A 56,300-nucleotide genomic window follows, 5' to 3' on the forward strand; every position below is an offset into this window, starting at 1 on the left:
GCACACGGGACGGCGCCCTCTAGCGGCGCCTCCGCGTTCCGCGCCTGAACCCGCACCACCGGTGACGGCGCACACGGGGTGCGGGTCCGGGCTCGTAAGCCTCTGGCGCCGGTAGGGCGCAGGCCCGTTGTGCCCACCCGTTCCGCCCCAGCGGAACGATTGCCCACAACGGGGGGTGGTGGCCGTTGGGGGTGGGTGCCGCCCCGGCGGAGCGATGGCCCACAACGGGGGTGGTGGCCGTTGGGGGTGGGTGCCGCTCCGGCGGAGCGATGGCCCACAACGGGGGTGGGCGCGGCCCGCGACGGCGGCGTGGTGGCGTTACGTCTGGGCGTCCTCCGGGGCCGGGGTGGGGGTTTCGGAGGGGACGGGGAGGCGCCGGCGGCGGCGGTGTTTGAGGAGGGCCCAAGGGGCGCGGGCGCCCGTGACCTCGGTGCCCGCCTCCCGTGCCGCCTCCGCCGCCGCCTTCGCCACCGGCAGCATGTTCTCCCGGCGGGCGGGCTCCAGGCGGTCCGTCTCGGGCCAGACGCCCAGGGAGGCGCAGAGGGTCGGCAGGACGGCCATCGCGGCCGTGGCGTACCCCTCCGCCGAGGGGTGGAAGTTGTCGATCCCGAACATCTCGCGCGGGTTGGCCGCGAACTCGGGGCCGAGCAGGTCGCCCAGCGACACCGTCCGGCCCCCCTGCTCGACCACCACGATCGTCTGCGCCGCCGCCAGCTGCCGCGAGGCCCGCCGCGCGAGCCAGCGCAGCGGCTGGTAGACCGGCTCGATCGTGCCGAGATCGGGGCAGGTGCCGACGACCACCTCCGCGCCCGCCGTCCGCAGCCTCCGCACGGCCGAGGCGAGGAACCGTACGGACTCCGTCGGCGGCAGCCGGTGCGTCACGTCGTTCGCGCCGATCATGATCACGCACACGTCCGGGGGCCCGAGCGGCTGCGCGAGCAGCAGCGAGACCTGCCGCTCCAGGTCGTCCGAGCGCGCCCCCGAGAGCGCCACGTTCCGCAGGACCACCGGCCGCTCCGCCACCGCCGCGAGCCCGGAGGCGAGCAGCGCGCCCGGGGTCTGACCCGAGCGGCGCACCCCCTGCCCCGCCGCCGTGGAATCACCCAGAAGGGCCAGCCGCAGCGGATCGTCCGTGCCGAACGCCCGGCCGTAGAGGCCGTCCGCCACCGGCGGCAGCGGTGCCGGCACGCCGTAGACCGAGCGCTTCGCGAGCTGCGCCTCGGCCAGCAGGAGGCCCACCGCCGCCACCCCGATCAGCCCGATGCTCCCGCCGCCGTACGCCGCACCCGCCGCGATCCGCCGCGCCACCCTCGCCCTCGACATGGGGCCGTCACCTCCTTCAAGCCGTTCAGGGTGTAACTGCCCCGTAACCCGCTCCGACTACGCATACGCTGGGCCCACCATTACGGAGACCCCGGAGATTACGGTGCAATTCCACGACTCGATGATCAGCCTCGTCGGCAACACCCCGCTGGTGAAGCTCAACAACGTCACAGCGGGCCTTCAGGCGACCGTCCTGGCCAAGGTCGAGTACTTCAACCCCGGAGGCTCGGTCAAGGACCGGATCGCCCTGCGGATGATCGAGGCGGCCGAGCAGAGCGGCGAACTCAAGCCCGGCGGCACCATCGTCGAGCCCACGTCCGGCAACACCGGCGTCGGCCTGGCGATCGTGGCCCAGCAGAAGGGCTACAAGTGCATCTTCGTCTGCCCCGACAAGGTGTCGCTCGACAAGATCAACGTGCTGCGGGCCTACGGCGCCGAGGTCGTCGTCTGCCCCACGGCCGTCGACCCCGAGCACCCCGACTCGTACTACAACGTCTCGGACCGCCTCGTCCGCGAGACGCCGGGCGCCTGGAAGCCCGACCAGTACTCGAACCCGAACAACCCGCGCTCGCACTACGAGACGACCGGCCCCGAGCTCTGGGAGCAGACGGACGGGAAGATCACCCACTTCGTCGCGGGCGTCGGCACCGGCGGCACCATCTCCGGCACCGGCAACTACCTCAAGGAGGTCAGCGGCGGGAAGGTGAAGGTCATCGGCGCGGACCCGGAGGGCTCGGTCTACTCGGGCGGTTCCGGCCGTCCGTACCTGGTCGAGGGCGTCGGTGAGGACTTCTGGCCCACCGCGTACGACCGCAACGTCACGGACCGGATCGTCGCGGTGTCCGACAAGGACTCCTTCCAGATGACCCGCCGCCTCGCCAAGGAGGAGGGCCTCCTCGTCGGCGGTTCCTGCGGCATGGCCGTCGTCGCGGCCCTGGAGGTCGCCAAGGAGCTCGGCCCCGACGACGTCGTCGTCGTGCTGCTCCCGGACTCCGGCCGCGGCTACATGTCGAAGATCTTCAGTGACGAGTGGATGGCCGGCCACGGCTTCCTGGAGGACACCTCCACCGCCACCGTCGCCGACGTCCTGCGCCACAAGGAGGGCGTCATGCCCTCCCTCGTCCACATGCACCCGGACGAGACCGTCGGCCAGGCCATCGAGGTGCTGCGCGAGTACGGCGTCTCCCAGATGCCCATCGTGAAGCCCGGCGCCGGCCACCCCGACGTCATGGCCGCCGAGGTCGTCGGCTCGGTCGTCGAGCGCGAGCTCCTCGACCACCTCTTCACCCAGAAGGCCTCCCTGGAGGACCCGCTGGAGCAGCACATGAGCGCGCCGCTGCCGCAGGTCGGCTCCGGCGAGCCGATCGCCGACCTGATGGCCGTCCTCGGCGAGTCCGCCGACGCGGCGATCGTGCTGGTCGAGGGCAAGCCGACCGGTGTCGTGAGCCGTCAGGACCTGCTGGCCTTCCTGGCCGGCGGCGGCGCGAAGTAAGGCCCGGCGCGAGCCGTACGAAGCAGTTCGTGCGAATGGTACGAGGGCGACACGTACCCGCAGCACCGGCTTAACACGCGTCCGGCACATTGGTGTCCGTCGGCGTCACGGACTTCCGGAGCGGCTCCCGGGCCTCCACAGACGCCGCGGACGCGGTGACCGGCCCTGACCCGGGCCCGTGTCCCTCGCGGGGACCGCCGTCGTCCCGCCCCCCGGCAACGGGGGTGCGGCGGTCCCCGCGCCAACCGCTTCGCACGACGCCGACGGGCCTCCCGCTCACGCGAGGGGCCCGTCGGCATGCGGAGGGTGTCGGGCTACCGGTAGATGTCCACGACCACACGGTTCGGCTGCGTGAGGGTGAAGACGTTGTAGCGCGACGAGGGGCCGAGGGAGATGCCGAAGTCGACGTACCCCTCGTAGTCGCCGAGGGCCTGTATGCCCTTGAGCACGGGCAGGTTGGGCTGCTGGAGCGTCGGGCTGGTGTAGGTCGGCTGGCCCGCGTCGTTGAAGGTGTGGGCCCCGAAGAACTCGAAGAACAGGTACGACGTCCCGGGGGTCGTCAGGTGCTCCGTCTGCCCGCTCCCTCCGACGGAGTACCTCCCGTCGGTGTTCTTCCACGTCTTGACCTGGGGGAGACCGTCCGCGGTGAAGTCGAACACGAGGCGGTCGTGGTCCGGGTAGGTCGCGTACCTGGTGGCGGTGACGCAGGTGGGGGTGCACGTCGTGGTCACCGAGGTGGCCGCGGCGGGAGCCGCCGAGGCGGTGGGCGCGGCGAGCAGGCCGGTGAGCAGGGCCGTGGCCAGGGCGGCGGACGTCCGGGCGAGGCGGGGCAGGGTGAGAGCCATGTCTTCTCCTTCTCGTTCTTGCGGTGTGTTCCTGGTGGGCGTTCTTGTCCCTACTGGGCGATGAGGACGGCGGCGACGAAGAGGGCCACCGGCGGGAGGGCGAGCCCGGCCGCCATCGCCCAGCCCATCCGGCGGGAGGTCCTCGCGCCGACCAGGGCGCTGAACGCGCCCATGAGGACGACGTAGAGGGCCAGTGGGAACACGATGTAGCCGGCTGCCATGTCGGCCGCCTTTCCTCGGAGGCCGGGTGGCCGTCGTGCGACGGCCACCCGGTGTGTCGGGACGCGCTACGGCGTCAGGTTGTCGGTGAAGCCCTTGGCGGGTTCGTCGCAGTGCACGACTCCCGCGGGGCGCTTGTCCGGGCCGTCACCGATGAACGGCACGGGCGCGTCGACGGTCCAGGGATTGCCGCCGCTGCCGCGTTCGGTCACGTCGCACTTGCCGTAGGCGTTGCCGTTCCCGGAGATGACCGGCATGTTGGAGAAGTTCTTCCAGTCGCCCCGCTTGATCGGGCCGTTGGACGGGCGGCCGAGGTTGTCGGTCATCCGGCCGTCGATGTACAGGTACAGGTCGGGCATGTAGCTCTGGTAGACGATGCCGTTGGCCGGGATCGCGTCGCGGTTGTCGGCCAGGTGCGTCGGCTTGACGCTGCCGTCGGCGCAGAACGCCGCGGCGATGTCCTGCCAGATCGGCGGGGCGTTGCCGATCTGGCTGCCGAAGGTGTTCACTCCGCCCGAGTTCTTGAAGAACATCGAGTAGACGTCGCCGGCGAAGTCCTTGATGCCCTGGTTCATCTCCGGGTGCGCGTTGACCTTGTCCACCCACGCCTTGACGTTGTCGTTGATGTACCGGTTGGAGATCATCGGCCGGTAGCCGTGCACGCCGCCGCCTACCGCGCGGAAGTCCACACAGGTGTTGTCGGCGTTCAGCCTGCCTCCGCGCAGATGCGGGAAGAACGCCTGGCCCGGCGTGTCGCCGTCCGCGTACGGCTGCGAGGTCAGGGTCCGGCCGTATTCCAGGGCGTCGTACGTCGTGTAGTCGATGTACGGCTTCGGGATCCCGTAGTCCGCCTCGATCGCCTTCATGAGGTTGGTGACGAAGTGGGGCAGGTGGGCGTTGCCGACACGGACGCGGTAGCCCGTCGACTCGCTGCCGGGGACGATCTTCCCCGTGGCGGCGTCGACGATGAAGGTGACGTCCACCTCGCTCTTGATCTTGTAGCTGTTGTCGCCCTGGAGGGCGACGTCGGCGGAGAGCGCCGGGTCGGGCCGCTGGTTGGACATGGCCATCCACACCGGGATGGACATGGCGGGAGCCGAGCCGTCCGTGGTGGGGGTGTGCCCGCCCGCCTTCACGTCCTCGTACCACCGCTGGGCGGCGTCGTAGGTCTGCTGGCCGCTGCACTCGCCCACCGGAGTGGCCGAGGGGCAGCGTGCGCGCCAGGTGATGCCGTACTTGTCGGCCTCGGGGTTGTCCCAGCGCGGTCCCCGGTAGGAGAGCCCGATGGCCCAGTCGTACAGGGTGTTCATCGTGCGCAGCGGGGTGTCGATCTCCGCCGGGATGCTGGAGTCGAGGTTCTGGTTCGGGTCGAAGATCGCCGCGGCGGTCAGGGAGCGCTCGACGAACCTGCCGTTGATCGGCTCGACGGCGACGGCGTCGAACGCGATGTCCTGGTCGCCCGTCCCGTCCGGGGTGATCGTGGACAGTGACACCTTCGGCTGGCCGTTGAACATGTACCCGCCGATGGAGACCCAGCGGTTGGCCGAGCCCTTCTGGTCGACGACCCGGGTCTTGGCCCCCTTGGCGGTGTGCACCGTGTACGTGGCGTACTTGGTCTGCGCCCCGTGGTCGGGCAGGTGCACCCAGACCCTGGCCGGTCCGTTGACGGTCTCGTTCAGCGTCCAGGTCCCGGTCATCTTCAGGCGCTGGCCCTTGATGTCGTCCTTCCGGGTGTGGCCGAAGTAGAAGTGGCCGCCGAAGCCCGCGCCGAGCTGGTGCAGGTCGATCTTGGCCGGCCACTTTACGTAGCAGAGCGAGCAGTCGGTCTCGCCGTCACCGAAGTCGAGCGAGAAGGTGCCCTTGTTGGTCCAGCCGCTGTTGTCGCAGCCGGACCTCACGACGGGCGTGCCGCCCGGCAGGTCGTCGATGACGCGGGCCGCGGCGGGGAGTCCCGAGGTGGTACAGAGGGGCGGATAGGCGGTGCCGTCCGCCTCTTCGGCCCAGGTGACGGGGAAGCGGGTGAAGTCGTTGCCGCAGGAGAAGTCGCAGTCGGACTTCCACTGGACGGGCTGGTTCCACCAGCACTTGAAGTCGGTACGGGTACAGGGCCCGGTGAACGCCGAGTTGCTGGCGCCGTCGCTGATCTTCGCCGGGTCGCAGCTGTTGGCCGCGGTGCAGAACAGACCCTCCGGGGGCTTGACCTTCGCGCGGTTCTGCATCGCCGAGCCCGCGACGGTGGCATCGCCGGCGGTGCCGTTCCACCAGGCCGCGCGGAAGGCGGGGACCATCGTGCCGGGCGACTCCAGGAAGGCGGGCGGGTGCGCGGCGAAGCCGAGGACCTTCTCCTGGTAGGGCCAGTCCTGCGGGTGGGCGGCGTCGGCGGCGTCCTCGTTGCCGAGCGGGTCCTCCATGAAGGGGGAGCGGCCGGCGTCCCATTCGGGGTTGGCGGGGTTGTTGGCCCAGCCGACGCCCCAGGGCTGTCCGGTGCCCGGGTTCTCGTAGAAGCCGGAGTTGTAGGACCAGAGGGCGAAGGCCCAGTTCTCGAGCTTGGCGGGGTTGCCGTTGTTGACCTTCAGGCCGGCACGGCGGGTGGTGTTCCACTTGTCGGCGAGGATCTGCAGGCCGGCGGCGACGTTGGCCGTGTAGTCGAGGGCGACGGCGCGCTGCTTCTGGTAGTCCCAGGCGGTGCCGCCCTTGCCGTCCTCGCGGCCCGCGAGGCGCATGTGGTCGGTCACCTGGGTGATGCCGTAGCCGCAGTCTGCTTCGGCCCAGTCGATGTTCCAGTCGTTCTGGGAGTTCCCGTCGTACAGGTCGATGCCGTAGTAGTTGCCGATCAGCGGGTTCCCGGTGACGCCGGGGACGGCGACGCGGGACGCCTGCCACATGTTGGATTCCTGTGCGGTGACGCCGAGCATCACCTGCGCGGGTATCGTGCCGCCGCCTTCGAGGACGGGCGCGGGGAAGAGGGTCTGCGGCTGGTACGCCGGCATCCCGAGGTTCTTCCAGTTGGCGGGGCGGCTGATGTGGTTGTTGAGGACGCCGCGGATCGCCTGGTCGACGGCCCACTCGACCTGGCGCGGCTTGGGCTGCATGGCCTGGTTACGGGGGTCGTTGCGCGGGACGGAGCAGACGCGCTCCGACTCCACGATCTCGTTGCGGCTGCCGACGGCGCTGGTGGTGGCGAGCGCGCCGCTCTCCCCGCCGGCGGCCCGCGATCCGGTCTGCCCGCCCGCGGAACGCGGTCCGGCCTTCGAGGAGCGGGCCGCGGCGGAGCCCTTGCCGCTGCCGGCCGGTGCCGCCAGGGCCGGTGAACGCTCGGCGCCCTCGGCGATGTGGACGCCGGCCCGCTTGCCGGGCGCCACGGTGAATCCGGCGGTTCGCCGGCTGTCCAGGGCGGTCAGCTTCACCGACACCGGACGGACCGCGGTGGGGTCGTCGTAACGGATCAGCTGCCCTTGGCCGTCGGCCCAGCCGGTCTCCGTGAGCGCGGCCTCGCCGAGCGTGGACACCCGGGTGGTGCGCGGCGTACGGCCGAGGGACTTGACCGTACGGGGGAGCCGGACGCCCGCGAGGGGCTCGGCTGTGCCGGTGAGGAAGACCGTGCCGGCGGCGCTGCGGGTCAGACCGGTGTCGGTGAGCGGTCCCTCGGCAAGCAGCGCGGCCTTGGCGCGCCGGGCGTCCGGGGCGGAGATCCCGGCCGCGGAGATCCGCTTGGCCCGCGTCTTCGCGCCGGTGGCGGGGGTCTTCCCGGACCTCTTGTCGAGGGCCTTGTCGAGGAAGACGACGCCGCCGTCGGCGTCGGGGGTCAGCCGGTACGGAGTGCCGTCGGTCCGTACCAGGGACGTCTGGCCGCCCCGGGAGTCGATCCGGACGAGCCGCGCCCCGGTCGCTCCGACGATCGAGCCGTCCTTGACCGGCACGGAGGAGGTGACCTGGCCCGGGGTCTCGATCGCCTTCGACAGGCGCCCGGTGGCGGCGTCCAGGGCGACCAGGCGGGTGGCGGCCTTGTCCTCGCCGCCGGACTGGGTGAGCACGGCCTTCTCGTCGACGCCGCAGCCCGGGTTGTAGTGCGACAGCGACGCCTGGAGGTTCAGCTTCGTGACGGCGCCCGTGGCCAGGTCGACCACGGCGGTGAAGCCGCCGCGGGCCATCAGCTGCGGCTCGTTCGTGAACGTCCGGGGGGCGTAGACGACCACGGCGCGCTTGCCGGACCCGGTCACGCAGGCGTTGCCGATCCACGCGTCGGTGTCGAAGCCTGGCTCCGACAGCGTGGCGGTCGTCTGCCAGGTGTAGCCGTCCTTCTCACGTGCGGTGAGCAGGTGGAAGCCCTGCGCGTCACCGCTCGTCGTCCACGCGAGGTCCCCGGACCGGCGGTAGTCCGAGCCCAGTACGGCCGCTCGCCGGTCGGCGGGCACGGAGTCCGGGCGGTTCGGCTCCGCCTTCGGCGCGGGCTCCGGCGTGAGGGTTCTGGGGGGCGCTTCCGCGGCGGTCGGGCCACCCTCGGCCCAGGCGTACGCCGGTAACAGCCCTCCCAGCACGGCCCCCGCGGCCAGCGCGGCCAGCGGGGCGCGCGCTCTTCTGCCTGTTCGCAACACAGCTCCTACGTCAGGTTCTTCGCCTCGCGCCGACCGGCGCGAGCAGGTTCCCGGGGCTGGAGGCGCGGCACTGCGCTCGAACGAGGTGTCGGTGCTGACGGTGTCCGCCGTCAGGGAACGGGCCGTGAGCGATCCGACGGCGAACTCGGTGATACAGGGCGCCCCCCGGGCCCCGCTTCCGGCAGCGGTCACGCGCCGGACGCGACAGAACGTAGGGGGCCGTCAGGCAGCGGACCAGGTCGGGCGAGTGGAATCTGTCAGGTCCGCGCAGGGGCAGTGGGTCTTGTCACACTTGCTCAAGTGGCTTGAAATTAAAAACGCTTGACGAATCCCTTCCGGATTGCCCAGCCTCTTCTTTCGCAAGGGCCCGGCAATGACGAGGCGTACCGCTTGTCATGCGTCAACGACTTTTCCCTGGGGGGATTCTCATGCGATTCGGATCCGTAATTCGTTCCTACGGAGCGCGCGTGGCCATCGGCGCCGCGGCGGTCGGTCTGCTGACGGCGGGGGTCGCCGCCCCGGCATCCGGCGAGGAGTCGGCCACGCGTTCCGTCGCCGCCGTCAGCGCGGTGAAGGACGCGCGCCAGACCGGCACCGGCCCGCTCGCCAGGGTCGGGGGTGTGCCCATCTCCGCCATGGCCGACAGCGCCACGCGCAAGATCGCCGAGGCCTCTCCTCAGGCGGTCACGGCCACGGCGAACCTGTGCGGCACCGGCTACAACCTGCAGTACGCGGAGCAGCTGCCGACCTCGACGCAGCGCCTGGGGACGCTCTTCACGTACCAGACGAACGTCGAGCCCTTCAACGCCTGCGCGATCTTCGACAACAACACGGGCACCACCAAGTGGATGAAGCTCAAGCTGTGCCCGAGCAGCCTCAGCGGCGCCTGTGTCACGGACGAGGGCAATTTCAGCCAGTACGCGGGCCCCGTCCGCCTTGCCGACGGCTGGTGCTCCCGGGTTACCGCGCTCATGAAGAACTCCAGCGCGTCCACCACCTACCTGATTAACCGACAGCTCACGATCAGGTGCGACTGACGGGAATCCGCGGCGCCCGTTCCGGGGATTCCCGGCGTGACGCCCCGTTTCGCACGGCGGCACCGGGCCCCCGCTTCGGCGGGGGTCCGGTGCCGTGCGTCCGTCCGTGATCGGGACTTCCCGGGGGATACCGCACCCGGCCCGATATGCATATCCTTATGCAGAGGCTTTGCGGATGAATAGGTGAAAGGGGGCGGCATGAGCGACAGCCCGGCCGGTCGGCTGCAGGCGCTCTTCGAGGGGCACCGGCTGACGCCGACGCAGCGGCGGATCGCCCACTCCATGGTCCGGCGCGCCGGCGACGTGCCCTTCCTGTCCAGCGTCGAGCTCGCCGAGCTCGCCGGGGTCAGCCAGCCCTCCGTCACCCGCTTCGCCGTCGCCCTCGGCTTCGACGGCTATCCGGCGCTGCGCAAGCACCTGAGGGAGAGCGTGCCCGCGGCCGCCGAGGAGGCCTCGGGCCTCAACGAGTACCAGCAGGCCGTGCTCGCCGAGATCGAGAACCTCCGGCACCTCGCCGGACTCCTCGCCGACCCCGCGCCCGTCGAGCGGGCCGGGCGGATCCTCGCCGCGTCCCGGACGCTGCCCGTGCTCGGCCTGCGGGCCGCCTCCTCGCAGGCGCGGGGCTTCGCCTACTTCGCCGCCAAGGTGCACCCCGACGTCCGGCTCCTCGACGAGGGCGGCTCGATGCTCACGGACCGGATCGACGCGGCCGTACGGGCCGGGGCCACGGCCCTGCTCTGCTTCGCGCTGCCCCGGCACCCCAAGGAGGTCGTCGAGGCCCTGGAGTACGCGCGGGCGGCCGGGCTCACGGTCGTGACCGTCGCCGAGTCGGCCTTCGCGCCCGTCGCCGCCCACAGCGACCTGCTGATCCCGGCCGCCGTCGGCACCGGGCTCGCCTTCGACACCGCCTGCGCGCCGATGCTGCTCGGCCGGGTCCTCCTGGAGGCCATGGCGGACGAACTCCCCGACGCGCAGGCGCGTCTGGAGGAGTTCGACACGAAGGCGGCGGCCCGGGGCCTGTTCGTCGAGTAGCCGCCGGGCCGGGTGGCCGCCGGGCCGGGTGGCCGTCAGACTTCGAGCTCGGCCTCGATCTTCTTCAGCTGGTGGCGGGCCATCGCCAGGTTCGCGCGGTTCTTGTCGAGCGCCAGGTAGAGGAAGAGGCCGTTGGTGCCGCGCCCCTTGAGCAGCCGGATCAGGTGGTACTGGGAGCCGAGGGTGATCAGGATGTCCTCGATCTCCTCGTTGAGCCCCAGCATCTCCATCGCCCGCACCTTGGCGCGGACGACGTCGGTGTTGGCCGCCGCGGCCATGTTGAGGTCGAGCTCCTTGCCGCCGCCGATCGTGCCGAGCGCCATGCCGCTGGTGTAGTCGACGAGGGCCGCGCCGATCGCGCCGTCGATCGTGGTCGCTTCCTTGAGGGAGGTCTCGGTGTTCGCCATGGTGTCGTACTTCCTTCTCGGTGTTCGGGACTCTGTGTCAGTTCAGGTCTTTGCGTTCCAGCGCGCTGTCGACTAGTTCCCCTATCCGGGCGCCGGACCTGCGGGCCTCCAGGTGGAGCCGCCCCACGTTGATCCGGGGTTCGGCGAGCAGCGTCAGGACGGCCGCGCTGCCCGCCGCGTACGTCGCCACATAGCCGTTGTCGCCGCGTACGAGCAGCTCGCGGAAGCGGCCCTGCCCGGTGGTGTCGGTCAGCCGCTGTCCGACGCCGAGCGCCGCCGCGGTCAGCGCGGCCACGGTCTCCGCCTCGCCGTCCGCCGTGTCGTGGGCGAGGACCAGCCCGTCGGCGCTGGCCGCCAGGGCTCCGGTGAGCTGGGGCAGCCGGGCCCGCAGCCGTCTGAGCTCGCCGAGGACCTCGGCTTCTGCCGTCATGAGCTGTCTCCTCTCGGCGCGCATGCGCAGGGCACGCCTCATCACAGGTGTGCCTCCAGGGCGTCACGGAGCCGGCGCAGCAGGGCGATGTCGGGATCGGCCACCGGCGGGACCGGTAAGAGCGCCGGCGGTGGCGGTACGGGGTCGGGTTCGGGTTCGGGCGGAGTCCGGACGAGCCCGGCGGCGGCGAGGCGCCGCACGTCGAGGAGCGTGTGGAAGGCGGGCCGGCCGAGCAGCCGGGCCAGCTCCGCCGGGGTCCGCTCCCCGTCGGCGGCGGCGAGCAGCGCGCGCTGCCGGGCGCCCACGGTCTGGCCGGGGGCGGCGGGGCGCGGCACGACGGGGGCGGTGTCGACGGAGGCGTACGGCCAGACGGCGTCGAGGAGTTCGCGGCGGCGGACGGTCTCGCGCTCGACGGCCTCGGCGGAGACCGGGCGCACCGTCCCGAACCAGTGCCCCACCCCGTACCGGAAGCGGGTCGGCCCGCTGGTGGGGGAGAGGGCGAAGAAGGCGGCGTCGAAGACGGCGCCGAGGTGGCAGATCTCCAGTTCGCCGCCGTGGACCCGGCCGCTGTCGACGAGGAAGCGGCCGACCGCGCGGTGGGCCCCGGCCCGGTCGACGGCCTCGTCCCAGCCCTCGCGGGGCAGCCGGCCGCCGGTGGTGAGGAGGACGTCGACGCCGGGCGCGGCGGGGGACTCGGCGTGCACGACGCGGCCGTCGACGAGGTAGAGCGTGCCGTGGTCGCGGAGCAGGGCGCCGGTGGCCTTCTCGGCGGCGAGCCGGACCAGCATCGGGGAGACGCTCATCCCAGGACCAGCCTGTCGGCGAGGTCGCGGAGCCGGAGCCGGGCGAGGGCGAGGTTGCCGGAGTCGCGGTCGAGCCAGAGGTGCAGGAAGACGCTGGAGTCGAAGGAGGTCTCGACGAAGCGGAGGACGTGGTAGCCGGCGCGGGTGGTGACGATGAGGTCCTCGACGGGCGGGCCTTCGGTCCCTCCGGAGGTGAAGGAGTCGAACTCGGCCGCCGCGCGGGCGAGTTCGGCGGTCTCGGCGGCCGTCGTCTCGTGGTCTCCGACCGGTGAGTCGCCCGCCGTGCCGAGTGCGAGACCGCTGGTCCAGTCGACCAGGGAGGCGCCCCGGGCCCCGGGCAGGGCCATGGCCTCGATCAGGCACTCGTCGATTCCGGGCACGCGGATTCCCCTCCCGATGCGGCGTGCGGACGTGCGGCAGTGACGGTGACGCTACTGAACGTTCCGGCCCCAGGGAGGCGTTCTGGCATTTTCCATCGGAACATGCCGCTGTCTGACGCGAATTGATCCGGAGGGGTTCGGATCAGCCGTGCGACTCCACGGCGCGGGCGATGTCGGACAGGTCCTTCGCGAGGGCCTTCGCGACCGCCTTCGCCCCGAAGCGGGCGAGCAGCCGGGCGAGGAGCCCCGGGGCGCGGCCGGCGGCGGGCCGGGCGGAGAAGGCCATGCGCAGGGTGGTGGACCCGGCGCCGTCGGGCGTCAGGGTGAGCTCGGAGACGTAGCGCATGCCGTGCGAGTCGGCGACCGTGACGTACCGGTCGGGCGGCTCGCACTCGGTCACGGTCATCTCCTCCGTGGCCTCCTTGCCCAGCATCCGCCGGGTCTCGCGCCAGCGCGTGCCCACCGCGAAGCCGCCCTCGGTGAGCACCTCCACCCGGTCGACGCCGGAGAGGAGGCGGGGCATGTCCCGCAGGTCGGTGATCGACTCCCAGACCCGCCCGGGGGAGGCGGCGACCCGGCGTTCGACGACGACGGAGGTGGTGGCGTCCGTGCGCGTTCCAGTCATGTCCTCATCGAAGCCGGGCCGCCTCCGGAGCGCTACCGGACCAGCGCGTCCGCGTGCGCCCCGCCCGCCTCGGCGACGATCTCGTCGAGCGTCTGGGCCTTCCGCACGGTCGTGAACGCCACCGCCCCGTCGTCGTCCACCGTGAAGCCGTGGACCGCGGGCCGGGGCAGGCTGTTGTACGCGTAGTGGTGGGCGAAGCAGTACGCGCCGGTGTCCGGGACCGCGACGACGTCCCCCGGGCGCAGCGGCGGCAGCGCGCGGCCCCGGGCCAGGAGGTCCCCGGCGAAGCAGGCGGGGCCCGCCACGTCCTGGACGCTGACGTCGCCGGTGCGGGGCCGGCCCTCGGAGTCGTACGCGAGGATCCGCAGGGGCCAGGCCTCGGGGGCGTAGACCGTACGGGTGGCCAGCTGCACGCCCGCGTGGGTGACGGCGATCGGGCGGCCGCCGGAGGTCTTCGTGTACTCCACGCGGGCGAGGACCGTGCCGTGCTTGGCGAGCAGGGAGCGGCCGAACTCGGTGACGAGGCGGTAGCGGCCGTCGAAGAGCCCGGGGACGGTGTCGGCGAGCAGCCGGGCGTACTCCGCGTACGTCGGGGTCTCCTCGTCGGAGGCGAAGTTCACGGGCAGGCCGCCGCCGATGTCGAGGGTGTCGATCTGCTGCCGTCCGGCGGCCCGGTTGATCTCCTCGGCCAGCGCGTACGCCTCCCCGACCCCCTCGGCCATGAGGGCGAGCGGGATGCCCTGGGAGCCGGTGTGGGTGTGCAGCCGGGTCAGCCAGGGCCGCTCCAGGTAGGCCTGGACGAGGGCCTTGCGGGCGCCCTCGTCGCGGAGCGCGACACCGAACTTGGAGGTGGCGGTCGCGGTCGAGAGGGCGCCGATGGAACCGGCTCCGACCTGCGGGTTCACCCGGATCCCGAGGGGTGAGGCGGTGGGGGCGGAGGCGACGAGCGCGTCGAGGCGGGCCAGTTCCTGGAGGTTGTCGGCGTTGACGGCGATGCCGAGCGCGAGGGCCTGGCGGAGCTCGGCCGGGGTCTTGGCGGGGGAGTCGAGGACGGTGCGGCCGGGCGGGATCCCGGCGGCGCGGGCGAGGGCCAGCTCGCCGGGGCTGGCGACCTCTACGCCGAGCCCCGCCTCGTGGAGCAGGCGCAGGACGGGGACGAGCGGGGCGGCCTTCACGGCGAAGGCATGCAGCACGTGGGCGTCGGTGACGGCGGCGAAGGCGCTGGTCAGGGCGGCGGCGGAGGCGCGGATGCCGGCGGTGTCGAGAAGGGCGACGACCGGTTCGGCGGGGGAGAGGAGTCCTTGATCGACGGTGGCTCGGACGGCGAGATCGCGACGGTAGGAGGCCATGGGGCCCATCCTCGTCCATCGCCCGTCCGGCACGCCCTGTTGACTACAACTATTCAGCAGTCCAGGATGTGAATATCTGAACGACATTCGAGGAGGCACCCCCATGTCAGGTCCCCGCCCCGTGCGAGCCGCCCGCGGTACGGAACTCAGCGCCCTGGGATGGCAGCAGGAAGCCGCCCTCCGGATGCTCCAGAACAACCTCGACCCCGAGGTCGCCGAGCACCCCGACAAGCTCGTCGTCTACGGCGGCACCGGCAAGGCCGCCCGCGACTGGCGCTCCTTCGACGCCATGGTCCGCACCCTGCGCACCCTCAAGCAGGACGAGACGATGCTCGTCCAGTCCGGCCGCCCCGTCGGCGTCATGCAGACCCACGAGTGGGCCCCGCGCGTCCTCATCGCCAACTCCAACCTCGTCGGCGACTGGGCCAACTGGGAGGAGTTCCGCCGCCTGGAGAAGCTCGGCCTCACCATGTACGGCCAGATGACGGCCGGCTCCTGGATCTACATCGGCACCCAGGGCATCCTCCAGGGCACCTACGAGACCTTCGCCGCCGTCGCCGCGAAGAAGTTCGGCGGCACCCTCGCCGGGACCATCACCCTCACCGCCGGCCTCGGCGGCATGGGCGGCGCCCAGCCGCTGGCCGTGACGATGAACGACGGCGTCGCGATCTGCGTCGACGTCGACCCGCGCGCCATCGAGCGCCGCATCGAGCACCGCTACCTGGACGTCAAGGCCGACAACCTCGCCCACGCCCTCCAGCTCGCCGTCGAGGCCCGCGACGCCCGCCGCCCGCTCTCCATCGGCCTCCTCGGCAACGCCGCCGAGCTCGTCCCGCAGATGCTCGCCGAGGGCGCCCCGATCGACATCGTGACCGACCAGACCTCGGCCCACGACCCGCTCTCGTACCTCCCGGTCGGCGTCGCCTTCGAGGACATGGCCGACGAGGCCGCCAAGGACCCGGCCGGCTTCACCCAGCGCTCCCGCGAGTCCATGGCCAGGCACGTCGAGGCCATGGTCGGCTTCATGGACGCCGGCGCCGAGGTCTTCGACTACGGCAACTCGATCCGCGGCGAGGCCCAGCTCGCCGGCTACGACCGCGCCTTCGCCTTCCCCGGCTTCGTCCCCGCCTACATCCGCCCGCTGTTCTGCGAGGGCAAGGGCCCCTTCCGCTGGGCCGCCCTCTCCGGCGAGGCCTCCGACATCGCCAAGACCGACAAGGCGATCCTCGACCTCTTCCCCGAGAACGAGTCCCTCCACCGCTGGATCAAGATGGCCGGCGAGCGCGTCCACTTCCAGGGCCTGCCCGCCCGCATCTGCTGGCTCGGCCAGGGCGAGCGCGACAAGGCCGGCGACATGTTCAACGACATGGTCGCCAACGGCACCCTCGCCGCCCCCCTCGCCATCGGCCGCGACCACCTCGACTGCGGCTCCGTCGCCTCCCCGTACCGCGAGACCGAGGCCATGCTCGACGGCTCCGACGCCATCGCCGACTGGCCGCTGCTCAACGCCATGGTCAACGTCGCCTCCGGCGCCTCCTGGGTCTCCATCCACCACGGCGGCGGCGTCGGCATGGGCCGCTCCATCCACGCCGGCCAGGTCTCCGTCGCCGACGGCACCAAGCTCGCCGGCGAGAAGATCCGCCGCGTCCTCACCAACGACCCCGGCATGGGCGTCATCCGCCACGTCGACGCCGGCTACGACATCGCCGAGCGCGTCGCCGACGAGAAGGGCGTCCGCGTCCCGATGCGCGAGGGCTCCGAGGACGAGGCCTCGGCGTGAGCGCCACCTTCCACGCCATGTGGCGGTCGTTGCGGCCCATCGGCCGCAACGCCGCCTCCGGTGGCTACCGCCGCTACGCCTGGACCGAGGCCGACGCCGACTGCCGGCTCTGGTTCCGGATGCAGGCCGAGGCCCGCCGCCTGGACGTCGAGACCGACCGCAACGGCAACCAGTGGGCCTGGCTCGGCGACCCCACGGCCGGCGACGCCGTCGTCACCGGCTCCCACCTGGACTCCGTCCCCGACGGCGGCGCCTTCGACGGCCCCCTCGGCGTCGTGTCCGCCTTCGCCGCCCTCGACGAACTCCGCGCCCGCGGCGTCTCGTTCAGGCGGCCCCTCGCCATCGTCAACTTCGGCGACGAGGAAGGAGCCCGCTTCGGCCTCGCCTGCGTCGGCTCCCGCCTCACCGCCGGTCGGCTGACGAAGGAGCAGGCGTACGAGCTCCGCGACGCCGACGGGATCAGCCTCCCGCAGGCCATGGAGGCGGCCGGGTACGACCCGTCCGCCATCGGCGCGGACCCCGAGCGGCTCGCCCGCGTCGGCGCCTTCGTCGAGCTCCACGTCGAGCAGGGCCGCGCCCTGGACCTCTCCGGGGACCCCGTCGGCATCGCCTCCTCCATCTGGCCGCACGGCCGCTGGCGGTACGACTTCGCCGGCGAGGCCAACCACGCGGGCACCACCCGCCTGGTCGACCGCCGCGACCCGATGCTCACCTACGCGGAGACGGTCCTCGCCGCCCGCCGCGAGGCCGAACTCGCGGGCGCCGTCGCCACCTTCGGCAAGATCGCCGTCGAGCCCAACGGCGTCAACGCCATCCCGTCGATGGTCCGCGGCTGGCTCGACGCCCGCGCCGCCGACCAGGGCTCCCTGGACCAGGTCATCGCCGGGGTCGAGGCGGCGGCCCGGCAGTACGCCGACCGCCACGGCATCGACCTCGCCGTCGTCCAGGAGTCCGCCACCCCGATCGTGGAGTTCTCGCACGCCCTGCGCGACGAGCTCTCCCGCATCCTCGGCACCACGGGCAAGGTGCCGGTCCTCGGCACGGGCGCGGGACACGACGCGGGCATCCTGTCCGAGGCGATCCCGACCGCCATGCTGTTCGTACGGAACCCCACCGGCGTCTCGCACTCCCCGGCCGAGTTCGCCGCCGAGGACGACTGCGTGGCCGGAGTCCTCGCACTCGCCGACGTACTGGAGGAACTGGCGTGCCGCTGACGACGTACTGGCTGGAACACGCCTGGCTCGACACGAACGTCGAGCCGGGCGTGGCCCTGGAGGTTTCTTCGGACGGCCGGATCGGCGCCGTGCGCACGGGGGTGGAGGTCCCGCCCCCGGGCGCCGTCGTCCTCCGCGGCCTCACGATCCCCGGCCTCGCCAACGCCCACTCGCACGCCTTCCACCGCGCCCTGCGCGGCACGGTCCAGGTCGGCTCCGGCACCTTCTGGACCTGGCGCGAGGTCATGTACACCGTCGCCCAGAAGCTCACCCCCGACAACTACTTCGCGCTCGCCCGCGCGGTGTACGCGGAGATGGCGCTCGCCGGCATCACCTCCGTCGGCGAGTTCCACTACCTGCACCACGCCCCCGGCGGCAGCCCGTACGCCGACCCCAACGCCATGGGCGAGGCCCTGATCGCGGCGGCCGGCGAGGCGGGCATCCGCATCACCCTCCTCGACACCGCCTACCTCTCCTCCGGCTTCGGCGCCGCCCCCGAACAGCACCAGCTCCGCTTCACCGACGGCACGGCCGAGCAGTGGGCGCAGCGGGTCTCGGCCCTCAAGGACCGGGACGGCGTACGCGTCGGGGCGGCCATCCACTCCGTACGGGCCGTCCCGGCGGACCAGCTGTCGACGGTGGCCCGCTGGGCGGAGGACCGGCAGGCCCCCCTCCACGTCCACCTCTCGGAGCAGACGGCGGAGAACGAGGCCTGCCTCGCGGCCCACGGCATGACGCCGACCCAGCTCCTCGCGGAGCACGGCGTCCTGGGCGCCCGCACGACGGGAGTCCACAACACCCACCTCACGGACGGGGACATCACCCTCCTCGGCTCGTCGGCCACCGGCACCTGCATGTGCCCGACGACCGAACGGGACCTCGCCGACGGCATCGGCCCGGCCGTCGCCCTCCAGGGCGCCGGTTCCCCGCTCTCCCTCGGCAGCGACAGCCACGCCGTCATCGACCTCCTCGAAGAGGCACGGGCGATGGAACTGAACGAGCGCCTGCGCACCCGCACCCGCGGCCACTGGACGGCCGCCGCGCTGCTCCGCGCGGCGACGGCCGACGGCCACGCGGCCCTCGGCTGGCACGACGCGGGCACCCTGGAGCAGGGCGCCCTCGCCGACTTCACGACGATCGCGCTCGACTCCGTCAGGACAGCGGGCCCGGTGCCGCGGCTGGCAGCCGAGACGGCGGTGTTCGCGGCGTCGGCCGCGGACGTGCGGCACACGATCGTGGGCGGACGCCAGATCGTCCGGGACGGGGCGCACGTCTCCGTACCGGACGTGGCACAGGCCCTCGCGGACTCGATCGCCGCCGTGCGCGGCTGAAAGGGAGATCTCTCACCATGAACACCGGCCCCGCGGCGACGAACAGGCCGGCGGCGACCTCCGCCCCCACGAGCGCGAACAGCGCCGTGGCGACGAACGCCACGGTCGTCACCAACATCGCCAGTCTCGTCACCAACGACCCCTCCCTCGGTGATGGTTCGCCGCTCGGCCTGATCCAGGACGCGGCCGTCGTCATCGAAGGCGACCGCATCGCCTGGGTCGGTGAATCAAGCAAAGCACCCGCCTCTGACAACCGGGTCGACGCGGCCGGCCGGGCCGTGATCCCGGGCTTCGTCGACTCCCACTCGCACCTCGTCTTCGCGGGCGACCGCACGGCCGAGTTCAACGCCCGGATGTCCGGCCAGGCCTACAAGGCGGGCGGCATCCGCACGACGGTCGCCGCGACCCGGGCCGCGACCGACGCCGAACTCTCGGCGAACGTGGCCAAGTACATGTGGGAGGCCCTCCGCCAGGGCACCACCACCTTCGAGACCAAGTCCGGCTACGGCCTCACCGTCGAGGACGAGGCCCGCGCGCTGCGCATCGCCGCCGAGCACACCGACGAGGTCACCTACCTCGGCGCGCACATCGTGGCGCCCGAGTACGCCGACGACCCGGCCGCGTACGTGAAGCTGGTGACCGGCGAGATGCTGGACGCCTGCGCCCCGCACGCCCGTTGGGTCGACGTCTTCTGCGAGAAGGGCGCCTTCGACGGCGACCAGGCCCGCGCGATCCTCAAGGCCGGCATGGCGAAGGGCCTCCAGGCCCGCGTCCACGCCAACCAGCTCACGTACGGCCCCGGCGTGCAGCTCGCGGTCGAGCTGGACGCGGCGAGCGCCGACCACTGCACCCACCTGACCGACGCCGACATCGACGCCCTCGCCCAGGGCGACACGGTCGCCACCCTGCTGCCCGGTGCCGAGTTCTCCACCCGCGCCGAGTGGCCCGACGCCCGCCGCCTGATCGACGTCGGCGTGACGGTCGCCCTCTCCACGGACTGCAACCCGGGCTCCTCCTTCACCTCCTCGACGCCCTTCTGCATCGCCCTCGCCGTCCGCGACATGCTCATGACCCCCGACGAGGCCCTCTGGTCCGCCACCGCCGGCGGCGCCGCGGCCCTCCGCCGCACCGACATCGGCCACCTCACCCCCGGCGCCCGAGCCGACCTCGTCCTCCTCGACGCCCCCTCCCACGTCCACCTCGCCTACCGCCCGGGCGTCCCCCTGATCGCGGAGGTCTGGCGCAAGGGCGTACGCGCGGTCTGACCGCGGGGACCGGGCGGAGCGCACCGTCCCGCGGTGCGTCCGGCTCGTTCAGCGGAACTCGTGGACGACCCGGATCTCGCCGACGATGTGCGCGTTGAACTCGTCGAGCTCCTCCGCCGGGACCCACAGCTCCAGGATCGTCCGCCCGCCGGCCTGCTGGACCGGGTAGCGGCGGAGGAAGTCGGTGTCGACCTCGAAGCGGGTGACGTAGCCGGCGCCGCTGTGCTTGACGTTCCAGTCGCGGGCGATCCTGACCGCGTACTCCTCGTCGAGCACCGGATAGAAGATCGGCTGCTCCGGCAGCCGCGGCGGCCAGGCGCGCCAGCCCGACTCGCGGACGAGGTCCAGCTCGCCGGGGCCGGTGGGGCGCCACAGGGTGGTCGTCGGTCGCTGCGCGGGCATGGCTTCGCTCTCTGCCGGTGTCGGGTGGGGGTGTCGGACGCTCGAAGCTACCGGTGGTGATCGTTCGGCGGCCATCGAATTAGCGCCCGTACCGGCGCCGCCACCTCCCCCTCCGCCGGGTTCGGGTCCGTCGCGCGGCGGGGGAGGGGTGGGGAAGCTCACTCCTCCAGCGTCAGGCCCCGGCGCAGCCGGCCGAGGGTGCGGGCGAGCAGGCGGGAGACGTGCATCTGCGAGATGCCGAGTTCCGCGCCGATCTCGGACTGGGTCAGGCCGGAGACGAAGCGGAGGGAGAGGATGTGCCGTTCGCGGGACGGCAGCGAGGCGATCATCGGCTTGAGGGAGGCGACGTACTCGATGCCGGTGAGCCCGTCGTCCTCGTAGCCGAGCCGGTCCGCGAGCGCGGCCTCGCCGCCGGCGCCGTCCTCCTCGTCGGGCCGCGCGTCGAGCGAGGTCGCGGTGTACGCGTTGCTCGCGGCCATGCCCTCGACGACCTCCTCCGGCGCGATGCCGAGCTCCTCGGCGAGTTCGGCGACGGTCGGCGCGCGGTCGAGGCGCTGGGCGAGCGCGTCACCGGCCCTGGCGAGGTCGAGCCGGAGCTCCTGGAGTCTGCGGGGCACGTGCACGGACCACGAGGTGTCCCGGAAGAAACGCTTGATCTCGCCGATGATCGTCGGCATCGCGAAGGTCGGGAACTCGACGCCGCGGGTGAGCTCGAAGCGGTCGATCGCCTTGATCAGGCCTATGGTGCCGACCTGGACGATGTCCTCCATCGGCTCGCTGCGGGTGCCGAACCGGGCGGCGGCGAACCTCACCAGGGCGAGGTTGAGTTCGACGAGGGTGTTGCGGACGTACGCGTACTCGTGGGTGCCCTCCTCCAGCTCGGAGAGCCGGGCGAAGAGCTGCTTCGACAGGGCGCGGGCGTCGACCGGTCCGATCCGGTCGAGCGGTCCGTCGGGAAGGTCGACGGCAGGGGGGACGACAGGGGAGGGGGGGACTGCTGACGACGGCGCGTGGGGGGTGCGCGGGGCGTCGAGCCGGGGTGACATGGATCTCCTTCGGGTGCTTCACGCTGCGGTTTGCGGCGCCTCCAAAGCCGGTCGGGTCGGACGTTCCTTTCTAGCCCTACCCGCTCGACCCGGATGGTTGCAAGTGGCAATAATCCGTTTCGTGCCGATATGGGGTACGCCTCATGTGCATCGACGGGTGCTCGACTTGTAGGGTTCGAAGCACGTCAGTCGGCATCCGCGAGAGCGAGAAGAGGCACGGCCATGGACCGCGAACACATCGGCAGCGCGCCACCCGCGCGGCTGCGGGTCGAGGTCCGGGACGTCGCCGGGAGCACCCTCCTCACCCCCGTCGGCGAGCTCGACCACCACACCGCCGAACTGCTGCGCACCCCCCTGGACGCCGCCCTCGACGCGGGCCGCGCCCGGCTCGTCGTCGACTGCTCGGGCCTGGAGTTCTGCGATTCGACCGGGCTCAACGTGCTGCTCGGCGCCCGGCTGCGGGCGCAGGCCGCCGGCGGAGGCGTCCATCTGGTGGCGATGCGGCCCGCGGTGGCCAGGGTGTTCCACATCACGGGCGCGGACGCCGTCTTCACCGTCCACGAGACGCTCGACACGGCACTCCCCGGCTGAGACCGACGCCACGCCCCCGCCCGTACGTCCTGTCCCCTCTGTCCCGTCGATCGGTGAGGTGAAGCGTTGATGGAGCAAGCTTCCGACGTCCGTACGCTCGCCCTCGGCGAGACCAGCGGCACCGTGCCGCTCGCGCGCGACTTCACGCGCTCGGCGCTCCACGAGTGGGGCTGGCTGCCGGCCGCCACCGCCGACCGCAGGGCCGCCGCCGAGGACGTCCTGCTCGTCGTCTCCGAACTCGTCACCAACGCCTGCCTGCACGCCGAGGGCCCCGAGCGCCTCCGCGTCCTGCGCCTGCCCCGGACCCTCCGCCTCGAAGTCACCGACCGCGGCGCCGGCCAGCCCGCCCCCCGCACCCCGCACCGCTCCGGACGCCCCGGCGGACACGGCATGTTCATCGTGCAGCGCCTCTGCCTCGACTGGGGCATCGAGCGCACCCCGGGCGCCCCCGGCAAGACGGTCTGGGCCGAACTGGCCTCGCCCGTCTAGGACTTTCGCCCGTCCGGGGCTTTCGTTCGCCTGGAACCTTCGTCCGCCGAGGACCTTCACAAGTTCACCCGTTCCCCTGCCTTCCCTCCTCAAGGCCCCGGGCGTACCTTGACGGCCAATCTGAAAGACCGTCAGTTTCGTTGCGGTGAGGGGTGCTCGGGTGTCCAAGGTGCCGAACCGGAGGAGAACGACCGCCGCGCTCACGGCCGCGGTCGCGGTGGCGGGCGCGGTCGTGCTGGCCGGGGCGCCGGTCGCCCAGGCGGAGGTCGTCGACGTCGACTACGCCTGTGAGACGAAGATCGGGCCCAAGAGTGCCGTCTCGCCCGTCGACATCAAGGCCGTCAAGAGCGGCGGCGGCTACACGATCACCATGTCGTTCGAGAAGGGCGTCTCCGACAGCCCGGTCGAACTCCCCAAGGGCGTCATGACCCCGCGCGCCGAGCTCGTCCTCGGCGGCGACGCGAGCGGCAAGGTGAAGGTCACGGGCTCGCCGAACACGGCCGCCATCCCGCCCGACACCCCCATCAGCATCGGCACGCTCACCGGCACGTTCACCCCGAAGAAGAACGGCAAGGTCACCTTCACCGCCGGGGTCCTCACCGTGCACGCCCTCGGCATGGACGCGGCCGTCTGCACCCCGAAGAACAACCCGAAGCCCTCCCTGGAACTCCAGGTCACGGGGGTCTCGGGCGGCGGCTCGGGCGGCTCCGACGCCCCGCCGCCCGCCACCGACGGCGGCGACCAGCTGCCCAGGACCGGCCCGCTCGACTCCGCCGTGGCCCTCGGCACCCTCGGCGGCACCGTCCTGCTGACCGGCGCCGCCGGAGTCCTCTGGCTCACGCGGCGCACGGCACGCTGATGCGTACGGCGGACCGCCCGGGGACGCGGCAGGCGGCGGGCCCCGGACGGCGTACGGCCGCCCGCTCCGGGCTCCTCGCCGCCGCGACCGCCCTGCTCGGCGCGGTCGCGGCGGCGCCTCCCGGGGCCCAGGACTGGACGGCGGCGCCCGCCGCCGGACGGCCGTACGCCTACCTGGAGGGCCCGGCGGGCAGCGTCCTCCAGGACACCCTGTCGGTCACCAACCCCGGCACCGCGCCGCTCACCGTGCGCCTCACCGGCCAGGGCGGCGCCCCGGTGTCCTTCGCCGCCCGGACCGTGACCGTGCCCGCCAGGACCCGGGCCGACGTGCCCTTCGCCGTGACCGTCGCCGCGGACACCCCGCCGGGCGAGCACCGCGGCACCGTACGGGCCGTGGCCGCCGGCCGGGGGGTCGGCGTCGACCTGCGGCTGCGGGTCAGCGGCCCGCACCTCGCCGCGCTCACCGTCGAGGACGTCCGCGTCGGCGCGGGCACCCTCCGCTACACCCTGGTCAACCGCGGCACCACGGTCCTCGCCCCCCGCCTCGCGGTCCGCGCCGAGGGCCTCCTCGGCACCGTCCTCGACCGGCCGGACCGCCCCCTGCCGCTCACCCTGCGCCCCGGCGAGCGGGCCGCCCGGACCGAACCCTGGCCCGACCAGCCCGCCCTCGACTCCGTCACCGTCCGGCTGACGGCCACCGCACCGGGCGCCGCCCCCGCCACCGCCCGCGCCGAGGCCTCCTTCGCCTCGGGCCCCGCGCTGACGGGAGCGGGCGGGCTGCTCGCCGCGGCGGCGGCCGGAGCCGGGTACGCGGTACGGCGGCGCGGAAAGTCCCGTACCCCGTCGGCGCCGGAGGCACCATGAGGACGATCCGTACGGCCGCCGCCCTGCTCACCGCCCTCGCCCTCGTCCTGCTGCCCACCGCCCCGGCGGCGGTCGCGGCCCCGGGGCCCGTGGTCGAGCTGTCGGCGACGGAGGGCGGCAAGGGCGGCGAGATCACCGTCAGCGGCAGCGGCTGGAAACCCGGCGCCCTGCTCATGCTCCTGATCTGCGGCCAGGGCGCCCCCGGCAAGGGCGTCATCGGCGGCACCAACTCCTGCGCCAACACCGAGGGCCGGGCGGCCACCGTCGACTCCCGGGGCGCCTTCAGCACGAAGCTCCCCGTCGCCGAACCGCCCAAGCCCTGCCCCTGCGTCGTGCACGTCGCCGGGGTCACCGGCCAGCAGGACGCCGTCGACAAGGCCTTCACGGTCGCCGGGCACCCCACCGCCCCGCTCCCCGAGCCCTCCGGCGACGGCCGCCTCGCCGTCCTCGCCGCCGTCCGCCTCGACGGCTCCAGCGGCGTCCTCGTCTGGTTCGGGGCGCCCCCGCGCCGCGAGGTCGTCTTCACCGTCGGCAACCTCGGCCCGGCCCCCGTCAAGGACCCCGTCTTCCAGGTCGGCACCAGCCACGGCGTCTTCGCGCCCCAGTACGAGGAACGCCAGTGGCGCGGCACGATCGACCCCGGCGAGAAGGCCCTGATCCGCCTCCCCGCCGAGCTCACGGCCGGCGCGCACGGCGACTACCAGGTCTCCGTGAAGTACGCGGGCAAGGTCCTCGTCGAGCAGCCCTGGGGCGTCGGCAGGCCCTGGGGCGTGACCCTCTTCTGGGCGCTCCTCGCCGTCGTGGTGCCGGCCGCGCTGTTCCGGATCGGCATGGCCGTGGTCGACCGCGTGCGGCCCGCTTCCGGGGCGGGCCGGGCGCGGGCCCCCGGGGCCCGGCCGGGGGCGCGCCCGCGTCGCCGCGCCCCGGCCCGTACACCCGCTTCCGCCCCCGCACCGGGGGACGGGGAGACGACCGCGGCCCTGCCGTGGTTCAGCCCTGACTCCGCACCGTCAGCGCCAGAGAGCAGCAGCCCGACGACGACGAAGGGACAAGCGTGAGTACGCAACGGAGGATGAGCGCGGCCGGGGTCGCGCTGATGCTCGGCGGCGCGGGGATCCTGTATGCCGCCGGCCCCGCCCAGGCCGCCGAGGTGAGTTACGCGACGGAGTGCATCCCGCCGCCGATCTCGGGGCTCCCGCCCGTCCAGGGCACCACGAAGGTGGTGATCACCGCCCCCGCCGAGGCCAAGGTCGGCGACGAGGTCGAGATCGTCTGGAAGACCGTCCAGGCCGCCTCGAAGAACCCCGACGTCCTCGACCTCGACAAGGACACGGTGAAGCCGTCCGGCGTCCTCACGCTGGGCGGCGCGGCGAGCGGCACCGTCGCGATGGAGGGACCCCGGCAGAACCCGCCGATCCCCAAGAACAGCCCGATGGTCCTCCCCGACATGAAGGGGAAGCTGAAGCTGGACAAGGCGGGCGAGATCACGCTCACGCCCGGCAAGTACACGATCAACGTCTCCAAGCCCCTCTCGACGGACACCAAGTGCTCCCCGAAGGAGACGGTCCCGGTCGGCGCGACCATCAAGGTCACGGACGGCTCCTCGACCTCCGGCGGCGGGACGACGACGTCGGGCGGCTCCAGCACGTCGGGCGGTTCGACCGGTACGGCGGGTGGCACCGGTACGTCGGGTGGCACCAGTGCGTCGGGTGGCACCGGTGCGTCGGGCAGCACCGGTACATCCGGTGGCACTGGTGCGTCCGGTGGTTCGACCAGTACCTCCGGCGGTACGACCACCACGTCGGGCGGTACGAGTTCCACGGCGGGCGGCACCACCACGTCCGGCGGCGCCACGACCACCTCCGGTGGAAGCTCCGGCGGCTCCGGTGGGCAGACCGACTTCCCCGGCAAGGAGGTCACCGTGGCCTTCGCCTGCGAGAGCCCCGGGCCGCCCGACATCTCCTCCAAGGTGACGATCGGCGCCAAGAAGAACGGCGAGGTCTACGACCTGACGGTGAAGACGGCCAAGGGCGTCATGGACAGCCCCGCCGACCTGCCCAAGGGGGCCCTGAAGCCCTCCATGGCGGTGAAGATCGGCGGAGCCGACAAGGGCTCGGTGAAGGTCACCGGCGCGCCCAACCCCGCCCCCCTCACCAGGGGCGCCCCGGTCAGCCTGGAGGACATGAAGGGCACGTACCGGCCCGGCGCGACGGGCAGGTCGACGCTCAGCCCGGGCACGCTCACCATCTCGGTCACCCTCGGCACCGTGAAGATGGCCATCCCCTGCCAGGTCAAGGGCGCCGTGCAGGCCTCCCTCGAACTGGACACGAGCAAGCAGGCGGGCGGCGCCTCCGGCGGCTCGGACGGCGGTACGGGCTCCGCGAGCGGCGGCGCCGGCGGTTCCGGCGGTTCCAGTGGGGAGAACCTCGCCCACACCGGCGCGGACGGCGACGGCGCCCTGCGCGCCCTCGCCCTCGTCGCGGGCACGGTCATCCTGGCCGGCGGCGCGGTGTTCACCTTCACCCCTTGGGCGCGGCTCCGGAGGTGAGAACGACGGAGGGCCCGTCGCACCGGTGCGGTGCGACGGGCCCTCCGTGCGGGGCGGGTGACGTCAGTGGACGTCGCCCATGAGCGCCTTGACCTTCTTGCGGTACATGAAGACCGCGGCGGCGGCGACCGTGACGGCCACGGCCTGCAGCGCGATGATCCCGGTGCCGTTCAGGTCCACGCCCGCGAGGGAGAGCAGACCCGTGGTGCAGTCACCGGCGGTGACGGCGAGGAACCAGACACCCAGCATCTGCGAGGCGTACTTCTGCGGCGCCATCTTCGTGGTGACGGAGAGGCCGACCGGGGAGAGGCACAGCTCGGCGACGGTCTGGATGAAGTAGATGCCGACCAGCCACATCGGGCTGACCTTGGCGTCGCCGGTGGCCAGGCCGATCGGGGCCAGGAAGACGAAGAACGAGATGCCGATGCCGACCAGGCCCAGCGAGAACTTCACGATGGTGCTCGGCTCCTGGTTGCGGCGGGCGAGCCACAGCCACAGCCAGGCGAAGACCGGCGCCAGCGCCATGACGAAGAGCGGGTTGAGCGACTGGAACCAGGTGGCCGGGAAGCTCAGCGGACCGATGTGGTCGGAGGTCTTGCTGTCCGCGAAGAGGGACAGGGTCGAGCCGCCCTGGTCGTAGATCATCCAGAAGACGGCCGCGGCCACGAAGAACCAGATGTAGCCGGTGACCTTCGACTGCTCGGCCTTGTCGAGGTCCTTGTCGCGCTTGATGCGGACGATCACGGCGATCGGGATGAGCAGGCCGGCGAGGGTGATCGGGACGAGCGCCCAGTTCAGGGTGTACATGCCGGCGGCGACGACGATGCCGTAGAAGACGGCGACGACGGCGATCGTGGCGCAGACCTTGACGAGGACCGACTTGCGCTCGGCGTCGGACAGCGGGTTCGGGACCACGCTGCTCTTCTCGCTCAGGTTCTTGGTGCCGAGCAGGAACTGGCCCAGACCGATGGCCATGCCGATGGCCGCGAGCAGGAAGCCGAGGTGCCAGTTGTAGCTCTCGCCGACGGTGCCGATGACCAGCGGGGCGAGGAAGGCGCCGAGGTTGATGCCGACGTAGAAGAGGGTGAAGCCACCGTCACGGCGCGGGTCGTCCGGGCCGTCGTAGAGGTGGCCGACCATCGTGGAGATGTTGGCCTTGAGCAGACCGGAGCCGGCCGCGACGAGCGCGAGGCCGACGAAGAACATCGCCTGGCCGGGGATGGCCAGCGAGGCGTGACCGGCCATGATGACGAAACCGGCGATGGTGACGGTCTTGCGGGCGCCCCAGACGCGGTCGCCGAACCAGCCGCCGGGCATGGCCATCAGGTAGACCATCGAGACGTACACCGAGTAGATGGCCGTCGCCGTGGCCGCCGTCATGGCGAGGCCGCCACCCTGGGAGCCGGTCGCCGCGTCCGCGCCGCCGGAGACCAGGTACAGAACCAGAAGGGCCCTCATGCCGTAGTAGGAGAAGCGCTCCCACATCTCGGTCATGAAGAGGGTGGCCAGACCACGGGGGTGGCCGAAGAACGTCTTCTCGGAACCAGAGGTTCCGGACGAAGCCGTCGTCAGGCTGGACGCCATGTCGATCCTTGCTCTGTCGGGACGCACGCCTTGTGAGCGTGGTGCGCCCGGTGGGGGAGGCCGGCACCGGGGGAATCGTGGAACTCCACCGGGATCCACGCCCCGGAAGACGCGTCTACGCGTCCCGGGACCCGGCCCACAGGTCATTCACCGTCTCCAGGTTCGACCGAGCCGAACCTACGCAGAAAGAGGACCTTGGCCCGCGAAGCTGGCCAAAGGTCCCCGATTACCGCTACTGACGTATCGCCACCATACGACACGACAGTGCCGGATATGGAAGGACTTGAGAGATGGATCACAGGTGACGAAGGAACCGCGAGCGATCTTTCGAAGGTCATGAGCAGGATGCCCACAAGATCCCCAGGGGTCATCTCGGCCCGGCGGATCCCGCCCCGGCCCGGCCTCCGTGCGGACTACCATCACCCCATGACCCGTGTACTGCTCGCCGAGGACGACGCATCCATCTCGGAACCGCTGGCCCGCGCTCTGCGGAGAGAGGGGTACGAGGTCGAGGTCCGCGAGGACGGCCCCACCGCCCTCGACGCCGGCCTCCAGGGCGGGGTCGACCTGGTCGTGCTCGACCTGGGCCTGCCCGGCATGGACGGCCTGGAGGTCGCCCGCCGGCTGCGCGCCGAGGGGCACACCGTTCCGATCCTGGTCCTCACGGCCCGTGCGGACGAGGTCGACACCGTCGTCGGGCTCGACGCGGGTGCCGACGACTACGTCACCAAGCCCTTCCGGCTCGCCGAGCTCCTCGCCCGGGTCCGGGCCCTGCTCCGGCGCGGCTCCTCCGCCGAGCCCGCGGCCGCCCCCACGACGCACGGGGTGCGGATCGACGTCGAGTCGCACCGGGCCTGGATGGGCGACGAGGAGCTCCAGCTCACCGCGAAGGAGTTCGACCTGCTCCGGGTCCTGGTCCGGGACGCCGGCCGGGTCGTCACCCGCGACCAGCTGATGCGCGAGGTCTGGGACACCACCTGGTGGTCCTCCACCAAGACCCTCGACATGCACATCTCCTGGCTGCGCAAGAAGCTCGGCGACGACGCGGCGAACCCCCGCTACATCGCGACGGTCCGGGGAGTCGGCTTCCGCTTCGAGAAGAGCTGAGCCTTCGAGGGGAGCTGAGCCTTCGAGGGGAGCTGAGCCTTCGAGGGGAGCTGAGCCTTCGAGAAGGGCTGGGCCTTCAGGAGAACCGCCCCGCCGCCCCGCCGTGTCCGAGCCGTCGCTCCACCCTGTTCAAGACGAACTGAGCCACCGTTAAACCATGCGCCGCCGCCTGATCAACTCCACGCTCGCCGTCGTCCTCGTCGTCATCGCCGTCTTCGGCGTCTCCCTCGTCATCGTGGAGACCCGCACGATCTCCAGCAGTGCCCAGGAGAGCGTGGACTCGGAGGCGCTGCGGATCGTCTCCATCGTCGACAGCCGGCTGATCGGCGGCGAGCCGGTCAACCCGGACATCCTCGCCGAGCAGAGCGGCGCCAAGCGGTACGCCCGGATCCGCATCCCCGGCCGCGAGCCCATCGAGCTCGGCGTCCGTCCCGAGGGCGAGGTCATCCGGGGCTTCGCGACGGGCGAGCGCGGCGAGACCGTGACCGTCGAGGAGTCCCGCTCCGCGGTGACCGCCGAGGTCGGCCGCACCCTGCTGATCATCGGCGCGGTGGCCCTGCTCGCGGTCGTCGCCGCCGTCCTCCTCGCCGTGCGGCAGGCGGACAAGCTGGCGTCCCCGCTCACCGACCTCGCCGAGACCGCCGAGCGGCTCGGCTCCGGCGACCCGCGGCCCCGGCACAAGCGGTACGGGGTGCCCGAGCTGGACCGGGTCGCGGACGTCCTCGACGCCTCCGCCGAGCGGATCGCCCGGATGCTCACCGCCGAGCGCCGGCTCGCCGCCGACGCCTCCCACCAGCTCCGTACGCCCCTCACGGCGCTCTCCATGCGCCTGGAGGAGGTCGCCATGGCCGACGACCTCGACTCCGTCAAGGAGGAGGCGACGATCGCGCTCACCCAGGTCGAGCGGCTGACCGACGTGGTCGAGCGGCTCCTCACCAACTCCCGGGACCCCCGCACCGGCTCCGCCGTCGCCTTCGACCTGGACGAGGTCGTCAAGCAGCAGATCGAGGAGTGGCGCCCGGCCTACCGCAGCGCGGGGCGGGCCATCGTGCACTCCGGCAAGCAGGGGATGCGGGCGGTCGGCACCCCGGGCGCGGTCGCCCAGGTCCTCGCCGCCCTGATCGAGAACTCGCTCATGCACGGCGGCGGCACGGTCGCCCTGCGCACCCGCGTGACCGGCAACCAGTCGGTGATCGAGGTCACCGACGAGGGCCCGGGCGTCCCCTCCGACCTCGGCGCGCGGATCTTCGAGCGGGCGGTGAGCGGGCGCAGCTCGACGGGCATCGGCCTGGCGGTGGCCCGGGACCTCGCGGAGGCGGACGGCGGCCGTCTGGAGCTGCTCCAGCAGCAGCCGCCGGTCTTCGCGCTCTTCCTGAGCCGGGAGGTCAGGAGCGTCGTGGAGGTCCCGCAGGAGCGCCCGGTCCGCTAGGAGCCGTACTCCGCCGGAAGCCGGACAGGGGTCGGGCGGGGGTCAGACGGAGGTCAGACGCGGTCGGGCTGGCGGCGGGTCGACTGCCGCGGGGCCTGCTCCAGGAACGATTCGGCGGTCTGCACGGCCTCCTTGGCGGGCAGCGCGCGGAACACCCAGGTGCGGTACGACCAGAAGCGGAACAGGGTCGCGACGCCGATGCCGAAGAACTTGAAGAAGTTGCTCTGCAGCGGGGTGTCCCAGCCGAAGCCGTACGTCGCCGCGTACAGCAGGCCGTTCTGGATGACCAGGCCGACCAGGCTGAAGACGAGGAAGAGGGCCAGCTCCTTGGCGCGGCTGCTCTTGTCCCGGTCCCGGTAGGTGAAGTACCGGAAGCCGAGGTAGTTGAAGACGATCGCGACGACGGTGGCGATGACGCTCGCGCGCACGACCGGCAGGTCCGTGTAGTGGCGGACGAGGTTGAACACCCCGAGGTCGACCAGAACCCCGACGGCGCCGACGGCGCCGAACTTGGCGACCTCCCGGAAGAGCCCCTGGAGTCGCATGCGCAGCGCGCCGGGTTCACTCATGGTGATCGCTCTGTCCCGTCCGTCCGTATGACGTCCGGGCGACGTCAACCCAACCATGCTAACCAGCGCCCCTGTCACCCGCCTGTGTACCGCGCAAACCTGTGGAGAACCCGTCCCCCACCCGCTCCGGCCTTGTGGCAATCCACAGCCGGACGAGTGTTCCCCCATGGTGCGGATACCCTAAGAGGGTGACGTTCCCCGTGGTAGGCATGGTCGGAGGCGGGCAGCTCGCCCGTATGACCCACGAGGCGGGTATCCCCCTCGGCATCAAGTTCAAGCTCCTCAGCGACACCCCGCAGGACTCCGCGGCCCAGGTGGTCAGTGAGGTCGTCATCGGCGACTACCGAGACCTGGACACGCTGCGTGACTTCGCGCGCGGCTGCGACGTGATCACCTTCGATCACGAGCACGTGCCCGCGGAGCACCTGGCGGCCCTGGAGGCGGACGGCGTCGTCATCCGCCCCGGCCGCGCCGCCCTCGCACACGCGCAGGACAAGGGGGTGATGCGCGCGAGGCTCGACGAGCTGGGCGCGCCGAGCCCCCGGCACCGCATCGTGGCGGACGCGGCGGACGCCGAGGCCTTCGCCGCCGAGGTCGGCGGCTTCCCGATCATCCTCAAGACCGTGCGCGGCGGCTACGACGGCAAGGGCGTCTGGTTCGTCCGCACGCCCGAGGACGCCCGCGAGCCCTTCCTCGCCGGGGTCCAGGTCCTCGCCGAGGAGAAGGTCGACTTCGTCCGCGAGCTCGCGGCGAACATCGTCCGCTCCCCGCACGGCCAGGCCGTCGCCTACCCGGTCGTCGAGTCCCGCCAGGTCGACGGCGTCTGCGACACCGTGATCGCGCCCGCGCCCGACCTCGACGAGGAGCTCGCCGGTCAGGCCCAGGAGCTGGCCCTCCGCATCGCCAAGGAGCTGGACGTCGTCGGGCACCTCGCCGTCGAGCTGTTCCAGACCACGGACGGCCGCATCCTCGTCAACGAACTGGCGATGCGCCCGCACAACTCCGGCCACTGGACCCAGGACGGGGCGATCACCTCGCAGTTCGCCAACCACGTCCGGGCGGTTCTCGACCTGCCCCTCGGCGATCCGCGACCGCGCGCGCGGTGGACCGTGATGTGCAATGTCCTGGGCGGCGACTACCCGGACATGTACTCCGCGTACCTGCACTGCATGGCCAGGGACCCGCAGCTCAAGATCCACATGTACGGCAAGGACGTGAAGCCCGGTCGCAAGGTGGGCCACGTCAACACCTACGGCGACGACCTCGACGACGTGCTGGAGCGCGCCCGTCACGCCGCCGGCTATCTGCGAGGAACCATCGTTGAGTAATCCGCTCATTGGCATCGTCATGGGGTCCGACTCCGACTGGCCCGTGATGGAGGCAGCGGCCCAGGCCCTGGACGAGTTCGAGATCCCGTACGAGGTCGACGTCGTCTCCGCCCACCGGATGCCGCGCGAGATGATCGCGTACGGCGAGCAGGCCGCGGGCCGCGGGCTCAAGGCGATCATCGCGGGCGCCGGCGGCGCCGCCCACCTCCCGGGCATGCTCGCCTCCGTCACCCCGCTGCCGGTCATCGGCGTGCCGGTGCCGCTGAAGTACCTCGACGGCATGGACTCGCTGCTCTCCATCGTGCAGATGCCGGCCGGTGTCCCGGTCGCCACGGTCTCCGTCGCCGGCGCGCGCAACGCGGGCCTGCTCGCGGCCCGGATGCTCGCCGCGCACGACCCCGACCTGCTCGCCCGGATGACCGAGTTCCAGCAGGAGCTCAACGACCAGGCCACGGAGAAGGGCAAGCGCCTGCGCGCCAAGGTCGAGGGCGCCGAGTCCTTCGGCTTCGCCAGGTGACCGCGGCCGACCGTCTGGAGGAGGCCCGCGAGCTGCTCGCGGGCCACCCCGTGGTCGACGGCCACAACGACCTCCCGTGGGCGCTGCGCGAGCACGTGCGCTACGACCTGGACCGGATGGACATCGCGTCCGACCAGTCCGCCTCCCTCCACACCGACCTCGCCCGGCTCCGGGCCGGCGGCGTCGGCGCCCAGTTCTGGTCGGTGTACGTGCCGTGCCGACTGGCCGGGGACGACGCGGTCAGCGCGACCCTGGAGCAGATCGACATCGTCGACCAGCTCCTCGACCGGTACGCCGCCGACCTCGCCCCGGCCCTGACGGCGGACGACATGGAGGCGGCCCGGAAGCAGGGCCGCATCGCCTCGCTCAAGGGCGCCGAGGGCGGCCACTCGATCAACAACTCCCTCGCCACCCTGCGCGCGCTGCACGCCCTGGGCGTGCGGTACATGACGCTCACGCACAACGACAACAACGACTGGGCGGACTCGGCGACCGACGAACCGCGCGTCGGCGGACTGACCGCCTTCGGCCGCGAGGTCGTCCGCGAGATGAACCGCTCGGGCATGCTCGTCGACCTCTCGCACGTCGCCGCGACGACGATGCGGGCCGCGCTCGACGCCACGGCGGCGCCGGTGATCTTCTCGCACTCCTCGTCCCTCGCGGTCTGCGACCACCCGCGCAACGTCCCGGACGACGTCCTGGAGCGGCTGCCCGCCAACGGCGGCGTCGCGATGGCCACCTTCGTGCCCAAGTTCATCCTCCCCGCGGCCGTCGAGTGGACCGCGCGGGCGGACGACAACCTCCGGGCGCACGGCTTCGACCACCTCGACACCACCCCCGAGGCGATGAGGCTGCACCGCGCCTTCGAGGAGGCCGACCCCCGTCCGATCGCCACCGCCGCCACGGTCGCCGACCACCTCGACCACATGCGCGAGGTCGCCGGCATCGACCACATCGGCATCGGCGGCGACTACGACGGCACGGCCTTCACCCCGGCCGGCCTCGACGACGTCGCGGGCTACCCGAACCTGATCGCGGAGCTCCTGCACCGCGGCTGGTCCCGGCCGGACCTCGCCAAGCTGACCTGGTCCAACGCGGTCCGCGCCCTGCGGGACGCGGAGGCCGTCTCCCGCGACCTGAAGAGCCGTACGGCCCCGTCGAACGCCACCATCGAGGCGCTCGACACCCCGTAGCCCGCTCACCCGGACGGCCCGTCCCACCGCGCCCCCCGAGGGGGTCGGTGGCACGGTGGACGGTACTGCCCCGCCGCTCTCGGCGGGGCGGTACTGCATCGCCGAGTCCGGAGTAACACCATGGCGGAACTGCTAGACGACCCTCCCACCACCCTCCCGACCGTGCCCGCCGCCCCGGAGCCACCTCCGCCGCTCGACGAGACAGCACGCGCCCGGGCCCTCCTCGCCGCCCAGCCCGTCACCGAGGGCCACACCGAACTCCCCGGGTCCCTCGACCCCGAGGACCTGCCGCCCGTCCGCGCCCCGGAGGCCGGGGCCCAGTTCTGGTGCCTGGACGCCGAGCCGGACGAGGGCGTCATCGGGACCCTGCGGCGGATCGACTCCGTCCGCGCCCTCGTCGCCGCCTGCCCCGAGGAGCTGCGGCTCGCGTACACCACCTCGGAGCTGGCCCACGCCCGCAACTGCGGCCGTGTCGCCGCCCTGCTCGGCCCGGTCGGCTGGACGGCGCTCGGCGGCTCGGCCGCCACCCTGCGGGCCTACCACGCGCTGGGCGTGCGGGCCGTGAACCTCACCCTCTTCGACCGCTTCGCCCGTGACGCGGTACGGGAGATGAACCGCATCGGCCTGGCCGTGGACCTCTCCGGCGCCGACCCGGACACGGTCCGCCGCGCCCTCGCCGTCACCCGCGCCCCGGCGCTGCTGACCCGGGCCGATCCGGAGACCCTGCCGGACGACGTCCTCGGCCTCCTCGGCGGGAACGGCGCCGTCCTCATGGTCACGGTCACCGACGACCCGGCCGCCGTCGCCGACGTCCTCGACCGGGTACGGGCGCAGGCGGGCCCGCAGTGCGCGGGCGTCTCCCGCACCACCGCCCCGGCCACCGGCTACGTACCGCTCTTCGCGGAGCTGCTCCGCCGGGGCTGGACCGCCCAGGAGCTGGTCGGCCTCGCCCACGCCAACGCCACCCGGGCGCTGCGCGAGACGGAGTTCCTGGCGCGGACGAACCGGATCCGGCCGGCCGCGGCCTGAACCCGGACGACGAGAGGGGCGCACCGCCACGCGGTGCGCCCCTCCGTTCCCGTACGGATCAGGCCGTCGGGCGGCCCATCGCCCGGTACGTCCAGCCGGCCGCCCGCCACCGCTCCCCGTCGAGGGCGTTGCGGCCGTCGAGGATCACCCGCGAGGAGGCGACCGGGGCCAGCTCCGCCGGGTCGAGCTCGCGGAACTCGCGCCACTCGGTCAGGTGGAGGACGACGTCCGCGCCGCGCACGGCCTCCAGGGCCGAGTCGGCGTAGCCGAGGGTCGGGAAGACGCGGCGGGCGTTCTCCATGCCCTTCGGGTCGTAGACGGTCACCTGGCCGCCCTGGAGGTGTATCTGGCCGGCCACGTTCAGCGCGGGGGAGTCGCGGACGTCGTCCGAGTCCGGCTTGAAGGTGGCGCCGAGGATCGCGATCCGGCGGCCCAGGAAGGTGGAGCCGCCGAGGGCCTCGCGGGCCATCTCGACCATCTGGCCGCGCCGCCGCATGTTGATCGAGTCGATCTCGCGGAGGAAGGTCAGGGCCTGGTCGGCGCCCAGCTCGCCCGCGCGGGCCATGAAGGCCCGGATGTCCTTGGGGAGGCAGCCGCCGCCGAAGCCGATGCCGGCGCGCAGGAACTTGGCGCCGATCCGGTCGTCGTGGCCGATGGCCTCGGCGAGCTTGACGACGTCGCCGCCGGCGGCCTCGCAGACCTCGGCCATCGCGTTGATGAAGGAGATCTTGGTGGCGAGGAAGGAGTTGGCGGACGTCTTCACCAGCTCGGCCGTCGGGAAGTCGGTGACGACGAACGGGGAGCCCTCGCCGACCGGTACGGCGTACACCTCGCGGAGCGTCTTCTCGGCCCGCTCGCCGCGCACGCCGACGACGATCCGGTCCGGGTGCAGGGTGTCGTTCACCGCGAAGCCCTCGCGCAGGAACTCCGGGTTCCAGGCGAGCTCGACGCCCTCGGGGAGGAGCCGCGCGAGCCGCTCGGCCGAGCCGACGGGGACGGTCGACTTGCCGACGACCAGGGCCCCTTCGCGGACGACTGCGGCGAGGGAGGCGAAGGCGGCGTCGACGTAGCTCATGTCGCAGGCGTACTCGCCGTGCTTCTGCGGGGTGTTCACGCAGACGAAGTGCACGTCGCCGAAGGCGCCGACCTCCTCCCAGGAGGTGGTGAAGCGCAGCCGGCCGCTCGATCCCTCGATGCCGGCGACGTGCTTCGCGAGGAGTTCCTCCAGGCCCGGCTCGTACATCGGGACGCGCCCGGCGGACAGCATCTCGATCTTCTCGGGGACGACGTCCAGGCCGAGCACCTCGAAGCCCAGCTCCGCCATGGCCGCGGCGTGGGTGGCGCCGAGGTAGCCGGTGCCGATCACGGTGATCTTGAGGGCCATGCGGGTCTCCAGTGAGCGTCGGGCGGAATGCCTGCCCGAGCATAGTCGTGCCCTGGCCGGGGGCCCGGTCACGCCCTACCCTTTGTGTTACTTAACGGTAGTTAGCAAGCGTGGGAGTGAGTGAACGTGGCGGGTTCGACTGATTTCGACCTGTATCGGCCCTCCGAGGAGCACGACATGCTCCGGGAGTCGGTGCGTGCCCTCGCGGAGGCGAAGATCGTGCCGTTCGCGGCGGCGGTGGACGAGGAGGGCCGGTTCCCGCAGGAGGCCCTGGACGCGCTGGTCGCCAACGACCTGCATGCCGTGCACGTCCCGGAGGCCTACGGCGGCGCCGGCGCGGACGCGCTGGCCACGGTGATCGTGATCGAGGAGGTCGCGCGCGCCTGCGGTTCCTCCTCGCTGATCCCGGCCGTCAACAAGCTGGGCTCGCTGCCGGTGATCCTGTCCGGCTCGGAGGAGCTCAAGCACCGGTACCTCGCCCCCCTGGCCCGCGGCGAGGCGATGTTCTCCTACGCCCTGTCCGAGCCCGACGCGGGCTCGGACGCGGCCGGCATGAAGACCCGCGCGGTGCGCGACGGCGACTCCTGGGTGCTCAACGGCGTCAAGCGGTGGATCACCAACGCCGGCGTCTCGGAGTACTACACGGTGATGGCCGTCACCGACCCCGACAAGCGCTCCAAGGGCATCAGCGCGTTCGTGGTGGAGAAGGGCGACGAGGGCGTGTCCTTCGGCGCGCCGGAGAAGAAGCTCGGCATCAAGGGCTCCCCGACCCGCGAGGTCTACCTCGACAACGTCCGCATCCCCGCCAGCCGCATGATCGGCGCCGAGGGCACCGGCTTCGCCACCGCCATGAAGACCCTCGACCACACCCGCATCACCATCGCCGCCCAGGCCATCGGCATCGCCCAGGGCGCCCTGGACTACGCCAAGGGCTACGTCAAGGAGCGCAAGCAGTTCGGCAAGCCGATCGCCGACTTCCAGGGCGTGCAGTTCATGCTCGCCGACATGGCCATGAAGCTCGAAGCGGCCCGCCAGCTCACCTACGCGGCCGCCGCCAAGTCCGAGCGCGTCGACGGCGACCTCACGTTCTTCGGCGCCGCCGCCAAGTGCTTCGCCTCCGACGTCGCCATGGAGGTCACCACCGACGCCGTCCAGCTCCTCGGCGGCTACGGCTACACCCGCGACTACCCCGTCGAGCGCATGATGCGCGACGCCAAGATCACCCAGATCTACGAGGGCACCAACCAGGTCCAGCGCATCGTCATGGCCCGCAACCTCCCGTAGGGACGGCCGGCCGACTGAAGGGGAGGGGCGGATTCCGGTCCGTCCCTCCCTCTCGTTACGCTCCCTGCCGCGTCGACAAGAGCGACGCGGACGACGCGAACGGCGCGGACAAGGGGTGGGACAGGGCATGGGAAGCGATCGACAGGTGGCCGCACTGCTGCGGCAGGTCGCCACGCAGGACGTCATCGAGCTGCGGCACGACATGGGCCACGCCAGGAGCCTCGCGGTGCGGGTGAACCTCCTGGAGCAGTACGGCTTCGAGTACGGCGAGGCCTGGCGCACGGGCCACAAGCGGCAGGCGATCGTCGTGAACCTGTACCGCGACCCGAGCCCCGAGGCGCGCGCCCGTGAGGCCGCCACGCTCGCCGCGTTCCCGCGGGCGGGGAACGGCGGCGCCGTCCCGACGCTGCGGCCGGGGACGTTCAAGCCGCTGCCGGAGGCGGAGGGCGCGGTCGCGCACGCCAAGGACCGCATCGGGTACGACGTCCTGACCCAGGCGGCCCACGGGACCCAGCCCGCGGTCGCGTGGGGCGGGCTCGTCGTCCTCGTCCTGGTGCTGCTGATCTCCGGGATGTGGCTCGCCGCACTGCTCGGCGGCGGTCTGCTGGCCGGGTTCCTCGTGCTCGCGTTCCGGCTCAACGGCATACGGCGCGGGCGGATCGCCGAGCGGCTCAGGGCGGCCGGCTTCACCGTCGTCCAGGACGGACAGGGCCGGCAGCGGTTCCGGCGGCCGCTCGCCGGCTGAGCCGGCTCCGGCGCGGGCGCGCACCGCCCGTGCCGGGACGCGCCCCGAAGCCGCCGGTCAGCGGTCCGGCCTCACCGGTCGGACGTGACCGTGACCTTCTCGTCGTTCTTGATCTGCTCGACGAGCTGCTTCACCTTCGGCATGTCCCACTTCAGGGAGTTCTGCGGCGCGGAGCCCGCGAGCGGCATGTTCATGGACTTGCCGTCACCGCTGTTGATGCCCTTCATCGCGAAGAACATCTTCCCGAGGTCGTACAGCGACATGTCCTTGTCCACGATCAGCGTGTCCAGACCGGCGCCGAGCGTCGGGTACAGCGCGAACGGGTTGAGGATCGTGCCCGGCGTCGCCGCCTGGTTGGCCAGGGCGTTCAGGAACTTCTGCTGGTTCTTCGTCCGCTGGAGGTCCGACTGGGCGAAGGCGTACCGGGTGCGGACGAAGGCCAGGGCCTGCTCGCCGTTGAGGGTCTGCGTGCCCGCCTGGAAGTTCGCGCCGGACTTCTTGTCCTTGAAGCCCTTGTCGATGTTCAGCTCGACGCCGCCGAGCGCGTCCACGATGTTCGCGAAGCCGGCGAAGCCGATCTCCGCGTAGTGGTCGATGCGCAGGCCGGTGTTGAACTCGACGGTCCGCACGAGCAGTTCGGGGCCGTCCATCGCGTAGGCCGCGTTCAGCTTGGAGCCGCCGCGGGCCGGGTACGCCTTGCCCGACTCGGAGCCGACGAAGTTCGGGATCGTCACCCAGGAGTCACGGGGCAGCGAGACCATCGTGTTCCCGCTGGAGCAGGCCGCGAGGATCATCATCGAGTCGGTCCGCTTGCCCTCGGCGGAGCCGGTGTGGAGCTTCTTCTTCTCCTCGGCGGACATGCCCTCGCGGCTGTCGGAGCCGACGATCAGGTACGTCGTGCAGTCACCCTCCTCCGGCCGCTCGATGACCTTGGAGAGGTCGACCTCGTTGCGCATCTTCGAGCTGGCCCAGGCGTACGTGCCGACGCTCCAGCCGACGACGACCACGGCGAGCACGATCGAGCCGATCTTGATCCGCTTGCGCCAGTCCGGCGCGGGACGGCCCGGCCCCTGCGGCGCGTACTGCGGGGGGACGCCGCCCCGGCCGCCGTGGCCGTGCGGACCTCCGTACACCTCGCCGGAGCTGTAACCGGAGTCGTACCCCTGGTTCCGCGCCTGCGTGAAGTTCGGGTTGTAACCCTGGCCGTCCCGGCCGCCCTGGTCGTAGCCCTGCTGGGGACGCGGCGGCTGCTGCGGGACCTGCGGGCGCTGCACGTGGCTCATCCGGCGGGGTCCCTCGGGCTGATCGGGCCAGTCATTCATGCGGACAGTGTGCCGGGCGGGCCTTTCCGGGCGACAGTCCGGGTAGAAGATCGGACCGGTGCTGTTGCCAAGCTGATGCAAAGGGGACCGAACGGCGACGGCGGAGGGACCCGGCATATGGTGGAGGGCATGACAGATCAGGGCGATACTCCCGGCGGCATCCCGGGCAAGCCGACCTCCGCCTCCCGCACCACCCTCAGCCACATCATGACCAGCCACGACACCAACCTCCTGGGTACGGTGCACGGCGGCGTGATCATGAAGCTGGTGGACGACGCCGCGGGCGCCGTCGCGGGCCGGCACTCCGGCGGCCCCGCCGTCACCGCCTCCATGGACGAGATGGCCTTCCTGGAGCCCGTCCGCGTCGGCGACCTCCTGCACGTCAAGGCCCAGGTCAACTGGACCGGCCGCTCCTCCATGGAGGTCGGCGTACGGGTCATGGCCGAGCGCTGGAACGAGTCCACGCCCGCCACCCAGGTCGGCTCCGCCTACCTCGTCTTCGCGGCCGTCGACGCCGACGGCAAGCCCCGCCCGGTCCCCCAGGTCATCCCCGAGACCGAGCAGGACAAGCGCCGCAACCAGGAAGCCCAGATCCGCCGCACCCACCGCCTGGCCCGCCGCCAGGCCATCAAGGAACTCCGCGAACGCCGCGCGGCCGAGGGCTACGAGGACTGAGCCGTCCCGGGTCCTACGGACACACCACCTTGTCCCCGGTGACCGCTTCGAACGGCGCCCCGGACGCCTCCGCCCGCACCGCCGTGACGCCCTTGTAGTCGCTGCCCACGGTCACCCGCAGCGTCCCGCCCCGTCCCGCGACCGCCCGCAGCTCCGCCCCCGGCAGGGCGGCCGCCAGGGACTTGGCGGAGCGGTCCCAGCGCGGGTCGTACTCGACGAGGGTCCGCTTCTGCGGGGAGCCGGTCATCGGCGTGCGCGTCGTGTCGAAGCCGGTCGCGCGCAGGGCGTCGTCCACCTTGCGGCCGAGACCGTCGGTCCGGGTCCCGTTGTAGACCTGCACGCGGACGGTCCGCGGCGGCACGTCGACGACGAGGGCCCGGGGGGCCTTCGAGGAGCTCGCCGCCTTCTGCGCGGAGGCGGCGAGCGGCTGGTCGTCCCGCAGGGCCTGGAAGAGCTTCTGGGCCTTGGCCGCGTCCCACTTCACGGTCGAGCCGATGCCCTTCACGGGGAAGCCCATGTCGCCGATCGGCACGGACACGAACTCCGACGAGGCCGGGGTGAAGCCGTGCATCGCCTTGGCGAGGGCGAGCAGCTGATCCGTACCGAACTCCTCGTCGGCCCGTACGGAGCCCAGCATCGTCGTCGCGACCTCCCGGAACCGCACCGGGTTGAGCAGCACCCCGCCGTTCGTGACCCGGTCGACCAGCGCCGCCACGAACCGCTGCTGCCGCTGCATCCGGCCGATGTCGGCGGCCCCGTCGATGTGCCGGGAGCGCACGTACTGCAGGGCCTGCCCGCCGTCCAGCTCATGGGTGCCGGGGGCCAGGTCGAGCCCGGTGTACGAGTCCTTCAGGGGCCGCGTCGTACAGATCTGCACCCCGCCGACCGCGTCCACGGTCCGCATGAAGCTGGTGAAGTCGACCTCCAGGTAGTGGTCGATCTTCACGCCGGTCATCGACTCGACGGTCCGCACGGTGAGACCGGGCCCGCCCTCGGCGTAGGCCGCGTTCAGCTTCACGGGATGGGCCCGGTGCTTCACGCCGCTGTTCAGGTCGGTGTGCTCGGGCATCTCGGCGTACGAGTCGCGGGGCAGGCTGACGACGCTCGCCCGCTCCCGGTCCTCCGAGATGTGCACGAGCATGACGGTGTCGGTGCAGTGGCAGGGCGCGCCGCCGAGCCGGTACTTCTTCTTCTCCTCCGGCGTGATCCGGTCCCGCCCGTCGGTCCCGACGACCAGCACGTTCATCCCGTGCCCGGCCAGCGGCCGGTTCTTCATGTCCTTGAAGGGGTCGACCCGGGTGATCCCGGTGTCCAGACCGGCCACCACGGCGTGCCCGATCCCCCCGGCCGTGAGGACCGTCACGGAGAGCGCCGTCGCCATCCGCATCCCCCACCGGGGGCGCCTCCGCCGCCGGCGGACCGGTACGCGGCGGGCGGCGGGCCGGGGACGGGGCGTGCGGGGCGGTGTGGGCACGGACGGACACCTCCGCGGGTGGGACAGGGGAACCGGCAGCACGGTAGGCCCATACGATCAGCCCAAGGGCGCACCACCCGCTCGGCGCGCACCGGTGTCCCCCGTTCGCGGTAACGTGGCGGGCGATGAACGCCACGCCCCCCGTCTCCGTGATCATGCCGGTCCTCAACGAGGAGCGGTATCTGCGCACCTCGGTCCGCCACATCCTGGAGCAGGAGTACGACGGGGAGATGGAGGTGGTGATCGCCCTCGGCCCGTCCACGGACCGCACGGACGAGATCGCCGCCGAGCTCGTCCGCGAGACCGCTTCGGGCAGGCGCCGCGTCATCACGGTGCCGAACCCGACCGGCCGCACCCCCGCCGCCCTCAACGCGGCGATCCAGGCCTCCCACCACCCGATCGTGGTGCGCGTCGACGGCCACGGCATGCTCTCCCCCAACTACATCGCGACCGCGGTCCGGCTCCTGGAGGAGACGGGCGCGCAGAACGTCGGCGGCGTGATGCACGCCGAGGGCGAGAACGCCTGGGAGGACGCGGTCGCCGCCGCGATGACCTCGAAGATCGGCGTGGGCAACGCCGCCTTCCACACGGGCGGCGAGGCGGGCCCGGCGGAGACCGTCTACCTGGGCGTCTTCCGCCGCGAGGCGCTGGAGCGGCAGGGCGGGTACAACGTGGAGTTCATCCGCGCCCAGGACTGGGAGCTGAACTTCCGCATCCGCGAGGCCGGCGGCCTGATCTGGTTCTCGCCGGAGCTCCGCGTCCAGTACCGCCCGCGGCCCTCCGTGAAGGCCCTCGCCAAGCAGTACAAGGACTACGGCCGCTGGCGCCACGTGGTCGCCCGCTACCACGAGGGCTCCATCAACCTCCGCTACCTGGCCCCGCCGACCGCCGTCTGCGCGATCGCCGCCGGCCTCGTCGTCGGAGCCGCCGTCACCCCCCTCGGCTTCGTGATCCCGGCCGGCTACCTCGCCGCGATCACGGCGGGCTCGATCCCGGCCGGCAGGGGACTGCCGCTGAAGGCCCGCCTGCGGATCCCGGTCGCCCTCGCCACCATGCACATGTCCTGGGGCTACGGCTTCCTCACCAGCCCCCGCTCCCTCGCGGAGAAGGTCATCGCGAGCCGGCGCCCGGCGGTGCGGGCGGAGCGCGTCTGACGCGGCCCGTACGCGTACGAGCACGGCGAAGGCCGGGCCCCTTCCGAGGGGCCCGGCCTTCGTGCGCGGGACGTGGGATCAGCTCTTTCCGTCCCACTTGTAGGGGTCGAAGATCTCCATGCAGTCCTTCTCGTCGCCCCGGATCACCTGCGCGCCGTCCGGGATGTCACCGGCCTCGGCGGCCGGCTTCTTGTAGACCGTCCCCTCGCGCCAGTCGGCGCCGACGACGAGCGTGAGCCCCTCGGCCTTCGGGTCGGCGCGGACGGCCGAGTCGGGCAGCCCGAGCACCTTCGCCACGGACTGGGCGTTCGCCTTGCCCTGGTCGCCGGCGGCCTTGGGGTAGGTGACCACGGTGTCCGGGCGGTTGCCGCCCTCCTTGGAGGACACGGCCTGGGTGAAGCCCTTGCCCTGGAGGATCTCGGTGATCGTCCGGGCGCGGCCCTCGGCGGCGGGCTCGGCGTCGCTGCCGGTGCCGTTGACGACCGTCACGGCGAGCGAACCGGGCGCTTCGGCGATGGCCTTCGGCTTCTTGGACGGCTTCGGCTTGGCGTCGGCCGGGGTGCCGTTCTTGTCGAAGGCGATGTCGTTGCGGAGCATCGAGAACATCTTGTCGGCGGACGACTTGACCAGGATGTTCCAGTTGCGGTCCGGCGGGTACTCGGCCGTCGGGATGTTCGCCGTGGTGAGGCGGTCCAGCTTCACGTTCTTGAGCTGCATCGACAGGTCGAAGAGCCCCTTGACCGACTTGATCTCGTCGGAGACCTGGAGCGCGTTGGTGGCGGTCTCCGCCAGGCCCATCAGACGGCCGGTGTCGGTCCAGGCGTTCTGCTTCTGGAGCTTCGCGACCATGCCGTTCATGTACATGTGCTGGGCCTTGGCGCGGTTCTGGTCGCTGCCGAAGGCATGCCGGGTGCGCAGCCACTGGAGCGCCTGCACGCCCTTGACCTCGTGCGTTCCCACGGGCAGCTTCAGGTGGGAGCCACCGGGCTGCGCCTTGGTCGGGTGGTCGTCGACGCCGGACTTCACACAGACCGGGACGCCGCCGACCTCGTCGGCCATGGCCACCACACCGGCGAAGTCGACCATGATCCAGTGGTCGATGTAGACCCCGGTGAGGCTCTCCCAGGTGGTGAGGGTGCAGCCGGGACCGCCGCGCTGGAGCGACTCGTTGATGGGCCGGGTGTCGGTGGCGGGATAGGGGGGCTTGCCGTTCTCGCCCTTGCACTCCGGGATGTGCACGACCGTGTCGCGCGGGATCGAGACGACCGAGGCGTTCTTCCGGTCCGCCGAGACGTGCAGCAGCATCTGCACGTCGGCGAGGGGCGGGCGGTTCTTGTCGTCCCGGCCGCCGCCGAGGGCGATGTTCTTCTCGTCGCTCCGGTCGTCGGAGCCGATCAGCAGGATGTTCAGCGGGGTGTCGCCGAGCGCGTTCGGCGCGGCCTTCTTGACGCCGCTGTCGCCGCCCGCGCGGCTGCCGCCGCGGATGTTGTCGTTGAGGTGCTGGTAGTACAGGTATCCGGCGCCGGCCGTCCCGAGTATCAGCAGGGCCAGGGTGATCGCCGTCCAGCGCAGCACCTTGCGTTTGCCGGTCTTCTTGGCGCGCTGGCGCGCGGCGGCGCGTCCGCCCGGGCCCTTCCCGCCGCCCTTCCCGCCACCGCGCCGGCGCTCGGCGCGGGTCGGCCCCGAGGGGGCCTCCGCCTCCTCGGGAGCTTCGCCGCCCGCGCCGGTCGCCTCTCCGGCGCCGTACAGGTCGTCGTCCCAGCCCAGTTCACGGGCGCGCGGAACGCTTTTTCGCGTTCCCTCCCCACGCACGCTGTTCTGTCCCACCCCAGGTCCCCTCGTCGGTCAGAAGAACGTCAAGTCCCGGTTTTTCCGGGTCACTTGGCGCACACCTGCTTGTCAGCTTCCACCTTCACCAGATCCTTCGGCGCCTTTGCCGGTCCGGTGATGGGCACCCCCGCGCCCTTGAAGTCGGCGCCGAGCACGAGCGTCATGGGCTCGCGAGCGGCGGCGTCCTGTGTGCCCGGCTTGAGCGCCGAGGCAGGCAGGCCCATCATGTCCGCGAGCTTGCGGGCCTGATCGGCCTGGTTCGGTGCATAGGTGAGCGTGGTCTTCGCCGCCTTCTCGGGGGCGTTGCTCTTGTTGGTCGAGCGGTTCACGCCCTGGTCGTTCTGCAGCCAGTTGAGGGTCGCCTGGGCCGCGCCCCGGATGCCGCTGCCGTTGTAGACGTCGACGCGCACCTCGGCGGCGGTGGACCGCGTGCCCTTGAGGAGCGCCGCCTGCGCGTTCTTGGCGTCCTGCTGCTGCTTCTTCACCTCGGTGAGCGAGGTGTCGGACTGGAGCATCGCGAACAGCTGCGGCGCCTTGACCGGGTCGGGCACGACCGTCGCCCTGATCTTCTCGGCGGGGTTGTCGATGACCGGCAGGGTCGTGAACGAGATGTTCTTGGTGTCGATCGAGGACAGCTCGCGGGCCAGGGCCTCCAGCTTGGTGAGCGAGCCTATGCCCGAGTCGACGGTGAGGGCGCTGGTCGCCGCGTTGGCGAGGTCGTACAGCTTGCCCGGGTCCGTCAGCGTCTCGTCCGACTTCATCTGCCGGATCATCGAACTCAGGAACTGCTGCTGGACCTTGATGCGGTCCAGGTCGCTCTCGTTGCCGAAGCTGTGGCGGGTACGGACGAAGGCGAGGGCCTGCTCGCCCTGGACGATCGACTCGCCGGCGGGCAGCTTCAGGTGCGACTTCGAGTCGTTCACGGGCTTCTCGACGCAGACCTTCACGCCGCCGACCGCGGTCGTCATCTCCTTGACGGCGTTGAAGTCCGCCATCATGAAGTGGTCGACCTGCACGCCGGCCAGCTCCTCGACCGTGCGCATGACGCAGCCGGGGTCGCGGCCGTCCTGCCCGAGGCTCACGTTGAAGCGGACGTCCGTCTCGGCGGGGATCGTCTTGATGGTGCCGTCGGGCTGGCGCGACTGGCACTCGGGGATGTTCGTCTTCATGTCGCGCGGGATGGACAGCGCCGTGGCGTTCGTCCGGTCCTTGGAGACGTGGAAGAGGATCGTGGTGTCGGCGTGGCCGGGGCTGTCCTTGTCGCCGTAGCCGGAGTTCCCCTCGCCGGTCCGCTTGTCGGTGCCGATGACCAGGATGTTGAAGGCCTTGCCCTTGGCGAATCCGGCGTTGGTGTTCTTGCCGACGACGTCGACGACGTCGAGGTTGTTGTTGAGCTTGTTGTAGATCGCGTACGCGCCCACCGCGCCGCCCACGAGGACGAACGCCATCGTGCCGCCGGTCCACAGCAGGACCTTCTTCTTGCGGCTCGCGCCCTGCTTGCGCTTGCGGCGGCCCTGCGGCGGCACCTGGCCGCCCTCGGCCGGCTCGGGGGCGCGGCGGCGGCGCTGGCCGGGGACGGGCGCCTCGGCGGGCGTGGGGGAGGGTGCGGGGGCGGAGACGGATCTCCGGGGGCGGGAGGGGGCCTGCGGCCGCGACGGCGTCCGCGGCTGCCCAGCGGAGCGGTCCAGTCGCAGTTCGTAGTTGCCGGTCCGCGGGTTGAGGACCCACTGGTCGGCGGGGTCGATCTCGTCCGCCCGTCCACGGCTGTGCGCGTCCACGGTTCCTCGAGTCCTCCGTCGGTGCCACGCGAGGCGCCTCCCCCACAGGGCGCCGCTCTCTCGGTCGTTCGATCCTTATGAGTGCGACCACGCGGTCGGGGTGCACCGGATCGCGTCACACTATCCGCCCAGTTCAGCGTGGGGCGACGTCCGTGACAAATTCCACGCCCCTTACAACCGGGCAATTTGCCCAAACCTCATCGCTCTCAACTCTCCCCTTGGGTCGCGCTTTACCCGCACACCCCTTCCGCCGCGTTCCGCCCCGTGAAGGTCGGCGTCGCCGACGGCGGTGCCGTGCCGTCCCCGTCGGGCTTCCCGTCGGTGCCGGCCGGCTCGGGCGTCACCAGGACGGGCTTGTCCTCGCGCAGTTGCCTGAAGAGCTGACTCGCCGCGGGTTGCACCAGTTCGTCCCGGTTCGGGTCGTATCGGTAGGCCCGGCGGGGGACGGTGAGGAACTGCACCTTCGCGGTCGGGATGGCCCGCATCGACCGCGCCAGGTCGTACAGGTCCCGCAGCGAGTCGAGCCCCGGGTCCGTGGTGATCGCCTTCGTGGCCGCGTCCAGGACCGGGTAGAGCTTGGTCGGGTTGAGCAGCACCCCGTCGCTCTGCACCTTGTTGACGAGGGCGCCGAGGAACTGCTGCTGGCGGTCCATGCGTTCCGTGTCGCTGCCGTTCCCGATCGACTTGCGGGCCCGTACGAAACCGAGGGCCTGCTCCCCGTCGAGCGTCTGGCGGCCCGCGGGCAGCTTCAGCTTCGCGTCCTTGTCGTTCACGGGCTCCTTGAGGCAGACCTCCACGCCGTCCACGGCGTCCACCATCTTCTTGAAGCCCCGGAAGTCGATCACCATGTGGTGGTCGACCCGGATCCCGGTCAGCTTCTCGACGGTACGGATCGTGCACGCCGCGCCGCCGAACTCGAAGGCCCAGTTGAACTGCGCGGTCTGCTCCCGGGTGCGCGTCCCGTCCGCCTTGTGGCAGCTCGGGATCGTCACCATCAGGTCCCGGGGCAGGGAGACGGCCGTCGCGCTCGACTTCCCGGCCGCGAGGTGCAGCAGGATCGTCGTGTCGGAGCGCTGGGTGCCCTCGTCCTTGCCGTACGGGCGGTTGCCCGCGCCGGCCCGGGTGTCCGAGCCGATGAGCAGGATGTTGAGGGCGGTCGTGGTGCCCGCCGGCGGGCGCTCCTTCTCGTACCTCCGCAGCTCGTCGGCGGCGGTGGTGTCGGTGGTGATGTTGTCGTCGAGCTTCCGGTAGAACCACCAGCCGACCCCGGCGGCGGCCAGCACGACGACCGCGCAGCCGAGGGCCGTCCAGCGCAGCCAGTGGCGGCGCCGGCGCGGCTCCTCGTCCCCCGCGGCCGGGGGGTCCGGGTCGGCGGGCGTGCCTGCACGGTCCGTCACGTCTGGATCCGTCCTTCCTGCGCGTGGTGGTGCGGAAGGAGTCGACTCCCCCTGGGCCGATCATGTACCGGACCGGGGGGACGAACCGGGGAACCCGGCGCGGCGCTGGGCCGAACGGGTGGGGTTCGTACGGCGGGCGTGGACCCGTGTGCTGGTCGGGCCGGTCAGAGCGTCGTGTGCGTCACGCGTTCGCTCTCGATCCGCTTCTCCAGCCCCTCCGGGCCCAGCTGGTCCAGGTTCCGGCACAGCACCACGGAGCCGCCCGCCGCCAGGGGGGCGTACAGGCCGGAGGAGAGGCCCTGCCAGTCGGCGTAGCCGAGGCCGGAGAGGAGGCGGGAGCCGGGGGCGAGGCCGAGGGTCGCCGCGTCCGTGCGGGCCTGCTCGACGAGCTGGGCGGCGCTGCGTTCCGTACCGTCGACGACGAGCGCGGGAGCCTCCGGATCGACCGGTGCGAACGGGGCGAAACGGTCGCCCTGGCTCGGCACCTCGACCGCGTAGTCCGCGTATCCGGCGGGCGCGGCCGGGAAGCGGCGGCCCAGCGGGGCCAGGGAGAGCGCGATCCGCTCCCCGGAACAGGCGAGACCCGCCTCCAGGGCGTCGGGACCCGCGACCACGACGTCCGCGTCCGCCGGGTCGCCGCCGATCTCGGCGACCACGCCGACGGACGCGCAGGCGAGCAGCCAGACGGCGCTCTGCCAGTGCGCGGGCAGCAGCAGCGCGAGCCGGTCGCCCGGCGCGGCGGACAGCTCGCCCTGGAGCAGGTTCGCCGTCTTGGCCACCCAATTGGCGAAGGTGGCGACGGACAATTCCACGCGCTCACCGGTGGCGTCGTCGTAGAAGGTGACCAAGGGGCGGGCGGGGTCCGCGGCGAGCGCGGATCGCAGCAGGTCGGCAGGGGTGCGGTCGCTGGCGTTCACGCCGGACAGCGTACGCGGGCGCATGCGCCGGGGTCCGCCGTACCGGTGACGCCGTCCTCCGGTCGGACCGACGGCCCGTCAGTTTCCGGGCCGGTTCCCGGCGCGCGGAACGGCCCGGCGATCCGCACGATCGGCCCATGCGTGCCTCACTCGCCTCCTCGATCGCCGTCACCTGCGCGGCGGTACTCGCCCTGCCGGTCTCCCTCACCGCGCCGGCGGCGGCCTCGACGCCACCCGCGGCCGCCTCCGCCCTGCCACCCGCGCCCGAACTCCCGGGCTCCACCCAGTCGCTGCCCCTCGAACCGCTCGGTGCCGCCACCCGCGCGCTCGGCGGGACGACCGGCTCGGGCGAGCAGGGGCTCACCCGACGCGACGTCAGGCCCTTCTCGCTCGTCGGCGTCGTCTGGGACGACCCGACGGCCCCGCTGCACGGCACCGTGCAGGTCCGCACCCGGGCCACCGGCGGCGGAACCTGGTCCGCGTGGCAGGACGTCGAGACCCACAACGAGGAGCACGGTGCCGACCCCGACACCGCCGAGGGCTCCACCCGGGCGCTCCGCGGCTCCACGGCCCCGCTGTGGGTGGGCGACTCGGACGGCGTCGAGATCCGCGTACGGGGACGGGAAGCGCTCCCGGCGGGCCTGCGGCTGGAACTGGTGGACCCGGGCGAGAGCCCGGCGGCCGCGCCGGAGCGGCCCGCGTCGGGGGAGGGCGCTCCCCGGACCCGGAACGCGACGGCCCCCGCCGCCCCCGCGGCCCTCACCGGCATGAGCGCCGCGGAGGCCGCCGCGAGCGCGGTGAACGCCCAGCTCGCCCCGTACGGCGCGACCTGGATCCCGGCCCTCTCCAAGGAGGAGACCGAGCGCGAGGCCCGGAACATGCCCCAGACGCAGGCGGCCCCGGCGGCCCCGGCCGCCGCCGCGGCGAAGCCGTACATCGGTCCCCAACCCAAGATCATCACCCGTAAGGGCTGGGGCGCGGACGAGAGCATCCGCGAGAAGGGCTTCGTCTACACGAGCACCATCAAGGCGGCCTTCGTCCACCACAGCGCCACCGGCAACAACTACACCTGCAGCAAGGCCCCCACGGTCCTGCGCAGCATCTACCGCTACCACGTCCTGAGCAGCGGCTGGCGGGACCTCGGCTACAACTTCGCCATCGACAAGTGCGGAAACATCTACGAGGGCCGGGCCGGCGGCATCGCCAAGCCGGTCCTCGGCGCCCACACCCTCGGCTTCAACACCAACAGCATGGGCATCGCCGTCCTCGGCACCTTCACCAAGAGCAACCCGCCGGCCGCCGTCGTGACCGCCGTCGCGCGCCTGACGGCCTGGAAGCTCGGGCTGCACGGGGTGAACCCGAAGGGAACGTCGTACCTGATCTCGGGTGGCGGAAACCTGTACAAGAAGGGCACGAAGGTACGGTTCAACTCCATCGCCGGTCACCGTGACGGATTCGCCACGGAATGTCCCGGCGCGCATCTCTACAGCAAGCTCGGCACGGCCCGTACGAGCTCGGCCGCGTACCAGGGAAGGCCCTGATGGGGTCGCGGATGGGGTCATGGAGGCAACCATCTGCATAAACTGACCGGTCATATCGCACGGACGACCGAGACGGGCGAGCTGACCGGCCCCGAAAACAGGAAGCAGAGACGACAAGGTGACAGAAGCGATCCTCCTGGTCGGTGGCAAGGGCACACGGCTGCGACCCCTCACGGTCAACACGCCCAAACCCATGGTCCCGGCGGCGGGCGTCCCCTTCCTGACCCACCAGCTGGCCCGGGCCCGTGCCGCCGGCGTCGAGCACATCGTGCTCGCCACCTCCTACCTGGCCGAGGTCTTCGAGCCGCACTTCGGTGACGGCTCCGACCTCGGCCTGAGCCTGGAGTACGTCACCGAGGAGGAGCCCCTCGGCACCGGAGGCGCGATACGCAACGTCGCCTCGCGCCTCCACTCGGGCCCCGACGAGCCGGTCCTCATCTTCAACGGCGACATCCTCACGGGCCTGGACATCCAGGCCCTCGTCGCGACCCACTCCTCCTCCGGCGCGGACGTCTCGCTCCACCTCACCCGCGTCGAGGACCCGCGCGCCTTCGGCCTGGTCCCCACGGACGACACCGGGCGCGTCACGGCCTTCCTGGAGAAGCCGCAGACGCCGGAGGAGATCGTCACCGATCAGATCAACGCGGGCGCGTACGTCTTCCGCCGCTCGGTCATCGACACCATCCCCACCGGCCGCCCGGTCTCGGTGGAACGCGAGACGTTCCCCGAACTCCTCTCCACCGGAGCCCACCTCCAGGGCATGGTCGACTCCACCTACTGGCTGGACCTCGGCACCCCGCAGGCCTTCGTCCGCGGCTCCGCCGACCTCGTCCTCGGCCGCGCCCCCTCCCCGGCCGTCCCCGGCCGCTGCGGCGACCGCCTCGTCCTCCCGACGGCCCGCGTCGCCCCCGACGCCAAGCTGGACGGCGGCACGGTGGTGGGCGCGGACGCGGTGGTCGGCGAAGGCGCCCGCGTCACCGGCTCCACCCTCCTCGCCGGCGCCGTCGTCGAACCCGGCGCCGTCATCACCGACTCCCTGATCGGCGCGGGCGCCCGCATCGGTGCCCGTACGGTGATCAGCGGCGCCGTCATCGGCGACGGCGCCCACATCGGCCCCGACAACGAACTCCGCGACGGCATCCGCATCTGGTGCGACACCACCCTCCCCCCGCGCGCCATCCGCTTCTCCTCAGACCAGTAACCCCACCCCCGCCGCGGGCACCCACCCCCGTTGCGGGCAATCGTTCCCCCGGGCCGCCGCCCACTCCCGTTGTGGGCAATCGTTCCGCCGGGGCGGTGCCCACTCCCGTTGTGGGCAATCGTTCCGCTGGGGCGGAACGGGTGGGCACAACGGACCCGCGCCCTACCGGCGCCAGAGGCTTACGCGCCTGAACCCGCACCGAAGGTGACGGCGCACACGTGGTGCGGGTCCAGGCGCGGAACGCGGAGGCGCCGCTAGAGGGCGCCGTCCCGTGTGCCCACCCGTCCCGCCCAGCGGGACGATTGCCCACACGGGCAGCGGGTGCGGGCCCCACACGGGGCGGGGGCGGAGCGCACGGCCACGAGGCGCAGCCCGCACCACGCCCCGGCTACGCTCGTACCCATGGCCGGCCGCTTCGCCCCGAAACCCACCCGCACCACCACGCGCGGCGGCCACCTCCCCCTCCCCACCGCGGAAGACGCCCCGCTGGACCTGGGCCTCACCCTCGGCCCCCTCCGCCGCGGCCCCGCCGATCCCGCCTTCCGGGTGACCCCGGACGGCTCGGTCTGGCGGGCCAGCCGGACGCCGGACGGCCCGGGGACGATCCGGATACGGATCGACGAGGGGAAGCCCGGCGCCGAGGCCTGGGGCCCCGGGCGCGACTGGCTCCTGGACGGCCTCCCGGGCCTCCTGGGCGCCGAGGACGACCCGACCGCCTTCGTCCCCCGCCACGGGCTGCTCCTGGCGACGCTCCGCCGCCGCAAGGGCCTGCGCCTCACCCGTACCGGACTGGTCCTGGAGTCGCTGATCCCGTCGATCCTGGAGCAGAAGGTCACGACGCACGAGGCCTACGGCTCCTGGCGGACGCTCGTACGGAAGTACGGAGAGCCGGCTCCGGGCCCGGCACCCGAGGGCATGTACGTGATGCCGGACGCCCGCACCTGGACGCAGATCCCGTCCTGGGAGTGGCACCGCGCGAACGTCGACGGCAAGCGCTCCGCCACGATCGTCCGCGCGGCACGCGTCGCGGCCCGCCTGGAGGAGGCCGCGCGCATGGACCCGTCGGCGGCCCGCAGGCGCCTGGAGCTGGTCCCGGGCATCGGCCCCTGGACGAGCGCCGAGACGGTCCAGCGCAGCAACGGCGCCCCGGACGAGGTCACCACCGGCGACCTGCACCTCCCGGGCATCGTCGGCTGGGCCCTCGCGGGCGACCGTACGGCGGACGACGAGGCGATGCTGGAGCTCCTGGCCCCGTACGCGGGCCAGCGCCACCGCGCGGCCCGCCTGATCCTCCTCAGCGGCCGCGTACCGCCCCGCCGGGCGCCCCGCAGGGCACCCGGCGACATCACCCGCCTCTGAAAGCCTGAAAGTCCTGAAGGACCCTCACCGCACCTCGACGAACTCCGAGGCCGTCCGCGCCGGACGCTCCTTCGGCGGAGCCGCCGGGTGCCCGATCGCCACCGCGCCCATCGGGTCCCACTCCTCCGGCAGCCCGAGGACGTCCCGTACGACCTCCCGGCAGAACATCGTCGAGGACACCCAGGCCGAGCCGAGCCGCTCGCCCGCCAGCGCGACGAGGAAGTTCTGCACGCCCGCGCCCGCCGCGACGACGAACATCTCGCGCTCGGCGGCGTCCCGGCGCGGGTCGCCGTAGTGGTGGGAGCCGTCCATGACGAGGCAGGGCACCGCGAGGTAGGGGGCGTTGCGCAGGACGTCCCCGCGCCGCACCCGCTTGGCGATGGACTCCTCGGACTTGCCGTCCCGCCGCAGGTCCGCGATCCACGCGTCCCGCATCGCGTCGAGGAGCCGCGTCCGGGACCGGGCCGACTCCAGGAGCACGAACCGCCACGGCGTGGTGTGGTGCGGCGCCGGGGCCGTCACGGCGGCGGCGACCGCGCGCCGGACCGCGCCCGGGTCGACGGGCGCGTCGGTGAACTCCCGTACGGTCCGCCGCAGCGTCACCGCCTCCCGTACGGCCTCCGAGGTCCCGAGCCGGAACATGTCGTCGGCGGCGGAGCGCACGAGCGCCCGCGCCCCCTCCTCGGCGTCGCCGCCCACCACATGGGGCAGTCCGCGCACGACGGCCACCGGCAGTCCGGCCGCCTTGCCCTTCACCAGGTCGCCGGCGGCGGCGAGTTCGTCGGCGGTGGCGACGACGGTCGCGCTCAGCGGATTGCCGTACGCGTCGGTCCCGCCGCGCAGGTCGTCGAGGACCCGCACCCCGGCCGCCCCGATCGCCACGTCCGTGAGCCCGCTGCGCCAGGGCCGCCCGAAGGTGTCCGTGACGACGACGCCGACGTCGACGCCGAGCGCCTCGCGCAGCCCCGAACGGATCCGCCGCGCCGAGGCGTCGGGGTCCTCGGGCAGCAACAGCACGGTCCCGGAAGGGGTGTTGGAGGCGTCGACCCCGGCGGCGGCCATGACGAGCCCCTGCCGGTTCTCGACGATGCGGAGGGTGCCGCGCCGCGCCACCACCCGTACCGTCTCGGCGTCGATGGCCTCCTCGCGGTCGTCGGCCGCGATCACCCGCCCCTCCGCCTTGCTGACGATCTTCGAGGTGACGATCAGGACGTCCCCGTCGGCGAGCTCCGGCGACACGGAGGCGATCAGCTTGGCCAGATCGTCCCCGGCCGCCACCTCGGGCAGCCCCGCGAGCGCCCAGACCCGGTACGCGGGCGCGTACGATCCGCCGCCCACGCCCCCCGGACCGGAAACCCCCTCGAAGCCACCCGCGCCGCTCAGGCCGCCCGAGCCCGCCCCCGTCATCCCCGCACCTCCTCGGCCAGCGCCAGCGCCTCGCGCGCCATCGCGGCCGTCGCGTCCAGGTCGGTCATCATCAGCGGGACCGCGCGGCAGGCGATGCCCGCCGCCTCGACCTCCGCGACCGCGCCCGCGTCCACGGTGTCGACGAGCCAGCCGCCGACGAGTTCGGCGCCGTAGTGCAGGGCGACCGCCGCCGCCGTGGACTCGACGCCCACGGCCGCGAGGACCTTGTCGGCCATGCCGCGCACGGGCGCGTCGCCGACGATGGGGGAGAGGCCCACGACCGGCGCCCCGGCCGCGACGACGGCCTCGCGGATCCCGGGCACGGCCAGGATCGTCCCGACGCTCACCACCGGGTTGGACGGCGGGAAGAGGATGACGTCCGCCTCGGCGATCGCCTCCAGGACGCCCGGCGCGGGCTTCGCGGCCTCGGCGCCGACGGGCACGACGGCCTTCGCGTCGACGGAGGCGCGCAGCTTCACCCAGTACTCCTGGAAGTGCACCGCGCGCTGCTCGCCGTCCACCTCGATCGCCACGTGCGTCTCGACCCGGTCGTCGGACATGGGGAGGAGCCGCACGCCGGGCTGCCAGCGGGCGCACAGCGCCTCGGTGACGGCGCTCAGCGGGTAGCCCGCGCCGAGCATCTGCGTACGGACGATGTGGGTGGCGAAGTCCCGGTCGCCGAGGCCGAACCACTCGGGCCCGACCCCGTACGCCGCGAGCTCCTCCTTGACGGTGAAGGACTCGTCCGTCCGTCCCCAGCCCTGCTCCTCGTTGATGCCACCGCCGAGGGTGTACATCACCGTGTCCAGGTCGGGGCAGACCTTCAGCCCGAAGAGATGGATGTCGTCACCGGTGTTGCCGATGACCGTGATCTCCGCGTCCGGCGCGGCCTGCTTGAGGCCGCGAAGGAAACGGGCACCACCGATGCCGCCGGCCAGAACCACAATGCGCATGCGGACAGTCTGTCAGCCGCAGGCCGATCGTATGAGGGGCGGTGGTCGGGAGACGGGCGGGCGGGTCAGGCGTCGATCAGTCCCGGGGCGACCGGGGCGCACTGGGCCTGGCGGGACTCGTGCATCGGCATCTCGGTCAGACCGGGGAAGTAGACGTGCAGGCTGACGGCCGGTTCGAGGGAGTCGTTGACGACCTCG

The 56,300-nt window shown here is 72.3% G+C and carries 50 protein-coding genes (1 of these 50 running past the window's edge); 26 read left to right on the forward strand and 24 right to left on the reverse strand.

Annotated features, from left to right (window positions below; genetic code table 11):
- Window positions 1–318: 318 nt before the first annotated feature.
- Complete coding sequence (locus tag ACH4TP_RS38235) at window positions 319–1,323, reverse strand: SGNH/GDSL hydrolase family protein (RefSeq protein WP_389227996.1); 1,005 nt, start codon at window positions 1,321–1,323, stop codon at window positions 319–321.
- 103 nt (window positions 1,324–1,426) lie between these two features.
- Between ACH4TP_RS38235 and ACH4TP_RS38240 the strand changes: the two genes are divergently transcribed.
- The gene (locus ACH4TP_RS38240) at window positions 1,427–2,815 is read left to right on the forward strand and encodes a cystathionine beta-synthase (protein WP_389227999.1); all 1,389 of its coding nucleotides are present in this window, start codon (window positions 1,427–1,429) and stop codon (window positions 2,813–2,815) included.
- A 314-nt stretch (window positions 2,816–3,129) separates the two neighbouring features.
- Here ACH4TP_RS38240 and ACH4TP_RS38245 read toward each other — a convergent pair whose 3' ends face one another.
- The 3 genes from ACH4TP_RS38245 to ACH4TP_RS38255 form a co-directional block, all read right to left on the reverse strand.
- Complete coding sequence (locus tag ACH4TP_RS38245; RefSeq protein WP_398192457.1) at window positions 3,130–3,660, reverse strand: hypothetical protein; 531 nt, start codon at window positions 3,658–3,660, stop codon at window positions 3,130–3,132.
- A 50-nt stretch (window positions 3,661–3,710) separates the two neighbouring features.
- Complete coding sequence (locus tag ACH4TP_RS38250; protein WP_398192459.1) at window positions 3,711–3,881, reverse strand: hypothetical protein; 171 nt, start codon at window positions 3,879–3,881, stop codon at window positions 3,711–3,713.
- A 66-nt stretch (window positions 3,882–3,947) separates the two neighbouring features.
- Window positions 3,948–8,471, reverse strand: a complete 4,524-nt coding sequence (locus tag ACH4TP_RS38255) for a hypothetical protein (protein ID WP_398440499.1) — start codon at window positions 8,469–8,471, stop codon at window positions 3,948–3,950.
- Between the two features lie 470 nt (window positions 8,472–8,941).
- On the opposite strand from ACH4TP_RS38255, the gene ACH4TP_RS38260 reads away from it, so the two are divergent.
- Window positions 8,942–9,511, forward strand: a complete 570-nt coding sequence (locus ACH4TP_RS38260; RefSeq protein WP_398440500.1) for a hypothetical protein — start codon at window positions 8,942–8,944, stop codon at window positions 9,509–9,511.
- Window positions 9,512–9,709: 198 nt separating this feature from the next.
- Window positions 9,710–10,543 carry a MurR/RpiR family transcriptional regulator gene (locus ACH4TP_RS38265; RefSeq protein ID WP_389228002.1) on the forward strand — a complete coding sequence of 278 codons (834 nt, stop codon included), beginning with the start codon at window positions 9,710–9,712 and terminating at the stop codon, window positions 10,541–10,543.
- Between the two features lie 35 nt (window positions 10,544–10,578).
- On the opposite strand, the gene ACH4TP_RS38270 is transcribed toward ACH4TP_RS38265, so the two are convergent.
- The 6 genes from ACH4TP_RS38270 to ACH4TP_RS38295 all read right to left on the reverse strand — a co-directional run bounded on the left by ACH4TP_RS38270 (window position 10,579) and on the right by ACH4TP_RS38295 (window position 14,546).
- Complete coding sequence (locus ACH4TP_RS38270; RefSeq protein WP_398192465.1) at window positions 10,579–10,950, reverse strand: hypothetical protein; 372 nt, start codon at window positions 10,948–10,950, stop codon at window positions 10,579–10,581.
- Between the two features lie 37 nt (window positions 10,951–10,987).
- Entirely contained in the window at window positions 10,988–11,380 is a 393-nt protein-coding gene (locus ACH4TP_RS38275; RefSeq protein WP_398192466.1) for a roadblock/LC7 domain-containing protein, read from the reverse strand.
- Window positions 11,381–11,421: 41 nt separating this feature from the next.
- The gene (locus tag ACH4TP_RS38280; RefSeq protein WP_398440501.1) at window positions 11,422–12,183 is read right to left on the reverse strand and encodes a transcriptional regulator; all 762 of its coding nucleotides are present in this window, start codon (window positions 12,181–12,183) and stop codon (window positions 11,422–11,424) included.
- Window positions 12,180–12,563 (reverse strand): hypothetical protein, encoded by a 384-nt coding sequence (locus tag ACH4TP_RS38285; RefSeq protein WP_398440502.1) that lies wholly within the window; start codon window positions 12,561–12,563, stop codon window positions 12,180–12,182. Before ACH4TP_RS38285 ends, ACH4TP_RS38280 begins: the two co-directional genes overlap by 4 nt.
- A gap of 142 nt (window positions 12,564–12,705) precedes the next feature.
- Window positions 12,706–13,188 carry an SRPBCC family protein gene (locus ACH4TP_RS38290; protein ID WP_398192472.1) on the reverse strand — a complete coding sequence of 161 codons (483 nt, stop codon included), beginning with the start codon at window positions 13,186–13,188 and terminating at the stop codon, window positions 12,706–12,708.
- A 32-nt stretch (window positions 13,189–13,220) separates the two neighbouring features.
- Complete coding sequence (locus tag ACH4TP_RS38295) at window positions 13,221–14,546, reverse strand: diaminopimelate decarboxylase (protein ID WP_398440527.1); 1,326 nt, start codon at window positions 14,544–14,546, stop codon at window positions 13,221–13,223.
- A 94-nt stretch (window positions 14,547–14,640) separates the two neighbouring features.
- On the opposite strand from ACH4TP_RS38295, the gene hutU reads away from it, so the two are divergent.
- Genes hutU through hutI form a run of 4 tightly spaced genes read left to right on the forward strand, consistent with a single transcriptional unit; the run spans window position 14,641 to window position 20,127 of the window.
- On the forward strand, window positions 14,641–16,317 hold the full coding sequence (gene hutU, locus ACH4TP_RS38300; protein WP_389228020.1) for a urocanate hydratase: 1,677 nt from the start codon (window positions 14,641–14,643) through the stop codon (window positions 16,315–16,317).
- A 17-nt stretch (window positions 16,318–16,334) separates the two neighbouring features.
- Window positions 16,335–17,531 carry an allantoate amidohydrolase gene (locus ACH4TP_RS38305; RefSeq protein ID WP_398440528.1) on the forward strand — a complete coding sequence of 399 codons (1,197 nt, stop codon included), beginning with the start codon at window positions 16,335–16,337 and terminating at the stop codon, window positions 17,529–17,531.
- The gene (locus tag ACH4TP_RS38310) at window positions 17,522–18,862 is read left to right on the forward strand and encodes a formimidoylglutamate deiminase (RefSeq protein WP_389239173.1); all 1,341 of its coding nucleotides are present in this window, start codon (window positions 17,522–17,524) and stop codon (window positions 18,860–18,862) included. Before ACH4TP_RS38305 ends, ACH4TP_RS38310 begins: the two co-directional genes overlap by 10 nt.
- A 17-nt stretch (window positions 18,863–18,879) precedes the next feature.
- Window positions 18,880–20,127: an imidazolonepropionase gene (gene hutI, locus ACH4TP_RS38315; RefSeq protein WP_398440503.1), complete on the forward strand. Its 1,248-nt coding sequence runs from the start codon at window positions 18,880–18,882 to the stop codon at window positions 20,125–20,127.
- Window positions 20,128–20,175: 48 nt separating this feature from the next.
- Here hutI and ACH4TP_RS38320 read toward each other — a convergent pair whose 3' ends face one another.
- The gene (locus ACH4TP_RS38320) at window positions 20,176–20,529 is read right to left on the reverse strand and encodes a hypothetical protein (RefSeq protein ID WP_389239169.1); all 354 of its coding nucleotides are present in this window, start codon (window positions 20,527–20,529) and stop codon (window positions 20,176–20,178) included.
- Window positions 20,530–20,687: 158 nt separating this feature from the next.
- Window positions 20,688–21,575: an RNA polymerase sigma factor SigF gene (locus ACH4TP_RS38325; RefSeq protein WP_398192481.1), complete on the reverse strand. Its 888-nt coding sequence runs from the start codon at window positions 21,573–21,575 to the stop codon at window positions 20,688–20,690.
- A 222-nt stretch (window positions 21,576–21,797) separates the two neighbouring features.
- Between ACH4TP_RS38325 and ACH4TP_RS38330 the strand changes: the two genes are divergently transcribed.
- From ACH4TP_RS38330 to ACH4TP_RS38355, 6 genes are all read left to right on the forward strand, one after another.
- Window positions 21,798–22,166, forward strand: coding sequence for an STAS domain-containing protein (locus ACH4TP_RS38330; protein ID WP_398440505.1), 369 nt, complete (start codon window positions 21,798–21,800; stop codon window positions 22,164–22,166).
- Between the two features lie 69 nt (window positions 22,167–22,235).
- On the forward strand, window positions 22,236–22,655 hold the full coding sequence (locus tag ACH4TP_RS38335; protein ID WP_389239163.1) for an ATP-binding protein: 420 nt from the start codon (window positions 22,236–22,238) through the stop codon (window positions 22,653–22,655).
- 169 nt (window positions 22,656–22,824) lie between these two features.
- Complete coding sequence (locus tag ACH4TP_RS38340; protein ID WP_398440529.1) at window positions 22,825–23,514, forward strand: peptidase; 690 nt, start codon at window positions 22,825–22,827, stop codon at window positions 23,512–23,514.
- Window positions 23,514–24,377 carry a hypothetical protein gene (locus ACH4TP_RS38345; RefSeq protein ID WP_398440506.1) on the forward strand — a complete coding sequence of 288 codons (864 nt, stop codon included), beginning with the start codon at window positions 23,514–23,516 and terminating at the stop codon, window positions 24,375–24,377. The genes ACH4TP_RS38340 and ACH4TP_RS38345 overlap by 1 nt, the downstream gene beginning before the upstream one ends.
- Window positions 24,374–25,435, forward strand: a complete 1,062-nt coding sequence (locus tag ACH4TP_RS38350) for a hypothetical protein (RefSeq protein WP_398192486.1) — start codon at window positions 24,374–24,376, stop codon at window positions 25,433–25,435. The genes ACH4TP_RS38345 and ACH4TP_RS38350 overlap by 4 nt, the downstream gene beginning before the upstream one ends.
- 14 nt (window positions 25,436–25,449) lie before the next feature.
- The gene (locus tag ACH4TP_RS38355; RefSeq protein ID WP_398440507.1) at window positions 25,450–26,925 is read left to right on the forward strand and encodes a hypothetical protein; all 1,476 of its coding nucleotides are present in this window, start codon (window positions 25,450–25,452) and stop codon (window positions 26,923–26,925) included.
- Window positions 26,926–26,988: 63 nt separating this feature from the next.
- Here ACH4TP_RS38355 and ACH4TP_RS38360 read toward each other — a convergent pair whose 3' ends face one another.
- Window positions 26,989–28,509, reverse strand: a complete 1,521-nt coding sequence (locus ACH4TP_RS38360) for a peptide MFS transporter (RefSeq protein ID WP_389239155.1) — start codon at window positions 28,507–28,509, stop codon at window positions 26,989–26,991.
- A gap of 426 nt (window positions 28,510–28,935) precedes the next feature.
- Here ACH4TP_RS38360 and ACH4TP_RS38365 point away from each other — a divergent pair, with 426 nt between their 5' ends.
- Together ACH4TP_RS38365 and ACH4TP_RS38370 are read left to right on the forward strand one after the other, a co-directional pair.
- The gene (locus ACH4TP_RS38365; protein WP_389239152.1) at window positions 28,936–29,616 is read left to right on the forward strand and encodes a response regulator transcription factor; all 681 of its coding nucleotides are present in this window, start codon (window positions 28,936–28,938) and stop codon (window positions 29,614–29,616) included.
- 157 nt (window positions 29,617–29,773) lie between these two features.
- Window positions 29,774–31,045, forward strand: coding sequence for an ATP-binding protein (locus tag ACH4TP_RS38370; RefSeq protein ID WP_398192492.1), 1,272 nt, complete (start codon window positions 29,774–29,776; stop codon window positions 31,043–31,045).
- A 53-nt stretch (window positions 31,046–31,098) separates the two neighbouring features.
- Here the strand turns inward: ACH4TP_RS38370 and ACH4TP_RS38375 are convergent, their stop codons facing one another.
- Window positions 31,099–31,614: a GtrA family protein gene (locus ACH4TP_RS38375; protein WP_389239148.1), complete on the reverse strand. Its 516-nt coding sequence runs from the start codon at window positions 31,612–31,614 to the stop codon at window positions 31,099–31,101.
- Window positions 31,615–31,802: 188 nt separating this feature from the next.
- On the opposite strand from ACH4TP_RS38375, the gene ACH4TP_RS38380 reads away from it, so the two are divergent.
- From ACH4TP_RS38380 to ACH4TP_RS38395, 4 genes are all read left to right on the forward strand, one after another.
- The gene (locus ACH4TP_RS38380; RefSeq protein WP_398440508.1) at window positions 31,803–32,942 is read left to right on the forward strand and encodes a 5-(carboxyamino)imidazole ribonucleotide synthase; all 1,140 of its coding nucleotides are present in this window, start codon (window positions 31,803–31,805) and stop codon (window positions 32,940–32,942) included.
- A 19-nt stretch (window positions 32,943–32,961) separates the two neighbouring features.
- Complete coding sequence (gene purE, locus ACH4TP_RS38385) at window positions 32,962–33,459, forward strand: 5-(carboxyamino)imidazole ribonucleotide mutase (RefSeq protein WP_389239177.1); 498 nt, start codon at window positions 32,962–32,964, stop codon at window positions 33,457–33,459.
- Window positions 33,456–34,652 (forward strand): dipeptidase, encoded by a 1,197-nt coding sequence (locus ACH4TP_RS38390; RefSeq protein ID WP_398440509.1) that lies wholly within the window; start codon window positions 33,456–33,458, stop codon window positions 34,650–34,652. The genes purE and ACH4TP_RS38390 overlap by 4 nt, the downstream gene beginning before the upstream one ends.
- 120 nt (window positions 34,653–34,772) lie before the next feature.
- Complete coding sequence (locus ACH4TP_RS38395) at window positions 34,773–35,681, forward strand: membrane dipeptidase (protein ID WP_398440510.1); 909 nt, start codon at window positions 34,773–34,775, stop codon at window positions 35,679–35,681.
- Window positions 35,682–35,739: 58 nt separating this feature from the next.
- On the opposite strand, the gene ACH4TP_RS38400 is transcribed toward ACH4TP_RS38395, so the two are convergent.
- Entirely contained in the window at window positions 35,740–37,065 is a 1,326-nt protein-coding gene (locus ACH4TP_RS38400; RefSeq protein WP_389239140.1) for a UDP-glucose dehydrogenase family protein, read from the reverse strand.
- A 126-nt stretch (window positions 37,066–37,191) separates the two neighbouring features.
- Here ACH4TP_RS38400 and ACH4TP_RS38405 point away from each other — a divergent pair, with 126 nt between their 5' ends.
- Window positions 37,192–38,349 carry an acyl-CoA dehydrogenase family protein gene (locus tag ACH4TP_RS38405; protein ID WP_398440511.1) on the forward strand — a complete coding sequence of 386 codons (1,158 nt, stop codon included), beginning with the start codon at window positions 37,192–37,194 and terminating at the stop codon, window positions 38,347–38,349.
- Between the two features lie 127 nt (window positions 38,350–38,476).
- Window positions 38,477–39,094: a hypothetical protein gene (locus ACH4TP_RS38410; protein ID WP_389238906.1), complete on the forward strand. Its 618-nt coding sequence runs from the start codon at window positions 38,477–38,479 to the stop codon at window positions 39,092–39,094.
- A gap of 71 nt (window positions 39,095–39,165) precedes the next feature.
- On the opposite strand, the gene ACH4TP_RS38415 is transcribed toward ACH4TP_RS38410, so the two are convergent.
- Entirely contained in the window at window positions 39,166–40,416 is a 1,251-nt protein-coding gene (locus tag ACH4TP_RS38415; RefSeq protein WP_389238904.1) for an LCP family protein, read from the reverse strand.
- Window positions 40,417–40,545: 129 nt separating this feature from the next.
- Between ACH4TP_RS38415 and ACH4TP_RS38420 the strand changes: the two genes are divergently transcribed.
- Window positions 40,546–41,091, forward strand: a complete 546-nt coding sequence (locus tag ACH4TP_RS38420) for an acyl-CoA thioesterase (RefSeq protein ID WP_389238902.1) — start codon at window positions 40,546–40,548, stop codon at window positions 41,089–41,091.
- 13 nt (window positions 41,092–41,104) lie between these two features.
- Here the strand turns inward: ACH4TP_RS38420 and ACH4TP_RS38425 are convergent, their stop codons facing one another.
- The gene (locus ACH4TP_RS38425) at window positions 41,105–42,478 is read right to left on the reverse strand and encodes an LCP family protein (RefSeq protein WP_389238912.1); all 1,374 of its coding nucleotides are present in this window, start codon (window positions 42,476–42,478) and stop codon (window positions 41,105–41,107) included.
- Between the two features lie 212 nt (window positions 42,479–42,690).
- On the opposite strand from ACH4TP_RS38425, the gene ACH4TP_RS38430 reads away from it, so the two are divergent.
- Window positions 42,691–43,719: a glycosyltransferase family 2 protein gene (locus ACH4TP_RS38430; protein WP_398192533.1), complete on the forward strand. Its 1,029-nt coding sequence runs from the start codon at window positions 42,691–42,693 to the stop codon at window positions 43,717–43,719.
- A 78-nt stretch (window positions 43,720–43,797) separates the two neighbouring features.
- Here ACH4TP_RS38430 and ACH4TP_RS38435 read toward each other — a convergent pair whose 3' ends face one another.
- The 4 genes from ACH4TP_RS38435 to ACH4TP_RS38450 all read right to left on the reverse strand — a co-directional run bounded on the left by ACH4TP_RS38435 (window position 43,798) and on the right by ACH4TP_RS38450 (window position 49,641).
- A complete protein-coding gene (locus ACH4TP_RS38435; protein WP_398440513.1) occupies window positions 43,798–45,546 on the reverse strand; it encodes an LCP family protein in 1,749 nt (582 codons plus the stop codon).
- 50 nt (window positions 45,547–45,596) lie between these two features.
- Window positions 45,597–47,327: an LCP family protein gene (locus ACH4TP_RS38440; protein ID WP_398440514.1), complete on the reverse strand. Its 1,731-nt coding sequence runs from the start codon at window positions 47,325–47,327 to the stop codon at window positions 45,597–45,599.
- Window positions 47,328–47,557: 230 nt separating this feature from the next.
- Window positions 47,558–48,724 carry an LCP family protein gene (locus tag ACH4TP_RS38445; RefSeq protein ID WP_398440515.1) on the reverse strand — a complete coding sequence of 389 codons (1,167 nt, stop codon included), beginning with the start codon at window positions 48,722–48,724 and terminating at the stop codon, window positions 47,558–47,560.
- Window positions 48,725–48,888: 164 nt separating this feature from the next.
- Complete coding sequence (locus tag ACH4TP_RS38450) at window positions 48,889–49,641, reverse strand: TIGR03089 family protein (protein WP_398440516.1); 753 nt, start codon at window positions 49,639–49,641, stop codon at window positions 48,889–48,891.
- A gap of 137 nt (window positions 49,642–49,778) precedes the next feature.
- Between ACH4TP_RS38450 and ACH4TP_RS38455 the strand changes: the two genes are divergently transcribed.
- The 3 genes from ACH4TP_RS38455 (at window position 49,779) to ACH4TP_RS38465 (ending at window position 53,742) form a co-directional block, all read left to right on the forward strand.
- A complete protein-coding gene (locus ACH4TP_RS38455) occupies window positions 49,779–51,182 on the forward strand; it encodes a peptidoglycan recognition protein (protein ID WP_398440517.1) in 1,404 nt (467 codons plus the stop codon).
- Between the two features lie 118 nt (window positions 51,183–51,300).
- A complete protein-coding gene (locus tag ACH4TP_RS38460; RefSeq protein ID WP_389238890.1) occupies window positions 51,301–52,383 on the forward strand; it encodes a sugar phosphate nucleotidyltransferase in 1,083 nt (360 codons plus the stop codon).
- A 402-nt stretch (window positions 52,384–52,785) separates the two neighbouring features.
- Complete coding sequence (locus tag ACH4TP_RS38465; protein ID WP_398440518.1) at window positions 52,786–53,742, forward strand: DNA-3-methyladenine glycosylase family protein; 957 nt, start codon at window positions 52,786–52,788, stop codon at window positions 53,740–53,742.
- A gap of 24 nt (window positions 53,743–53,766) precedes the next feature.
- Here ACH4TP_RS38465 and ACH4TP_RS38470 read toward each other — a convergent pair whose 3' ends face one another.
- From ACH4TP_RS38470 to ACH4TP_RS38480, 3 genes are all read right to left on the reverse strand, one after another.
- Window positions 53,767–55,149 (reverse strand): coenzyme F420-0:L-glutamate ligase, encoded by a 1,383-nt coding sequence (locus tag ACH4TP_RS38470; RefSeq protein WP_398440519.1) that lies wholly within the window; start codon window positions 55,147–55,149, stop codon window positions 53,767–53,769.
- Window positions 55,146–56,102, reverse strand: coding sequence for a 2-phospho-L-lactate transferase (gene cofD, locus ACH4TP_RS38475; RefSeq protein ID WP_398192521.1), 957 nt, complete (start codon window positions 56,100–56,102; stop codon window positions 55,146–55,148). The genes ACH4TP_RS38470 and cofD overlap by 4 nt, the downstream gene beginning before the upstream one ends.
- A 65-nt stretch (window positions 56,103–56,167) precedes the next feature.
- A protein-coding gene (locus ACH4TP_RS38480; RefSeq protein WP_398192519.1) for a cysteine dioxygenase crosses the window boundary here: on the reverse strand, window positions 56,168–56,300 show its 3' portion. The gene runs 377 nt beyond the window's last position; only the last 133 of its 510 coding nucleotides appear in the window; its start codon lies beyond the right edge, outside the window; it ends in the stop codon at window positions 56,168–56,170.

Origin of the sequence: Streptomyces sp. NPDC021012 (assembly GCF_044333355.1) — a bacterium.
Taxonomy (GTDB): Bacteria; Actinomycetota; Actinomycetes; order Streptomycetales; family Streptomycetaceae; genus Streptomyces.

Excerpts from the sequence above, each read along its gene's own strand:
- ACH4TP_RS38400 (WP_389239140.1), bottom strand. The coding sequence starts at position 37,065 with ATGGCCCTCAAGATCACCGTGATCGGCACCGGCTACCTCGGCGCCACC.
- ACH4TP_RS38345 (WP_398440506.1), top strand. The coding sequence starts at position 23,514 with ATGCGTACGGCGGACCGCCCGGGGACGCGGCAGGCGGCGGGCCCCGGA.
- ACH4TP_RS38250 (WP_398192459.1), bottom strand. The coding sequence starts at position 3,881 with ATGGCAGCCGGCTACATCGTGTTCCCACTGGCCCTCTACGTCGTCCTC.
- ACH4TP_RS38470 (WP_398440519.1), bottom strand. The coding sequence starts at position 55,149 with ATGACGGGGGCGGGCTCGGGCGGCCTGAGCGGCGCGGGTGGCTTCGAG.
- ACH4TP_RS38465 (WP_398440518.1), top strand. The coding sequence starts at position 52,786 with ATGGCCGGCCGCTTCGCCCCGAAACCCACCCGCACCACCACGCGCGGC.
- ACH4TP_RS38280 (WP_398440501.1), bottom strand. The coding sequence starts at position 12,183 with ATGAGCGTCTCCCCGATGCTGGTCCGGCTCGCCGCCGAGAAGGCCACC.
- ACH4TP_RS38430 (WP_398192533.1), top strand. The coding sequence starts at position 42,691 with ATGAACGCCACGCCCCCCGTCTCCGTGATCATGCCGGTCCTCAACGAG.
- ACH4TP_RS38420 (WP_389238902.1), top strand. The coding sequence starts at position 40,546 with ATGACAGATCAGGGCGATACTCCCGGCGGCATCCCGGGCAAGCCGACC.
- ACH4TP_RS38365 (WP_389239152.1), top strand. The coding sequence starts at position 28,936 with ATGACCCGTGTACTGCTCGCCGAGGACGACGCATCCATCTCGGAACCG.
- ACH4TP_RS38320 (WP_389239169.1), bottom strand. The coding sequence starts at position 20,529 with ATGCCCGCGCAGCGACCGACGACCACCCTGTGGCGCCCCACCGGCCCC.
- hutU (WP_389228020.1), top strand. The coding sequence starts at position 14,641 with ATGTCAGGTCCCCGCCCCGTGCGAGCCGCCCGCGGTACGGAACTCAGC.
- ACH4TP_RS38330 (WP_398440505.1), top strand. The coding sequence starts at position 21,798 with ATGGACCGCGAACACATCGGCAGCGCGCCACCCGCGCGGCTGCGGGTC.
- ACH4TP_RS38355 (WP_398440507.1), top strand. The coding sequence starts at position 25,450 with ATGAGCGCGGCCGGGGTCGCGCTGATGCTCGGCGGCGCGGGGATCCTG.
- ACH4TP_RS38415 (WP_389238904.1), bottom strand. The coding sequence starts at position 40,416 with ATGAATGACTGGCCCGATCAGCCCGAGGGACCCCGCCGGATGAGCCAC.
- ACH4TP_RS38295 (WP_398440527.1), bottom strand. The coding sequence starts at position 14,546 with ATGGGCCCCATGGCCTCCTACCGTCGCGATCTCGCCGTCCGAGCCACC.
- ACH4TP_RS38245 (WP_398192457.1), bottom strand. The coding sequence starts at position 3,660 with ATGGCTCTCACCCTGCCCCGCCTCGCCCGGACGTCCGCCGCCCTGGCC.
- ACH4TP_RS38275 (WP_398192466.1), bottom strand. The coding sequence starts at position 11,380 with ATGACGGCAGAAGCCGAGGTCCTCGGCGAGCTCAGACGGCTGCGGGCC.
- hutI (WP_398440503.1), top strand. The coding sequence starts at position 18,880 with ATGAACACCGGCCCCGCGGCGACGAACAGGCCGGCGGCGACCTCCGCC.
- ACH4TP_RS38290 (WP_398192472.1), bottom strand. The coding sequence starts at position 13,188 with ATGACTGGAACGCGCACGGACGCCACCACCTCCGTCGTCGTCGAACGC.
- ACH4TP_RS38360 (WP_389239155.1), bottom strand. The coding sequence starts at position 28,509 with ATGGCGTCCAGCCTGACGACGGCTTCGTCCGGAACCTCTGGTTCCGAG.
- ACH4TP_RS38410 (WP_389238906.1), top strand. The coding sequence starts at position 38,477 with ATGGGAAGCGATCGACAGGTGGCCGCACTGCTGCGGCAGGTCGCCACG.
- ACH4TP_RS38270 (WP_398192465.1), bottom strand. The coding sequence starts at position 10,950 with ATGGCGAACACCGAGACCTCCCTCAAGGAAGCGACCACGATCGACGGC.
- cofD (WP_398192521.1), bottom strand. The coding sequence starts at position 56,102 with ATGCGCATTGTGGTTCTGGCCGGCGGCATCGGTGGTGCCCGTTTCCTT.
- ACH4TP_RS38375 (WP_389239148.1), bottom strand. The coding sequence starts at position 31,614 with ATGAGTGAACCCGGCGCGCTGCGCATGCGACTCCAGGGGCTCTTCCGG.
- ACH4TP_RS38235 (WP_389227996.1), bottom strand. The coding sequence starts at position 1,323 with ATGTCGAGGGCGAGGGTGGCGCGGCGGATCGCGGCGGGTGCGGCGTAC.
- ACH4TP_RS38350 (WP_398192486.1), top strand. The coding sequence starts at position 24,374 with ATGAGGACGATCCGTACGGCCGCCGCCCTGCTCACCGCCCTCGCCCTC.
- ACH4TP_RS38395 (WP_398440510.1), top strand. The coding sequence starts at position 34,773 with ATGGCGGAACTGCTAGACGACCCTCCCACCACCCTCCCGACCGTGCCC.
- ACH4TP_RS38455 (WP_398440517.1), top strand. The coding sequence starts at position 49,779 with ATGCGTGCCTCACTCGCCTCCTCGATCGCCGTCACCTGCGCGGCGGTA.
- ACH4TP_RS38425 (WP_389238912.1), bottom strand. The coding sequence starts at position 42,478 with ATGCGGATGGCGACGGCGCTCTCCGTGACGGTCCTCACGGCCGGGGGG.
- ACH4TP_RS38305 (WP_398440528.1), top strand. The coding sequence starts at position 16,335 with ATGTGGCGGTCGTTGCGGCCCATCGGCCGCAACGCCGCCTCCGGTGGC.
- purE (WP_389239177.1), top strand. The coding sequence starts at position 32,962 with ATGGGGTCCGACTCCGACTGGCCCGTGATGGAGGCAGCGGCCCAGGCC.
- ACH4TP_RS38335 (WP_389239163.1), top strand. The coding sequence starts at position 22,236 with ATGGAGCAAGCTTCCGACGTCCGTACGCTCGCCCTCGGCGAGACCAGC.
- ACH4TP_RS38370 (WP_398192492.1), top strand. The coding sequence starts at position 29,774 with ATGCGCCGCCGCCTGATCAACTCCACGCTCGCCGTCGTCCTCGTCGTC.
- ACH4TP_RS38325 (WP_398192481.1), bottom strand. The coding sequence starts at position 21,575 with ATGTCACCCCGGCTCGACGCCCCGCGCACCCCCCACGCGCCGTCGTCA.
- ACH4TP_RS38265 (WP_389228002.1), top strand. The coding sequence starts at position 9,710 with ATGAGCGACAGCCCGGCCGGTCGGCTGCAGGCGCTCTTCGAGGGGCAC.